General features: G+C 73.3%; 46 protein-coding genes (2 of these 46 cut by a window edge). 26 read left to right on the top strand and 20 right to left on the bottom strand.

The features are described from left to right. The 12 genes from ACGFMP_RS26840 to ACGFMP_RS26785 form a co-directional block, all read left to right on the top strand. On the top strand, nucleotides 1-464 hold the 3' end of the coding sequence (locus tag ACGFMP_RS26840; RefSeq protein WP_393675559.1) for a phytanoyl-CoA dioxygenase family protein. Its footprint begins 484 nt before the window's first position; 464 of the gene's 948 nt are visible here — the last part of the coding sequence; its start codon lies beyond the left edge, outside the window; its stop codon occupies nucleotides 462-464. After that, nucleotides 457-1,434, top strand: a complete 978-nt coding sequence (locus ACGFMP_RS26835; protein WP_393675558.1) for a thiamine pyrophosphate-dependent dehydrogenase E1 component subunit alpha — start codon at nucleotides 457-459, stop codon at nucleotides 1,432-1,434. Before ACGFMP_RS26840 ends, ACGFMP_RS26835 begins: the two co-directional genes overlap by 8 nt. Then, nucleotides 1,434-2,405: an alpha-ketoacid dehydrogenase subunit beta gene (locus tag ACGFMP_RS26830; RefSeq protein ID WP_393675557.1), complete on the top strand. Its 972-nt coding sequence runs from the start codon at nucleotides 1,434-1,436 to the stop codon at nucleotides 2,403-2,405. Before ACGFMP_RS26835 ends, ACGFMP_RS26830 begins: the two co-directional genes overlap by 1 nt. A 118-nt stretch (nucleotides 2,406-2,523) precedes the next feature. Then, entirely contained in the window at nucleotides 2,524-4,149 is a 1,626-nt protein-coding gene (locus ACGFMP_RS26825; protein ID WP_393675556.1) for a class I adenylate-forming enzyme family protein, read from the top strand. A 1-nt stretch (nucleotide 4,150) separates the two neighbouring features. After that, nucleotides 4,151-5,557, top strand: a complete 1,407-nt coding sequence (locus ACGFMP_RS26820) for a condensation domain-containing protein (protein ID WP_393675555.1) — start codon at nucleotides 4,151-4,153, stop codon at nucleotides 5,555-5,557. Next, nucleotides 5,554-6,483, top strand: a complete 930-nt coding sequence (locus ACGFMP_RS26815) for a 3-oxoacyl-[acyl-carrier-protein] synthase III C-terminal domain-containing protein (protein WP_393675554.1) — start codon at nucleotides 5,554-5,556, stop codon at nucleotides 6,481-6,483. The genes ACGFMP_RS26820 and ACGFMP_RS26815 overlap by 4 nt, the downstream gene beginning before the upstream one ends. Nucleotides 6,484-6,533: 50 nt before the next feature. Continuing rightward, a complete protein-coding gene (locus tag ACGFMP_RS26810; RefSeq protein ID WP_393675553.1) occupies nucleotides 6,534-6,830 on the top strand; it encodes a phosphopantetheine-binding protein in 297 nt (98 codons plus the stop codon). 2 nt (nucleotides 6,831-6,832) lie between these two features. After that, nucleotides 6,833-7,813 (top strand): hypothetical protein, encoded by a 981-nt coding sequence (locus tag ACGFMP_RS26805; RefSeq protein ID WP_393675552.1) that lies wholly within the window; start codon nucleotides 6,833-6,835, stop codon nucleotides 7,811-7,813. 509 nt (nucleotides 7,814-8,322) lie between these two features. Further along, nucleotides 8,323-9,438 (top strand): alpha-hydroxy acid oxidase, encoded by a 1,116-nt coding sequence (locus tag ACGFMP_RS26800; RefSeq protein ID WP_393675551.1) that lies wholly within the window; start codon nucleotides 8,323-8,325, stop codon nucleotides 9,436-9,438. A 2-nt stretch (nucleotides 9,439-9,440) separates the two neighbouring features. After that, complete coding sequence (locus ACGFMP_RS26795) at nucleotides 9,441-10,778, top strand: PLP-dependent aminotransferase family protein (protein WP_393675550.1); 1,338 nt, start codon at nucleotides 9,441-9,443, stop codon at nucleotides 10,776-10,778. After that, nucleotides 10,775-11,590 (top strand): 4'-phosphopantetheinyl transferase family protein, encoded by an 816-nt coding sequence (locus tag ACGFMP_RS26790; RefSeq protein WP_393675549.1) that lies wholly within the window; start codon nucleotides 10,775-10,777, stop codon nucleotides 11,588-11,590. Before ACGFMP_RS26795 ends, ACGFMP_RS26790 begins: the two co-directional genes overlap by 4 nt. Before the next feature lie 34 nt (nucleotides 11,591-11,624). Beyond that, nucleotides 11,625-12,563, top strand: coding sequence for an alpha/beta hydrolase (locus ACGFMP_RS26785; protein WP_393675548.1), 939 nt, complete (start codon nucleotides 11,625-11,627; stop codon nucleotides 12,561-12,563). Nucleotides 12,564-12,916: 353 nt separating this feature from the next. Here the strand turns inward: ACGFMP_RS26785 and ACGFMP_RS26780 are convergent, their stop codons facing one another. Both ACGFMP_RS26780 and ACGFMP_RS26775 read right to left on the bottom strand, forming a co-directional pair. Further along, the gene (locus ACGFMP_RS26780) at nucleotides 12,917-13,909 is read right to left on the bottom strand and encodes an acetylxylan esterase (RefSeq protein WP_393675547.1); all 993 of its coding nucleotides are present in this window, start codon (nucleotides 13,907-13,909) and stop codon (nucleotides 12,917-12,919) included. A gap of 142 nt (nucleotides 13,910-14,051) precedes the next feature. Beyond that, nucleotides 14,052-15,089, bottom strand: a complete 1,038-nt coding sequence (locus ACGFMP_RS26775; protein WP_393675546.1) for a LacI family DNA-binding transcriptional regulator — start codon at nucleotides 15,087-15,089, stop codon at nucleotides 14,052-14,054. A gap of 318 nt (nucleotides 15,090-15,407) precedes the next feature. Between ACGFMP_RS26775 and ACGFMP_RS26770 the strand changes: the two genes are divergently transcribed. From ACGFMP_RS26770 to ACGFMP_RS26745, 6 genes are all read left to right on the top strand, one after another. After that, complete coding sequence (locus tag ACGFMP_RS26770; protein WP_393675545.1) at nucleotides 15,408-16,400, top strand: ABC transporter permease; 993 nt, start codon at nucleotides 15,408-15,410, stop codon at nucleotides 16,398-16,400. Then, the gene (locus tag ACGFMP_RS26765; RefSeq protein ID WP_393675602.1) at nucleotides 16,400-17,320 is read left to right on the top strand and encodes a carbohydrate ABC transporter permease; all 921 of its coding nucleotides are present in this window, start codon (nucleotides 16,400-16,402) and stop codon (nucleotides 17,318-17,320) included. Before ACGFMP_RS26770 ends, ACGFMP_RS26765 begins: the two co-directional genes overlap by 1 nt. Nucleotides 17,321-17,415: 95 nt before the next feature. Then, nucleotides 17,416-19,089, top strand: coding sequence for an extracellular solute-binding protein (locus ACGFMP_RS26760; protein WP_393675544.1), 1,674 nt, complete (start codon nucleotides 17,416-17,418; stop codon nucleotides 19,087-19,089). 65 nt (nucleotides 19,090-19,154) lie between these two features. Continuing rightward, nucleotides 19,155-20,708 carry a xylan 1,4-beta-xylosidase gene (locus ACGFMP_RS26755; RefSeq protein WP_393675543.1) on the top strand — a complete coding sequence of 518 codons (1,554 nt, stop codon included), beginning with the start codon at nucleotides 19,155-19,157 and terminating at the stop codon, nucleotides 20,706-20,708. Beyond that, nucleotides 20,705-21,394, top strand: a complete 690-nt coding sequence (locus tag ACGFMP_RS26750) for a hypothetical protein (protein ID WP_393675542.1) — start codon at nucleotides 20,705-20,707, stop codon at nucleotides 21,392-21,394. The genes ACGFMP_RS26755 and ACGFMP_RS26750 overlap by 4 nt, the downstream gene beginning before the upstream one ends. Continuing rightward, entirely contained in the window at nucleotides 21,391-23,442 is a 2,052-nt protein-coding gene (locus ACGFMP_RS26745) for a beta-galactosidase (protein WP_393675541.1), read from the top strand. Before ACGFMP_RS26750 ends, ACGFMP_RS26745 begins: the two co-directional genes overlap by 4 nt. Nucleotides 23,443-23,530: 88 nt before the next feature. Here ACGFMP_RS26745 and ACGFMP_RS26740 read toward each other — a convergent pair whose 3' ends face one another. From ACGFMP_RS26740 to ACGFMP_RS26710, 7 genes are all read right to left on the bottom strand, one after another. Continuing rightward, the gene (locus ACGFMP_RS26740) at nucleotides 23,531-25,606 is read right to left on the bottom strand and encodes an alpha-glucuronidase (protein ID WP_393675540.1); all 2,076 of its coding nucleotides are present in this window, start codon (nucleotides 25,604-25,606) and stop codon (nucleotides 23,531-23,533) included. A 213-nt stretch (nucleotides 25,607-25,819) separates the two neighbouring features. After that, nucleotides 25,820-27,172: a VWA-like domain-containing protein gene (locus ACGFMP_RS26735; RefSeq protein ID WP_393675539.1), complete on the bottom strand. Its 1,353-nt coding sequence runs from the start codon at nucleotides 27,170-27,172 to the stop codon at nucleotides 25,820-25,822. Further along, on the bottom strand, nucleotides 27,169-28,449 hold the full coding sequence (locus ACGFMP_RS26730) for an AAA family ATPase (RefSeq protein WP_393675538.1): 1,281 nt from the start codon (nucleotides 28,447-28,449) through the stop codon (nucleotides 27,169-27,171). Before ACGFMP_RS26730 ends, ACGFMP_RS26735 begins: the two co-directional genes overlap by 4 nt. A 252-nt stretch (nucleotides 28,450-28,701) precedes the next feature. Beyond that, nucleotides 28,702-30,090 carry a hypothetical protein gene (locus ACGFMP_RS26725; protein WP_393675537.1) on the bottom strand — a complete coding sequence of 463 codons (1,389 nt, stop codon included), beginning with the start codon at nucleotides 30,088-30,090 and terminating at the stop codon, nucleotides 28,702-28,704. 172 nt (nucleotides 30,091-30,262) lie between these two features. Next, nucleotides 30,263-30,457, bottom strand: a complete 195-nt coding sequence (locus ACGFMP_RS26720) for a hypothetical protein (RefSeq protein WP_393675536.1) — start codon at nucleotides 30,455-30,457, stop codon at nucleotides 30,263-30,265. Between the two features lie 143 nt (nucleotides 30,458-30,600). Beyond that, nucleotides 30,601-32,091, bottom strand: a complete 1,491-nt coding sequence (locus ACGFMP_RS26715; RefSeq protein ID WP_393675535.1) for an alkaline phosphatase family protein — start codon at nucleotides 32,089-32,091, stop codon at nucleotides 30,601-30,603. 189 nt (nucleotides 32,092-32,280) lie between these two features. Next, a complete protein-coding gene (locus ACGFMP_RS26710; protein ID WP_393675534.1) occupies nucleotides 32,281-32,886 on the bottom strand; it encodes a TetR/AcrR family transcriptional regulator C-terminal ligand-binding domain-containing protein in 606 nt (201 codons plus the stop codon). Between the two features lie 226 nt (nucleotides 32,887-33,112). Here ACGFMP_RS26710 and ACGFMP_RS26705 point away from each other — a divergent pair, with 226 nt between their 5' ends. After that, nucleotides 33,113-33,889: an SDR family oxidoreductase gene (locus ACGFMP_RS26705; RefSeq protein ID WP_393675533.1), complete on the top strand. Its 777-nt coding sequence runs from the start codon at nucleotides 33,113-33,115 to the stop codon at nucleotides 33,887-33,889. A gap of 757 nt (nucleotides 33,890-34,646) precedes the next feature. Further along, nucleotides 34,647-35,906 (top strand): arylsulfotransferase family protein, encoded by a 1,260-nt coding sequence (locus ACGFMP_RS26700; protein ID WP_393675532.1) that lies wholly within the window; start codon nucleotides 34,647-34,649, stop codon nucleotides 35,904-35,906. 78 nt (nucleotides 35,907-35,984) lie between these two features. On the opposite strand, the gene ACGFMP_RS26695 is transcribed toward ACGFMP_RS26700, so the two are convergent. From ACGFMP_RS26695 to ACGFMP_RS26680, 4 genes are all read right to left on the bottom strand, one after another. Next, on the bottom strand, nucleotides 35,985-37,058 hold the full coding sequence (locus ACGFMP_RS26695) for an LLM class flavin-dependent oxidoreductase (RefSeq protein ID WP_393675531.1): 1,074 nt from the start codon (nucleotides 37,056-37,058) through the stop codon (nucleotides 35,985-35,987). A 331-nt stretch (nucleotides 37,059-37,389) separates the two neighbouring features. Further along, on the bottom strand, nucleotides 37,390-37,464 hold the full coding sequence (locus ACGFMP_RS26690; protein ID WP_393675601.1) for a putative leader peptide: 75 nt from the start codon (nucleotides 37,462-37,464) through the stop codon (nucleotides 37,390-37,392). A gap of 109 nt (nucleotides 37,465-37,573) precedes the next feature. Then, nucleotides 37,574-38,086, bottom strand: a complete 513-nt coding sequence (locus tag ACGFMP_RS26685) for a GNAT family N-acetyltransferase (RefSeq protein ID WP_393675530.1) — start codon at nucleotides 38,084-38,086, stop codon at nucleotides 37,574-37,576. Between the two features lie 26 nt (nucleotides 38,087-38,112). Then, nucleotides 38,113-38,886 (bottom strand): GntR family transcriptional regulator, encoded by a 774-nt coding sequence (locus ACGFMP_RS26680; protein WP_393675529.1) that lies wholly within the window; start codon nucleotides 38,884-38,886, stop codon nucleotides 38,113-38,115. A gap of 249 nt (nucleotides 38,887-39,135) precedes the next feature. On the opposite strand from ACGFMP_RS26680, the gene ACGFMP_RS26675 reads away from it, so the two are divergent. Further along, on the top strand, nucleotides 39,136-39,612 hold the full coding sequence (locus ACGFMP_RS26675) for an ATP-binding protein (protein WP_393675528.1): 477 nt from the start codon (nucleotides 39,136-39,138) through the stop codon (nucleotides 39,610-39,612). Nucleotides 39,613-39,769: 157 nt separating this feature from the next. Here ACGFMP_RS26675 and ACGFMP_RS26670 read toward each other — a convergent pair whose 3' ends face one another. Beyond that, complete coding sequence (locus tag ACGFMP_RS26670; protein WP_393675527.1) at nucleotides 39,770-40,852, bottom strand: aldo/keto reductase; 1,083 nt, start codon at nucleotides 40,850-40,852, stop codon at nucleotides 39,770-39,772. A gap of 152 nt (nucleotides 40,853-41,004) precedes the next feature. On the opposite strand from ACGFMP_RS26670, the gene ACGFMP_RS26665 reads away from it, so the two are divergent. Continuing rightward, nucleotides 41,005-41,922: an AraC family transcriptional regulator N-terminal domain-containing protein gene (locus ACGFMP_RS26665; RefSeq protein ID WP_393675526.1), complete on the top strand. Its 918-nt coding sequence runs from the start codon at nucleotides 41,005-41,007 to the stop codon at nucleotides 41,920-41,922. Nucleotides 41,923-41,936: 14 nt separating this feature from the next. Here ACGFMP_RS26665 and ACGFMP_RS26660 read toward each other — a convergent pair whose 3' ends face one another. Beyond that, nucleotides 41,937-42,812 carry a helix-turn-helix domain-containing protein gene (locus ACGFMP_RS26660; RefSeq protein WP_393675525.1) on the bottom strand — a complete coding sequence of 292 codons (876 nt, stop codon included), beginning with the start codon at nucleotides 42,810-42,812 and terminating at the stop codon, nucleotides 41,937-41,939. A 146-nt stretch (nucleotides 42,813-42,958) separates the two neighbouring features. On the opposite strand from ACGFMP_RS26660, the gene ACGFMP_RS26655 reads away from it, so the two are divergent. Continuing rightward, nucleotides 42,959-43,933, top strand: a complete 975-nt coding sequence (locus ACGFMP_RS26655; protein WP_393675524.1) for an SMP-30/gluconolactonase/LRE family protein — start codon at nucleotides 42,959-42,961, stop codon at nucleotides 43,931-43,933. A gap of 96 nt (nucleotides 43,934-44,029) precedes the next feature. Here ACGFMP_RS26655 and ACGFMP_RS26650 read toward each other — a convergent pair whose 3' ends face one another. The 5 genes from ACGFMP_RS26650 to ACGFMP_RS26630 form a co-directional block, all read right to left on the bottom strand. After that, entirely contained in the window at nucleotides 44,030-45,676 is a 1,647-nt protein-coding gene (locus ACGFMP_RS26650; protein ID WP_393675523.1) for a mucoidy inhibitor MuiA family protein, read from the bottom strand. Between the two features lie 2 nt (nucleotides 45,677-45,678). Further along, entirely contained in the window at nucleotides 45,679-47,808 is a 2,130-nt protein-coding gene (locus ACGFMP_RS26645; protein WP_393675522.1) for a DUF4139 domain-containing protein, read from the bottom strand. Between the two features lie 67 nt (nucleotides 47,809-47,875). Then, nucleotides 47,876-49,447 carry an ABC transporter substrate-binding protein gene (locus tag ACGFMP_RS26640; RefSeq protein WP_393675521.1) on the bottom strand — a complete coding sequence of 524 codons (1,572 nt, stop codon included), beginning with the start codon at nucleotides 49,445-49,447 and terminating at the stop codon, nucleotides 47,876-47,878. Nucleotide 49,448: 1 nt separating this feature from the next. After that, nucleotides 49,449-51,491, bottom strand: a complete 2,043-nt coding sequence (locus tag ACGFMP_RS26635; protein WP_393675520.1) for an ATP-binding protein — start codon at nucleotides 51,489-51,491, stop codon at nucleotides 49,449-49,451. Nucleotides 51,492-51,730: 239 nt separating this feature from the next. Beyond that, nucleotides 51,731-53,026, bottom strand: coding sequence for an extracellular solute-binding protein (locus ACGFMP_RS26630; RefSeq protein WP_393675519.1), 1,296 nt, complete (start codon nucleotides 53,024-53,026; stop codon nucleotides 51,731-51,733). Nucleotides 53,027-53,919: 893 nt separating this feature from the next. On the opposite strand from ACGFMP_RS26630, the gene ACGFMP_RS26625 reads away from it, so the two are divergent. The 3 genes from ACGFMP_RS26625 to ACGFMP_RS26615 all read left to right on the top strand — a co-directional run. Continuing rightward, nucleotides 53,920-55,014 carry a LacI family DNA-binding transcriptional regulator gene (locus ACGFMP_RS26625; RefSeq protein ID WP_393675518.1) on the top strand — a complete coding sequence of 365 codons (1,095 nt, stop codon included), beginning with the start codon at nucleotides 53,920-53,922 and terminating at the stop codon, nucleotides 55,012-55,014. 773 nt (nucleotides 55,015-55,787) lie between these two features. Next, complete coding sequence (locus ACGFMP_RS26620) at nucleotides 55,788-57,230, top strand: glycoside hydrolase family 76 protein (RefSeq protein WP_393675517.1); 1,443 nt, start codon at nucleotides 55,788-55,790, stop codon at nucleotides 57,228-57,230. 160 nt (nucleotides 57,231-57,390) lie between these two features. Continuing rightward, nucleotides 57,391-57,671 carry the 5' portion of a ricin-type beta-trefoil lectin domain protein gene (locus ACGFMP_RS26615; RefSeq protein WP_393675516.1) on the top strand. 841 nt of this gene lie beyond the right edge of the window, so only the first 281 of its 1,122 coding nucleotides appear in the window; its start codon is at nucleotides 57,391-57,393; its stop codon lies beyond the right edge, outside the window.

Below are 57,671 nucleotides of genomic sequence, written 5' to 3'. Positions count from 1 at the left end.
CCTTCGTGCCCTTCCACGACTGCGGCGAGGAGATGGGCACCCTCACCGTCGTCGACGGCAGCCACCGGTGGAAGGAGACCGGCCGCGACGACTCGATGACCCGGCACTTCGCCGAGCGGGACAAGGACGACCTGGAGCGGGTGCTCGCCGAGAACGCCGCCTACAACGGGGCGGAGATCCGCAAGGTGCCGCTGGTCATCCCCAAGGGGCACATGAGCTTCCACCACTGCCTGACCTACCACGGCAGCGGTCCCAACCGCAGCGAACGGCCGCGCCGCGCGATCTCCTTCCACCTCCAGGACGGCGGCAACGAATACCGCGCCTTCACCCTCGGGGACGGCACGGAGGCCGCGTACAACCACGACGTCCTGGTGCGGCGGCTGCCGGACGGCCGCCCCGACTACGCCGACCCCGACTACTGCCCGGTGCTCTGGCGTGCAGAAGAGCCGGCCGGCCGTGGCTGAGCAGGGCGCCGACCCGGTCGGCCTCTACCGGACCGTCGCCCTGATCAGGGGCTTCGAGGAACGCGCGGTCGAGCTGGTGCGTACCGGGGTGATCCGCGGCGGCATCCACCCCTGCACCGGGCAGGAGGCGGTCGCCGCCGGGACCTGCGCCGCGCTGCGCGGCGACGACGTGATCACCAGCACCCACCGCGGGCACGGCCACGTACTCGCCAAGGGCGCCGACCCGGCCCGGATGATGGCCGAGCTGGCGGGCAGGACCACCGGGCTCAACCGGGGGCGCGGCGGCTCGATGCACGCGGCCGACTTCGGCGTGGGGGTGCTCGGGGCCGACGCGATCGTCGGCGCGGCCGTGCCGATCGCGGCGGGCGCCGCCTGGGCCTTCCGCCGCTCGGGCACCGACCGGGTCGCGCTCGCCTACTTCGGCGACGGGGCCGTCAGCCAGGGGGTGGTCCTGGAGACCTTCAACCTGGCCGCGCTGTGGCGGGTGCCGGTGGTCCTGGTGTGCGAGAACAACGGCTTCGCCACCTCGATGCGCACCGAGGACGCGATGGCCGGCTCCGTCGTCGGGCGCGCCGCCGCCTTCGGCATCCCGGCGTCCACCGTGGACGGCGCGGATCCGCAGGCGGTGCTCGACGCCACCGCCGAGGCCGTCGCACGGGCCAGGTCGGGCGCGGGTCCCACGCTGCTGGAGTGCGTCACCTACCGCTTCGACGCCCACCACACCTGGGAGCACACCGCCCGCCCCCGCTACCGCACCGACGAGGAGGTGGCCGCGGGAAGGGCGCGCGACCCGCTGGAGATCCAGGGCGCCCGGATCCCCGCCGCCACCCGTGCCGAGATCGACGCGCAGACCGCGACCCGGCTGGACGAGGCCGTACGCTTCGCCCTCGCCGGGCCGCACCCCGACCCGGCCACCGCGCTGGACCACCTGTACGCCACCGGGATGCGTCCCAGAGCGGGGGCGCTGTGATGCCGAAGCTCTCCTACCTCAAGGCCCTGAACCGCGCGATCGGCGACGAGATGGACCGCGACCCCGCCGTCTGCGTCCTCGGCGAGGACATCGGGGTGGCCGTCACCTACGCCACCGCGGGCCTGCTGCGCAGGTTCGGCAAGGACCGGGTGCTGGACACGCCCATCTCGGAGCAGGCCTTCACCGGCTTCGCGACCGGCGCGGCGATGGCCGGGATGCGCCCGCTGATCGAGTTCCAGATCCCGGCGCTGCTCTTCCTGGCCTTCGAGCAGATCGCCAACCAGGCGCACAAGTTCTCGCTGATGACCGGCGGCCAGACCCGGGTGCCGGTGACCTACCTGCTGCCGGGCTCCGGCTCGCGGGACAGCTGGGCGGGCCAGCACTCCGACCACCCGTACAGCCTGTTCGCGCACGTCGGGGTGAAGACCGTCGTGCCGGCCACCGCGTCGGACGCCTACGGGCTGCTGGTGACGGCGATCAGGGACGACGACCCGGTGGTCGTCTTCGCGCCGTCCGGCGCCCTCGGACTGCGCGAGGAGGTCGACTTCGCCGGGCTGGCCCCGGTGCCGCTGGGAGTCGGCCGGATCCACAGGAGCGGCACCGACGTCACCGTCGTCGCGGTCGGGCATCTCGTGCACGACGCGCTCGCGGTGGCGGAGGAGCTCGCCGGGTCGGTCTCCGTGGAGGTCTTCGACCCGCGCTCGCTCCACCCCTTCGACTGGCAGGGCCTCGCCGCGTCGCTGGAGCGCACCGGGCGGCTGGTCGTGGTGGACGACTCGAACCGCTCGTGCGGGATCGGCGCGGAGATCGTCGCCACCGCGGCGGAGGAGATGCGGCTGGTCGCACCGCCCCGGCGGATCACCAGGCCGGACGGCGCGGTGCTGCCCTTCGCCCGCGAACTCGACCTGGCCTGCCAGCCGACCAGGGCCCAACTGCGGGCGGCGGTCGAGAAGTCGGTCGCCGCCGGGTGAGCGCCGGCGGCCGGGGGCGGCGGACGGCAGGCGGCGCGGCACGGCAGGACAGGGGGACGACGACCGGCCCCTGCCGGCCGGCTCCCAGGATGACAAGGCGACACGAAGGAGAAACGCTGTGACCGGCACCAACATCCGAGCGAGGCTGGCCGCCGACCCGGAACTGGGCGCGGGCAACGTGCTGTCCAAGCTGTTCGAGCACGGCGCCGACCCCGAAGGACCGGGCGCCGCCTTCGACGTCCCGGTCGACGGGCACCCCGCCTGGGCGGAGTTGACCCTCGGCGAGCTGCGCGAACGGGTGGCGGCCAGGGCGGCCTGGTGGCACGCGCGGGGCATCGGCCCGCGCGACCCCGTCGCCGTCCACGTCTCAGGCTCGGCCGACTGCCTGCTCAACTTCCTCGCCCTGGCCTGGCTCGGCGCGATCCCGGCGCTGATGAACCCGCTGCTCCCCGGCGACATCGCCGCCGAGTACATCCGGCGGCTGCGCGGCGCGGGCCTGCTGACCGACGCCGAGCACCGCGACCGGCTGGCCGGCCGCGACCTCGGTGTCGCCCTGCACCTCGACGCGGCCGAGGCGGGCGGCGCGGACCCGGCGCAGGCACCGGCGCCCTACCGGCACCACCGGGACGACCCGATCGCGATCACCCACTCCTCCGGCACCACCCGGATGCCGGCCGCCGTGGTGCACTCCAGCCACAGTCTCTTCGCGGCCACCCGGCTCTTCCGGCTGACGGCGCCGCGCGCCCGAGGGGCCGAGCGGATCCTCAGCACGCTGCCCGCCGCCCACGCCGCCGGCATCTCGGCGCTGAACATGGCCCTGTGCCTGCGCAGCGACCTGCTGTTCCTCTCCACCCAGAACGACGGGGCCGCGGTGCTGCGCGCCATCGAGCGCTGGCAGCCGAGCGGGGTCTTCGGATTCGCCGCCACCTGGGCGCAGCTGGCCAGGTACGACCTGAGCGCCAGGGACCTGGGGTCGGTGTCGCTGTGGTTCAACACCGGTGACTGCGCGCACGAACCGCACATCCGCCGCCTGGTCGCGGTCGGCTCCCGCGAGACGGCCACCCGCGAGGGCGTGCGGCGGGTGCCGGGCTCCAGCTTCGTCGACGGCCTCGGCTCCACCGAGATGGGCCACTCCGCCTTCCACATCACCCACACCAGGTCCACCGAGCGCTACGGGCGCTGCGTCGGCGTGCCGCACGGCTTCGCCGAGGTGGCGCTGCTCGACACGGCCACCGGGCGGCAGGTCCCGGTCGGGGAGGTCGGCCAACTCGGCCTGAAAGCACCGACACTGGCCCCCGGCTACTGGAACGACTCCGGCGCCACCTACCGCAACCGGCGCGACGGCTACTACCTCACAGGCGACCTGATGTACCGGGACGAGGAGGGCTACTACTTCCACGTCGACCGGGCCGTCGACGCCGTCGACCTCGGCGGCGAATGGCTCTACACGGCCATGTCGGAGGAGCGCATACTCGCCCGCTGCCCCGACGTCCACGACTGCACGGTGGTGTCGGTCGAGGCGGACGGCCGGGTGGTCACCGACGTGCTGCTCGCGCTGCACGCCGACGCGGACCCGGCCGCCGACCGTACCGCGGCGGTCCGCGCCGCGCTGACCGACAGCGCGGCGGCGACGCTGCGCAGCGTCGTGGTCATCTCCGAGGCCGACCTGATCACGGGGCCGACCGGCAAGGTCAGGAAGTTCCTGATGCGGCAGCGGCACCGCGCCCAGACGGCGGGGGTGTGACATGGGCGACACGACCGACGAGCGGTCCGCCGCGCCCGACGTCACCGAGCGGGTGGCCGTCGACTTCGCCGGGGACGGCGAGGGCGAGGACGAGATGTCCTGGGGCATGTGGGAGATCTGGTACGCGATGTGCCGCCAGCGCAGCGCCCTGCCGATCGGCGGCCGGGCGCCGCTGGCGGCGGGAACGACCGTCGAGGACCTCGCCGAGGAACTGCGCTACCTGATGAGCCGCTTCCAGTCGATGCGCACCAGGCTGCGCTTCGACGCGGAAGGCCGCCCGACCCAACGGCTCTTCGCCACCGGCCGGATCGAGCTCGACGTCTACGACGCGGACCCGGACGCCGACCCCGACGAGGTCGCCGCCGCGGTCGAACAGCACTACCGGGACAAGGAGTTCGACTTCGCCGGCCAGTGGCCGGTCCGGATGGGCGCGGTACGGCAGCACGGCAGGCCCACCCACCTGGTCACCGTCATGCACCACCTGGTCACCGACGCCATGGGCGGGGCGGTCATGCTCCGCGAGGTCGGGGCGCGGGAGACCGCGCCGGTCTCCGGCATGCAGCCGCTCGCCCAGGCCAGATGGCAGCAGTCCCCGGCGGGGCAGCGGCACAACGACCGGGTGCTGCGGCACTGGGAGGGCATCCTGCGGGCCGTACCCGCCCGCCTGCTGCCCGGTTCGAAGGACCCGCGCACCCCGCGGCACTGGGGCGCGCGATTCCACTCGCCGGCGCTGAACGCCGCCCTGCCGACGATCGCCGCGCGCACGGGCGCGGACTTCTCCGCCGTCCTGGTGGCCCTCTTCGCCCTCGGGATGCACCGGGCCACCGGAGTCGGCCCCGTGGTGGTCAGGCCCGTCGTCAGCAACCGCTTCAGGCCGGGGCTCGCCGACGTGGTGTGCATGCTCGCCCAGGCGGGCGTCTGCGTCCTCGATGTCGAGGGCGCCACCGCCGACGAGGTGGTCGAGCAGTCCAGGCGCGCCGGCATGTCGGTGTACAAGCACGCCTACTTCCACCCGGGCCTGCTGGACGAACTGGTCGACCGGATCTCCGAGGAGCGCGGCGAGGACGTCACCATCGCCAGCTACTTCAACGACCGCAGGGCCCCGGTCGCCCCCCAGGGCGAGGTCCCGCCCCCCACCGCGGCGGAGCTGGCGGCCGCGCGCGAGGCCACCACCTTCGGCTGGTTCGCCCAGGAGGACGTCCAGACGGAGCGCTTCTTCATCCACGTGGACGACAGCCCGCAGGGCCCCACGTTCGAGATCCGCATCGACACGCACTACATCTCCCCGGCCGACACCGAGGCCCTGGCCTACGCGATGGAGGAGGCGGCGGTGGAGCTGGCGCTCGCCCCGGCGGCGGCGGGCGGCCGGCCGGAAGGGGCGGCCGCGTCCGCCGAGGCGGCCCGGTGACCGCGCTGGTGGCGGTGTCCGCCTACCTGCCGAGCGGGCGGGTGGCGATCGAGGAGCTGGGCGCGCGGCTCGGGCTCAGCGGGATGCAGGTCAAGATCTTCCGGCGCTACCACCGGCTCGGCGAGGTCGCGGTCGACCCGGACGGCGGCCCCGCCGACCTGCTGCGCGGCGCGCTCGCCGGACTCGACGGCCTGCGCGGCCGGGAGCACCTGGTCAGATACGTCGTGCACGCCAGGACCTTCCCCACCGCCGTGCCCTATCCGTACGACCCGGTACGCGAGGTGTGCGGGGAATTCGGGCTCGGGCACGCGGCGGTCTTCGCCGTCGGCCACCACGCCTGCGCCTCCGGGCTGCTGGCCGTCGACGCGGCGGGCCGGCTGCTCGCCGCCGACGGCGATCGCGAAGGGCTCGCACTGGTGCTCACCGGCGAGAAGGCCTTCACCGGCGAAGCTCAACTGGTCCCCGAGACCTCCTTCTTCGGGGAGGGCGCCGCCGCCTGCCTGGTCGCGGCGTCCGGCGAGCGGGACCGGCTGCTCTCCTACGCCACTGACCTGCGGGGCGAATTCGACTCCGACGACCCGGAACTCGCCCTGGAATTCCAGCGGGTGTACGCCGAGACGCTCGCCGCGGCGATCACGGCCGCCGCCGACCGGGCCGGCCTCGCGATGAAGGAAGTCGGCACGATCCTGCCGCACAACGTCAACCGCGTGGCCTGGCACCAGGTGTGCCGCACCCTGGACTACCCGCGCGAGCGGGTCGTGCTCGACAACGTGGCCGGAACCGGCCACGTCTTCTGCGCGGACGGCTTCATCAACTACCGCACCGCCAGGGCCCGCGGCCTGCTGCGACAGGGCGAGCCGTACGTGATGGCGGCCGCGGGCGCCGGCCGCGGCGCCACCTTCTCTGCCCTGGTCTTCGCGCACTGAACGGTCCCGACCACGCCGGGCCACCGCCACCACCACCGAAGGGACCACCGATGACGGAGCTGGACACCGCCCCGAGCGCCGACGACCCGGCCCTGCGCGACCGCCTGGTCGACAGCATCCGCGACCTGCTGCCGCAGGTGCTCAAACGCGAGGTCACCGGCGTGACCGCCGACACCGCGCTGATGGACGCGCTCGGGCTCAGCTCGACCACGGGCCTCGAACTCGTCCTGGAACTCGAGGAGCGGCTCGAACTGGAGATCAGCGTCGAGGAGCTGGACCGCGACGACTTCGGCACGGTCGGCTCGCTCGCCGACTACGTCGCGGGAAACCTGCTCACGGAGGCCTGACGATGCGCACCCTCGTGCCGTACGGCGCCGACACGGTCCCCGCCGACTGGGGAATCCGGCGTGCGGCCCGGCTGGCCTTCCCCGGCCCCGCCGAGCTCGCCGCCGACCCGGTCCACGGCGAGCGGCTCCGCGTCTACCTCACCGACCTGCTCGGCCCGCACGGGCTCCGGCTCGACGACGGCCCGCCCGCACGCGGCGGCCAGTCGTACGGCGAGATGGCCGAGGAGCTGATCCGCCGCACCGTCCCGCCGGGCGAGTCGGTCGACCTGCTCGTGCTCGCCTACTCCGTCCCCGACATCGCCCCGGGCCGCGCCACCACGACCCGGCTCAGCCACGTCTGCCCCGGGGGGCCGATGGCCTTCGCCGTCACCGACCAGGGCAGCGCCGCCGCCTTCACCGCGCTGCGGCTGATCCGCGCGTACGCGGCCGGCGCCGGGCTGCGCCGCGCCCTGCTGCTGATCGTCGAACAGCAGGCGCTCCCCTACGACCCCGGTGTCCCGGTGACCCTCCCGGACGCGGCCTACGGGGTGGCGCTCCTCCTCGGCGAACCCGCCGCGGGTGAACGCCCGATGGTGCCCTGCCTGGTCGCCACCCACGCCCGGCCGTCCCCCGTGGCGGCCGCCGCACCGCTGCGGGTGCCCGCCGCGCACCCCGCCGCCCTCGACGCGGAGCCGGAGCCGGAACCGGGGGCCCGGGCCTTCGAGGCGGCGCTCGCCGCCGAACTCGCCGCGGGGGCCGGTCCGGTGACCGCGGTGCTCGCGGCCGGGCTCGCGGACCGGGCCCCGGCTCTGGCCGCGGGCGGCGGCTCGGTACGGGTGGTGGACATCGGGCGGCCGCTCACCGGGGTGTGGTGGGAGCTGGCCGGCGAGCCGGCCGATCCGCCGCCGGGGGCGAGGCGCCTGATCCTGGCCGACCGGGACCCGGTGCACGGCGACCTGTCGCTGGCCGTCTTCGACACCGCGGCCACCGGGCGGCCCCGATGAACCCGCACCCGCCACCGACGCCCGTCCCCCCGGCCCTCCGCGCGGCGCCGATGCCGGGGCCGCGGCCGCGAGCCACATCCAAGGCGGCCCCGTCGCCCACACCGGTTCCTGCGTCGCCGCCCGCGCCCGCGTCGACTCCGGATTCCAGGCTCGCGCCCGAGACTGTGCCGGGTCCGGCTCCCGCGTCCGAGCCCGCGTCGGGTCCGGCTCCCGCGTCCGCGTCCGCGTCCGTGCCCGTGCCCGTGCCCGCGGCGGGTCCGGCTACCGCATCTGCGTCCGGACCGGCGTCCCTGTCGGCGTCCGCGTCGGCTTCGGCGCCCGCGTCCGCGTCCGGTCCTGCTCTCGCGTGCGCGTCGGCTGCGGCAGCGGGGTCGGGTCCGGCCTTGGCTCCGGGGCTCGGGCTCGCGCCCGAAACGGTCCCGGCTGTGGGGCCAGAACCGGCCCTGGCATCGGCGTCAGCCCCGGCCCGGGAGCCAGCTCCCGCGTCAGCCCCGGCGGCGGCTGCGGATATGGCCCCGCCCGGGCCCCTGCAGGACTCGGGGCCCGCCACGCTCGGGGACTACGCGCGGGCCGCGCGGGCGCGGCTTGACGGTCCGACGTGGGACTTCATCGAGGGTGGTGCCGAGACCGAGCGGACCGTGGGGGCGAACCGGCGGGCCTTCGGGCGGGTGACGTTGCGGCCCAGGGTGCTGGTCGACGTCTCGGACTGCCGCACCGGGACCGAACTGCTCGGGGCGCGGCTGGAGACGCCGCTCGGGGTCGCGCCCACCGCGTACCACCGGCTGGTGCACCCGGAGGGCGAGGTCGCCACCGCCCGCGGTGCCGGTGCGGCCGGGGCGCTCTACGTGGTCAGCATCTACGCCAGCCGCACCCTCGAGGACATCGCCGCCGCGGCGGCGGGCCCGCTGTGGATACAGGTCTATTGGCTGCGCCGGCGCGAGGCGCTGGCCGGACTCGTCGGCCGGGCCGCGGCCGCCGGCTGCCGGGCGGTCGTCCTGACCGTGGACGCCCCCCGGCTGGGCCGCCGCCACCGGGACGCGCGCAACGGCTTCGCGCTCGGCCCGGGTATCGGCGCGGTCAACCTCGACCCGTCGGTGACGGCGGCCGCCCATCTCGGGGGCGCCGGGCGCTCGGCCCTGGCGGCGCACGCGGTGGAGGCCGTCGACCCGTCGGTGACCTGGTCCGACCTGGCCTGGCTGCGGGCGCGCAGCGAACTGCCGCTGGTGCTCAAGGGCATACTCACCGCCCAGGACGCGGTCCTCGCGGTGCGGCACGGCGCCGACGCGATCGTGGTCTCCAATCACGGCGGCCGGCAGCTCGACGGCGCGACGCCGAGCCTGGACGCGCTCGCCGAGGTGGTGGACGCGGTCGGCGGTGCCTGCCCGGTCCTGCTGGACGGCGGGGTGCGCGGCGGCACCGACGCCTTCGCGGCCCTTGCCCTGGGCGCCCGCGCGGTCCTGCTGGGCCGCCCCGTCCTGTGGGGGCTCGCGGCGGACGGCGCCGCCGGAGTCGCGGGCGTGCTGGGGCTGGCGACCGAGGAACTCGCCCACACCATGGCCCTGACCGGCCGTCCTGACCTCGCGTCGGTCGACCGGTCGGCGGTCGTCCACAGGACGGAGCGCTGAGAATGCCGGAAATCGCACGTCAAGACCTGCACGCGTCGGTGTCGGACCCGGAGTCGGCGTCGATGAACTTCCTCAACGAGGTCGCCGCCCGCTTTCCCGACGCGATCTCCCTCGCGGCCGGCCGGCCGTACGACGGCTTCCACAGCACGGACGAGCTGGACAGGTATCTGCGCAGCTACCTGGCCCACTTGGAGGGGCTGGGCCTCACCCGGGAGCAGCGGGAGCGCCAGCTGCTCCAGTACGGAAAGACCAACGGCCACCTGGGTGCGCTGATCGCGCGGATGCTCGTGGTGGACGAGGGCATCGAGGTGCCGGAGCAGGCGGTCATGGTCACCAGCGGGTGCCAGGAGGCCATGGTCATCGCGCTGCGCGGGCTGTGCGCGCGGCCCGAGGACGTGGTGCTGGCCGTCGAGCCGTGCTACGTGGGGCTCACCGGCGCCGCCCGGCTGCTGGGCATCGAGGTGGTGCCGGTGCCCGAGTCGGCCGGCGGCCTCGACCCGGAGACGGTGACGGATGTGGTGGCCGCGGTCCGCGCGACCGGTCGCCGGCCGCGCGCGCTCTACCTGGTGCCCAGCTTCGCCAACCCGTCAGGTGCGTCGATGCCGCTGCCCTTGCGGCGGCGGCTGCTGGAGGTGGCGGAGGAGGCCGACCTGCTGATCCTGGAGGACGACCCCTACGGCCTGTTCGGCCTGGACGACGAGCCGCGGCCCGCGCTGAAGTCGCTGGACGGCGGCGGGCGGGTGATCTACCTGGGCTCATTCGCCAAGTCCTGCTTCCCCGGCGCGCGGGTGGGCTTCCTGGTGGCGGACCAGCAGGTGGTCGCCTCGGACGGCCGGCGCACGCTGCTCGCGGAGGAGCTGTCCTCGGTCAAGAGCCTGCTGACGGTGAACACCTCGCCGGTGGCGCAGGCGGTCATCGGCGGCTTCCTGGTCGAGGCCGGATGCAGCCTGCGCGCCGCGGGCAAGGAGAAGACGGCCTTCTACCGCGGCAATCTGCGCGCGCTGCTCGACGCGCTGGAGCGGCATTTCGGCGCGGAGCCGCGGGTGCGCTGGAACGCGCCCGCGGGCGGCTTCTTCGCGGTGCTCGACGTCCCGCTGGTCGCGGACGAGGCCCTGTTGGAGACCTCGGGCCGCGACTACGGGGTGCTGTGGACCCCGATGAGCTTCTTCTACGGCGCCGGATCGGCGGGCCGACCGGGCGGCGGCGGCCGCAGGTCGATCCGGCTGTCGTGCAGCGCGCTGGAGCCCGCCCGGATCGAGGAGGGCGTGCGGCGGCTCGCAGAACTGATCAGGGACCACTCGGAGCCGGAGCCCGCGGCGGGGGCGGGGGCGCCGCGGTGACCGGTGCGCAGGACGAGGTGGAGGTGTGGCTGGTTTCCGACCAGCACTCGGAACGGGTGCTCGCCGGACTCTTCGCCGTACTCGACCCCGATGAGCGGCGGCGTGCCGAGTCCTGCCGCTCGCAGGACGCCAGGCGCCGGTTCGTCGTCGCCCACGGCGCCGTCCGGCACATCGTCGCGCGGCGGCTGGGGGTCCCGGCGGGGGAGATCCGCTGGAGGCACGGGCCGCACGGCAAGCCGGAGTTGGACGGCCGGTGGGCCGGCGCGAAGGTCAACCTCTCGCACTCGGGGGACGTCGCGATGGTCGCGGTCACCGGGTCGCGCCGGGTGGGTGTGGACGTGCAGCGGGTGCTGCCCCGGCTGGATGCGGTCGCGATGGCCGAGCGCTACTTCCCGCGGGCTGAGGCGGGCCTGGTCCGCGCGATGCCGGAAGTCGCCGACCGGGCGGGCCAGTTCGCGACTCTCTGGGCGCGCAAGGAGGCGCTGGTCAAGGCGCACGGCGGCCGGCTGACCCAGGGCCTGCGCATCCCGGTGACCCCGCCGGGCCGCCCCCGGCCGGGATGTCCCGCCGCGGGCTGCCCGCGGGACTGCCCGCTGTCGGCCCGTCCGCCGGGGGACGGCTCCGCGCCGATTCCCGGCCCGCCGGGCTGCCCCCCGCCCGAACTCGGGCCGCAGGACGCCTGGTCACGCGACTACCGCACCGCCGACGTGGCCGCGCCGGCCGGCTATCGGGCGGCCGTGTCGCTGTCAGGCCGCGCGGGCTACCGGGTGACGGCCCTGCGCTGGACCTGGCCCGGCCCCGCACCGTCCTGAAACCGACCCCCCACCGCATCCCGGAGGACACCGCATGGCGCTCCACCCGCAGATCCTGGCGCAGCGCGAGCTGCGCGCCCGCAGGGCGGAACCACCGCTGTACACACTGTCGTTGGCGGACGCGCGGGCCGCCGACCTGGCCGCGATCCGGGCGGCGGGCGGCAGTCCGCGCCCGCTGTACGAGGTGACGGAGCGGCGCCTGGACGGTCCGGGAGGCGAGCTGTCGGCCAGGGTCTACCGGCCCAGCGGCGAGCGGCCGCTGCCCGCGCTCCTCTACTACTTCGGCGGCGGGTGGACCCTCGGCAGCATCGACACCGCCGATGTGCTGTGCAGGACGCTGGCCGAGGAGGCGGGCTGCCTGGTCGTCACCGTGGGCTACCGGCTCGCGCCCGAACACCCCTTCCCCGCGGCGGTGCACGACTGCCACGCCGCGCTGCGCTGGGTCGCCGCAAACGCGGCCGAACTCGGCGCCGACCCGGCCAGGTTGGCGGTCGGCGGGGACAGTGCGGGCGGCAATCTGGCCGCCGCGGTGACGCTGCTCGCCCGCGCGGCGGGCGATGTCGTGCCGGTCGGCCAGCTCCTGGTGTACCCCAACACCGACCAGCTGGCCGAGGACGGTTCGATGCGGGACAACACCGACCCGTGGCTCTTCAACCGCCACTCGGTGGCCTGGTACGCGCGCCACTACCTGCCCCCCGGCGCGGACGCCGCGGACCCGCTGGCCTCGCCGCTGCGGGCAGCCGACCTGAGCGGGCTGCCGCCGGCCCTGGTCATCACCGCGGAACACGATCCGCTGCGGGACCAGGGCGAGGCGTACGCCCGCCGGCTCGCCGAGGCCGGGGTGCCGGTGGAGCTCACCCGCTACCCCGGGATGGCGCACGGCTTCTTCGCCATGGGCGGCACGGTGGACGCCGCCACGACGGCCACCCGCCAGGCGGCCCGCCATCTGCGGGAGTGCTTCACCGCCTCATAGGCCCGGGGCCTGTCCGCAATGTCCCGTCCGGCGGGCGGACAGCGGCCGGACCTCGGTGCGGCACAAGCCCTCGACTGGCACAACCTCAGCCACGGCACGAAACCGGCCCACCGGCTCCGTCGGCTGACCATCGCGAGGTCGAATATCGGGCTGACGTCACTCGTCAGCACGAGTGACGTCAGCCCGATATTCGGCCGCCAACCCGCGCCCCTGCTCGATCCCTGATCTGCCGGGCCCCAAGCGACCGATGCCACCGGCTCGGGTCGCCTGCATGCGTTCGGCCTGCGAAGAGCGCGCCACCCGTCGTCCGCCGAATCCGAGCAGCAGCGAGACCGCGGCCTCTGCCCGGCCGGCTACCGACTCCCCACCCGGGCGCCGAGCCAGTGGAGTTGGCGCCGGGTGTGCAGTGCCTCGCCGCCCTCGTGGTGGTTGAACGGGTAGACGTGGATGGTGCGGTCCGCCGTGCCGGGGCGGGCGGCACCGTAGTGGTTGTAGGCGGCGAAGACCGTGCTGGGCGGGCAGACGGTGTCGCGCAGGCCGACGCCGACGTGCACGGGGGCGGTGGCGCGGCGGGCGAAGGCGACGCCGTCGACGTAGGAGAGGGTCCTGCGGACCTGGTCCTCCGCTTCGCGGTGGACGGCGAGGTAGCGGACGATCTCGCCGTACGGGTCCGCGTCGGTGATGTCGATGGCGCGCTGGATGTGGCAGAGGAAGGGCGCCGAGATCATCAGCGCGGCCAGGTCGGGGACGAGGCCCGCGACGGCGAGTGCGAGGCCGCCGCCCTGGCTGTTGCCCAGCGCCGCCACCCGGGCGGGGTCGACGCCGGGCAGCGCGCGGACCGCGGTGACGGCGCGGACGGCGTCGGTGATCAGCCGCCGGTAGTAGTAGTCGTGCGGTGAGCGGAGGCCGCGGGCCGCGACGCCGGGGCCGCCGGGTGCGCCGCCACCGAGGTCGGGGGTGTCGCCGCCGTTGCCGTACTGGTCGCCCTGCCCCCGGCTGTCCATGAGCAGGTGCGCGTGGCCGGCCGCCGCCCAGGTCAGCCGCTCGTGCGGCAGGCCGCGCCCGCGCCCGTAGCCGAGGTATTCGACGACCGCGGGCAGGTCGGCGCCGGCGCCCCTGGGCCGGGTGAACCAGCCGCGGACCGGCTGGCCGTCGAAGCCCGCGAAGGTCACGTCCCAGGTGTCGACCAGGCTCAGGCCGGTGTCGACCGGGGCGACGTCGATCAGGACGGCCGCGGTGTCCGCCTGCTTCAGCGTGCCGTCCCAGAACGCGTCGAAGTCCTCGGGTTCCGGCACCTCGGGTGCGTACCGCTCCAGTTCGCCGAGCGGAAGGTCGAAAAGGGCCACGAATCCTCCATGGGTTCCCTGCGTCGGGTGGGGTGCGTGCGTCGCGTGGTGCGCTCCGCGGTGCGTGCGGTGCCTTCAGGGCGTGCCGTTGCGGCCGGTTGGCCGGGCGCGACGCGCCTGCCGGGGCACGCCGGGGCGCCCTTCAGCGGCCGGGTCTTGGCGGAGCCGTGCTCTCCCGGACGACCAGCTCGGTGCCGAGGTCGATCCTGCTGGTCGGCACCTCAGCCCCGGTCGCCAGGTCGAGCAGCATGCGGGTCGCGGCACCCGCCATGTCGTGCAGCGGCTGGTGGACGGTGGTGAGCGGGGGTTCCATCCACTCGGCCACCGGCAGGTTGTCGTAGCCGACCACGGACAGGTCGCCGGGCAGGTCGAGCCCCAGCCGCCGCGCTGCCCGCAGCACCCCCATGGCCTGTGCGTCGGACCCGGCGAAGATGGCGGTCGGCGGGTCGGGGAGCCGGAGCAGCTCCATGCCGTGCTCGTATCCGGCGTTGAGGTAGAAGTTGCCGTGCCGTACGAGCGTCGGGTCCATGGGCAGGCCCGCCTCGTCGTGGGCCGAGCTGAAACCGGCCACGCGGGCGCGGCTGCACAGTGAGTCCTCGGGACCCGAGATGACCGCGATCCTGCGGTGGCCGAGTTCCAGCAGGTGGCGGGCGGCGATCAGGCCGCCGTTCCAGTTGTTGGAGCCGACGGTGGGGACCGAGGCGGGCGTCACGCTGTCGGTGTCCACGGCGACGAACGGGATGCGCTGCCTGCGGAGTTTCTCCTGCTGGGCCGGTGTCAGGCCGCACTGCACCAGCAGTACGCCGAGCGGCTGCCTGCCGACGATCAGATCGAGCCAGGTGTCGGAGGGGCGGTGGTTGCCGCCCATCTGGGTGAGCACCAGCTCCACCCCGGTGGCGGCGGCCGCCTCCTCCACCCCGCGGATGATCTCCATCGCCCACGCGGAGTCGAACTCGTGGAACACCAGGTGGATCTGGCTGGCGGACTCCGAGGGGCGCCGGGTCCTGCGCCGGTAGCGGTGCCGTTCGAGGCTGGCCTCGACCCGGGCCCTGGTTTCCGGCGCGACGTCGGCGCGCCCGTTGAGGACCTTGGAGACGGTCGCCACCGACACGCCGACCTCGGTGGCGATGGTGGCGATCGTCGCGGCGCGCGGCCCGCCTGCTGAAACGGAACTGGTCAAAGGGGGAGCCCTACGCTGCTGGGTCTGCTGGGAATTCGAAACTTTCGGCTTTTGCGAGGAAACTGGCTGGCCCGAAAGGGGGTCCAGGCGGTGAATATACGCCAGATGGGCGGTTCCGACCAGGCGGGAATCCTGCTGTCCTGCCTATTGACACCCCTTCTGCCACGTCCTTAGGCTCACCGACACATTAAGCCCGAGTATCGAAAGTTTCGACTCCGCCCTCCCTTCATGCCGCCTTCTGGAAGGCCCTCACCGGGCCGCACCAGTGCAAGTGACCGTGGGCGCGCGTCGCCCCATCCACCGCACGGAGGCCCGACGATGAGCACGATCAGGACGGTGGGGACACCGCCCGATGCGCGCGGCGCGGGAGGGCGGAGGTCCGCCCGGACCCGCACCCACCCCCGCGCCCGGCGTACCTGGCGGCAGTCGCTGCGCCGGGACTGGCAGCTGTACTCGCTGGCGGTGCTCCCGCTGCTGTTCTTCGCGGTCTTCCGCTATCTGCCGATGATCGGCAATGTGATCGCCTTCCGGCGGTTCCACCCCGGCGGCAGCATGTTCGGCGACGAATGGGTCGGGCTGCGCTACTTCAAGCTGTTCTGGCACGACCCGACGTTCTGGGACGTCTTCACCAACACCCTGGTGATGGGCCTGCTGACGCTGATCTTCTGCTTCCCGATGCCGATCGTCCTGGCGCTGCTGCTGAACGAGGTGCGCAGCCGGAGGTTCAAGCGGCTCGTGCAGTCGGTGTCCTACCTGCCGCACTTCCTGTCGACGGTGATCGTGGCCGGCATCGTGATGGAGTTCCTGGCCGCCGACGGACCGGTCAACCAGGCGCTGCACCACCTGGGGCACTCGCCGATCCTCTTCATCCAGCAGCCCGGCTGGTTCCGGTCGATCTACGTCTCCTCGGAGCTGTGGCAGACCGTGGGCTGGGGGACGATCCTCTACCTGGCCGCGCTCACGTCCATCGACGACAACCTCTACGAGGCGGCGCGGATCGACGGCGCCAACCGGTGGAAGCAGACCTGGCACGTCACGCTGCCCGGCATCCGGCCGACGATGGTGACGCTGCTGGTCCTCAACATCGGCACCTTCATGGCGGTCGGGTTCGAGAAGATCCTGCTGCTCTACAACCCGCTGACCTACCCGACCGCCGATGTGCTGTCCACGTACCTGTACCGGATGGGCGTGGTCTCCAACAACTTCAGCTACGCGGCGGCGATCGGGCTCTTCGAGTCCGCGATCGGGCTGGTGCTCATCGTGACGGCCAACCGGATCTCGCGCCGGACAGTGGGGACGAGCCTGTGGTGATCCTGGACAGAACCCGTACCCGAGAGCCCAAGGCGCCGCAGCCGTCGGGCATCCGTACCAGCCGCGGCTACCGGGCCTTCCAGGTGGCCAACGCCCTCATCCTGACCGGCGTCGTCGTGGTGACGCTCTACCCGATCGTCAACATCGTCGCCCGCTCCTTCAGCAGCGAGGGCTACATCCGCTCCGGCCAGGTCAACCTGATACCGCGCGGCTTCAACGTCACGACCTACAAGGCCGTGCTGTCCAACTCGATGTTCTGGACGGACTACAAGAACACGGTGGTCTACACGGTCGTCGCGACGATCGTGGCGATGTTCCTGACCACCTGCTACGCCTACGTGCTGTCCAAGAAGGACCTGCGCGGCCGCGGGCTGCTGGTGGGCATCGCCGTCTTCACCATGTTCTTCACCGGCGGCCTGATCCCGAACTACGTCCTGGTCACCACCCTCGGCCTGAAGAACAGCGTGTGGGCCATCGCGCTGCCCAACGCCGTCAGCGTGTTCAACCTGCTGGTGATGAAGGCGTTCTTCGAGGGGCTGCCGGCCGAACTGGAGGAGGCCGCCGCCATCGACGGCCTGAACACGTACAGCACCCTGTGGCGCGTCGTGCTCCCGCTGTCGAAGGCCGTGCTCGCCACGATGGTGCTCTTCTACGCGGTGTCCTTCTGGAACTCGTGGTTCACCGCCTTCCTCTACATGGACCGCTCCGACCTGTTCCCCGTCACGGTCTACCTGCGCAACCTGATCGCCGGCGCCACGACCTCGACCTCGGTGGGCTTCACCGACACCGACGCGGCCGCCGCCGGAGCCAACATCCAGTCGGTGACGATCATCCTCACCACGATACCGATCCTGGCCGTCTACCCCTTCGTCCAGAGGTACTTCGTCTCAGGGGTCACGCTCGGCGCGGTCAAGGGCTGACGCCCCGCGGCACACATCCGCGGCCCCGCCGCCCGGTCACGTGGCGCCCCTCCCACCCACCTCGACATCCCGCATCGGCGGGAATGGAGTCCCCCATGAACAACATCTCCCGGCGTTCCATGCTCGCCGTCGGCGCGGCCGCGCTCGGCGCCGCCGGCCTCGGGCTGGCCGGTTGCAGCAGCGACAGCGGCTCGGACGACAAGGGCACGGACCTGTCGAAGAACAGGGCCGACGCCATGGACAAGTTCGGTGTCGGCACCCAGTTCAAGGCGACCAAGCCGATCGCCTTCACCACGCTGCTCAACGACAACCCCGGGTACCCCGAGAAGGGCAGCTGGCTGTTCTGGTCCGAGCTGGCCAAGCGGACCAACGTGACGCTCAAGCCGACCGTCGTACCGCTCAGCGACTACGAGAAGAAGCGCAGCGTCATCATCGGCTCGGGCAGCGCCCCGCTGCTGATCCCCAAGACCTACCCCGGCCAGGAGGCGCCGTTCGTGGCCTCCGGCGTGGTCCTGCCGGTCAGCGACTACGTCGACCTGATGCCGAACTTCAAGGACAAGGTCGCCAAGTGGAACCTCCAGGGCGACGTCGACGCCCTGCGGCAGGACGACGGCAAGTTCTACGTCCTCCCGGGCCTGCACCAGGACGTGTGGCTGGACTACTCGCTCGCGATCCGCACCGACATCCTCGACCAGCTGGGCCTTCAGATCCCCAAGACCTGGGACGACCTGCACAACGTGCTGAAGGCGATGAAGGCCGCCTACCCCAAGTCGTACCCGATGTCGGACCGCTGGAGCGTCCCCACGCCGGGCGGACCCTTCCTGCAGATCCTCGGCCAGGCCTTCAGTGCGGGCAACGGCGGCGGCTGGGGTTACGCGAACGCCTCCTTCGACCCGAGCGCGGGCAAGTTCATCTGCACCGGCGCGATGCCGCAGTACAAGCAGATGCTGGAGTTCGCGCACTCCCTGGTGAAGGAGGGCCTGCTCGACCCGGAGAGCTTCACCCAGACCGACGACCAGGCGAACGCGAAGTTCACCTCCGGCAAGTCCTTCGTGATCAGCACCAACGCCCAGGAGCTCGTCAACACCTACCGGCCGGGCCTGGCGAAGGCGGTCCCGAACGCCAAGGTCGTCAAGATCCCGGTGCCGACCGGCCCGGCGGGCGACGTGAAGCAGGGCCTGCGCACCGAGAACGGCCTCATGATCATGAAGAAGGCGCGGGACAGCGCGGACTTCGTGGCCATGATGCAGTTCATCGACTGGCTGTTCTACTCCGACGACGGCCAGATCTTCGCCAAGTGGGGTGTCGAGGGCGTCACCTACACCCGTGATTCCGCGGGCAACTTCCACCTCACCAACGACGTCGACTACGTCGGCCTCAACCCGACCGCGACGAAGAAGCTGAACGCCGACTTCGGCTTCTCCAACGGCAACTTCGCCTACGGCGGCAGCACCCAGCTGCTGGAGTCGACCTTCTCCGCCGAGGAGAAGGACTTCCAGAAGGTGATGACCGCGCGGAAGACCCTCGCGGTGCCGCCGCCCTACCCCTTCAACGCCGACGAGCAGGAGCAGTCGGCGCTGTGGGACGCGCCGCTGAAGGACTACGTCACGCAGCAGACGCTGAAGTTCATCCTCGGCGACCGCGACCTCGGCGAGTGGGACAAGTACCTGAGCGAGCTCAAGGGCAAGAACATGGACCAGTACATCGACCTGGTCAACAAGGCCTACCAGCGCTTCAAGGACAACCAGGGCAAGAGCAGCAAGAGCTGACCGCAGCCCCGATCGACGACCGGCCGGCACCAGGCGTACGGCACCAGACGTAAAGGACCTCCACTGTGCGAATCGTTGTCCCGAACCAGCCCGCAGGACGGCTCTCGGACGCGTGGCGCTTCTGCGTCGGGACCGGCCGGTTCGATCTCGCGCTGCGCCGCGACTACCAGGACTCGCTGGCGCTCGTCCAGCAGGACATCGGCTTCCGGCACATCAGGGGCCACGGCCTGCTGAGCGACCAGGCAGGCGTCCACCGGCCCTACGAGCACCAGGGCGTACGCCGGGTGCGGCACTCCTTCACCTACGTCGACCAGGTGGTCGACGCCTACCTCGACCTCGGCGTCAAGCCGTTCGTGGAGCTGGGCTTCATGCCCTCGGGGCTGGCCTCAGGCGACCAGACCGTCTTCTGGTGGCAGGGCAACGTCACCCCGCCGCGCGACTGGCGGGAGTGGGCCGACCTGGTGGGTGCCACCGTCCGGCACCTGGTCGGCCGCTACGGCCTGGACGAGGTGCGCGGCTGGCCCATCGAGGTGTGGAACGAGCCGAACCTGAAGGACTTCTGGGCCGGCGCCGACCAGGACGCCTACCACCGGCTCTACGAGGTCACCGCCGCGGCCGTCAAGGACGTGGACGCCGAACTCCAGGTCGGCGGGCCCTCGCTGGCCCCCGGCTACGAACCGGGGTGGCTGGTCCGCTTCGCGGACTTCGTCGCCGACCGCTCGGCGCCCGTCGACTTCGTCAGCCGGCACGCGTACACCTCCGGCCCCGCCCAGCAGGTGCCCTTCGGGACCCACCAGACGCTCGCCCCCGCGTCCACGCTGCTCGACCAGTTCGCGGCGCCCCGGCAGCAGCTGGAAGGCACCGCCCTCGCCGGACTGCCGGTGCACATCACCGAGTTCAACTCCTCCTACCGCCCCGACAACCCCATCCACGACACCGCCCTGCACGCCGCCTACCTGGCGCCCGTGCTGGCCGCGGGCGGTGACCTCGTCGACTCCTTCTCCTACTGGACCTTCAGCGACATGTTCGAGGAGGTCGGCATCCCCACCGCGCTCTTCCACGGCGGATTCGGCCTGCTGACCCACCGGCAGATCAAGAAACCCACCTACCACCTCTACGCGTTCATGGCCCGGATGGGCGACGCGGTACTCGCCCGCGGCGACGACCACCTGGTCACCCGCCACCCCGACGGCCGGATCGCCGTCCTGGCCTGGGCCCCGGTCGACGTCACCGGCGGCGAGCCGGCCGACGGGCACACCGTGAGGCTGTCGGTCCCGGTCGGCGGCCCCGAGGGCTCCACCGTCTACGCGCAGCGCTCGTCGGTGTCGGAGGACGCGGGCAACGCGCACGCGGCCTGGTGCGAGATGGGCCGGCCCGCCTCGCCGGACCGCCGCCGGCTCGACGCGCTGCGGGAGGCCGCCGAGCCGGCCCGCACCCACCGCTCCCTGCCGGTCAGCGGCGGCCGGGCCGACTGCGACCTGGTGCTCGGCCGGCACGAGGTGACGCTGCTGGAACTGACCCCGGTCACCGACGAGACACCCTCCTGGTGGGACGAGGGCCGGCTGCTCGGCCTCGACCCGGGACCGACCCCGCCCGCTGACGCAGGAGGCGCCCGATGAGCACCACATCCGCGGCACACAAGGAGTTCGGCGAGGGCCCGCTGGCGCGGGCCGCCGCCCTGGTCTACAGCCTGCTCGTGCTCGAAGTGCTGCTCGTGCTCGGCGCCGCGCCCGGTCTTGTGCTGCTCGGACTGCTCGACCGGGACGCGAGCAACGTGCCGCTGGCCGCGCTCTGCGCGCTGCCCGCGGGACCCGCCTGGTCCGCGGCCCTCTACGCCTGGCACCGCCGCAGCCGCGACCTGACCGAGCTGCACCCGGCGCGCGCCTACCTGCGCGGCTACCGGGCCGCCGTCCCCGGCGTGCTGAAGGTCTGGGCGCCCTGGCTGGCTGCGATGGCGGTCGTCGGGACCACGCTCACCCACCGCGACGCGGCCGGTGTCCCCGGCTGGTGGATGGCACTGCTCGCCGCCATGGCCGTGGTGTCGGCCCTGTGGGTGGCCAACGCCTTGGTGATCACCTCGCTTTTCACCTTCAAGACCGTCGACACCGCCCGGCTGGCCGCCTACTTCCTGGTCCGCTCGCCCCGGGCGACGCTGGGCAACCTGTGCATGCTGGCCGCGGCCGTCGCCGTCGGCGCGGCCGGCGCCTGGGTGCTGCCCTGCCTGCTGGCCTCGGTGGTCGCCGCCGCGACGCTGCTGAACTGCCGCCCGATGATCACGCTGATCCGCGAGGAATTCACCGCATGACCCTGCCCGTCACCGCGAGGACGCCCTTCGGCGGGGACTACAACCCCGAGCAGTGGCCGGCGGAGGTGTGGAAGGAGGACTACCGCCTCTTCGACGCCGCGCGCATCGACACCGTCACCCTCGGCGTGTTCACCTGGGCGAAGACCCAGCCCGCCGAGGACGTCTACGACTTCACCACCCTGGACCTGATCGTCGCCGAGGCCGCCGCGCAGGGCCGCGGGATCTGCCTGGCCACCGGCACCGGAGCGCACCCGGCCTGGCTCGCCCGCGCCCACCCCGAGGTGACACGCACCGACTTCGAGGGCCGCAAGCACCGCTTCGGGCAGCGCCACAACTCCTGCCCCAGCTCGCCGGTCTTCCGGCGGCTGTCCACGGAGCTGGCCGGTCGCATCGCGGAGCGCTACGCGGGCAATCCCGCCGTCATCGCCTGGCACATCGGCAACGAGTACGGCGGCTCCTGCTACTGCGACCGCTGCACCGCGGCCTTCCGCTCCTGGCTGCGCCGCAGGTACCTGACGCTCGACGCGCTCAACACCGCCTGGAACACCACCTTCTGGTCGCACACCTTCCACGACTGGGAGGAGATCGAGGCGCCCTCCGCGCTGACCGAGCACTGGCGCGGGCCCGACCACACCGCCTTCCAGGGCATCACCCTCGACTACCTGCGCTTCATGTCGGACGCCATGCTCGCCAACTTCCGCGACGAGAAGGCGGCGATCCGCCGCCACAGCCCCGACACCCCGGTCACCACCAACTTCATGGGCATGTACCGCCCCATCGACTACCACCGGTGGGCGCCGCACCTGGACTTCGCCTCCTGGGACAACTACCCGCCGGAGGACGAGTCGCCGGCCTGGATGGGCCTGAGCCACGACCTGATGCGCGGGCTCAAGGGCGGGCAGCCGTTCTGGCTGATGGAGCAGGCGCCCAGCATGACCGCCTGCCGGGACGTCAACCCGCTCAAGCGGCCCGGCGTGATGCGGCTGTGGAGCTGGCAGGCCGTCGCGCACGGCGCGGACGCCGTGCTCTTCTTCCAGATGCGCGCGTCACGCGGCGCCAGCGAGAAGCTCTTCAGCGCGGTCATCAACCACGCGGGCCGCGACGACACCCGGGTCTTCCGCGAAGTGGCGGCTCTCGGACAGGAGCTGGAAGGCCTCGGCAGCGTCGCGCTGGGCGCCCGCACCCCGGCGAGGACGGCACTGCTCTTCGACTGGGACAGCTGGTGGGCGCTGGAGATCTCCGACGGGCCGTCCCGCCTGGTCCGCTACCAGCGGGTGGTGCTCGGCTACTACCGCGCGCTGTGGGAGGCCGGCATCGACGTCGACGTCGTGCCGGTGACCGCCGACCTGTCCGGCTACGACGTGGTCGTCGCGCCCGCGCTGCACATGGTCAAGGGCGACCTGGCCGCGCGCCTCGAAGAGGTCGCCGGGCGCGGCGGCTCGGTGCTGACCACCTTCCTGTCCGGGCGGGTCGACGAGGACGACAACGCCTTCCTGGCGGACGTCCCCGGGCCGCTCGCACCGCTGATGGGCATCAGGATCGACGAATGGGACGCCCGCGGGCCCGAATTCGTCAACCCCGTGCGCCTGGAGTCGGGTTCCGGCGGCTCCGGCGGCTCCGGCCCCCTCGAATCCGAGGCCCGGCTGCTCTTCGAACTGGTCGTGCCGCGGGGCGCCGAGGTGATCGGCACCTACACGGCCGACTTCTACGCCGGCTCGCCCGCCGTCACCAGGAACTCCTTCGGCGACGGCCACGGCTGGTACGTCGCCGCCGGGCTCGACCAGGCCGGCGTCGGCTGGGTCGTCCGGCAGGTGCTCGACACGCACGGCCTGGCAGGACGCCACCCGGAGCTGCCGCAGCTGGAGTCCGCCGCCCGGGTCGCACCCGACGGCACCAGGCTGCTGTTCCTGCTCAACCACGCCGCGGAGCCGCTCGATGTGCCGGGCGGCCCCGCGGGTGTCGACCTGCTCACCGGCGAGCGGATCGAACCGGGCCGTCCCTTCCGCATGGACTCCCACGGCGTGCGGGTGCTGCGCGAGGACGGCTGAGAAAACCCCGGGGGCCACGGCGGTGGCCCCCGGTCCCCACCCCGAAGGCGACACCGCCGGCCCCCCTCTGGCCGGCGGTGTCCGCCGTTTACGGGATGTCTCTGCCCTGCGCGTCCGGCACCCCGGACTTGCGCAGGAAGTAGGCGTTGACCTGGTCGCGCCACTCCTCGGCGCACCGCACCTGCTCGTCGAGCCGCTCCAGCACCCGCGCGTGCAGCGCCGCGTCGACGTATCCGGTCCCGGCCAGCTCGCTCCACCGCGACCGCAGCCAGGCCGCCTCCCGGGCGCCGGCGAAGTGGGTGTCGTAGATGTGCTGGATCACCGTGGAGCCGGAGTGCAGCACATGCCCGTACGGCACGTGGTGGAAGAAGAGCAGCAGCTCGTCGGGGCACTCCTCGACCGACTCGTAGACCTGCGACCAGGGCTGCGGGTACTGCCCGGTGTAGCCGGTGCCCGTCGCACGGGTGCGGTCCACGCCCACGCCGTCCCGGTCGGCGTAGTGGTAGGTGCCCCACGGGGTGTACTCGTAGCCGTCCACGTCGGGGCCGTAGTGGTGGCCGGGGCGGACCATGAAGCCGACGCCGAGCGGGGCGGTGTAGCGCTCGTAGGTACGCCAGGAGCCGTCCATCATCGCGTGCAGGACGCTGCGCAGCGGCGCCGGGTCGCGCGACAGCAGCGGGACGAAGGTGAGGTCGATCCACTCGTCGAGCAGCGCGGCCGGGTCGGACCGCGGGTCCCAGGCGAGCCGGCCGAAGGCGTAGAGGTTGGCCTGCGCGAGCGGGTGCCCGGTCCAGTACGGGTCGTCGCCGACGTTGGACACCGCGACCAGGCCGCCGCCCGCCGCCGGGTCCGCGGCCAGCGCCGCGACCGTACGCCCGTCCCCGCCGTCGCCCCAGGGCCGGAATCCCAGCACCTCGCTCCACATCGGGCCCAGATAGCAGACGTGCCGCTGCTGCCCGGTGTATTCCTGCGTGACCTGGAATTCCACCGCCAGCCTGGTGGCCGGCATCGCCGCGATCACCGGGGAGACCGGTTCGCGGGTCTGGAAGTCCATCGGCCCGTGCTTGACCTGGAGGACGACGTTCGGGTGGAATTCGCCGTCGAGCGGGGCGAAATGGTCGTACGCGGCGCGGGCCCTGTCCGTCGACCGGTCGCGCCAGTCCTGCTTGTGGTCGTAGACGAAGGCCCGCCAGTGGACCTCGCCGCCGAAGGGCGCGAGCGCCTCGGCGAGCATGTTCGCCCCGTCGGCGTGGCTGCGCCCGTAGCTGAAGGGGCCGGGCTGCCCCTCCGAGTCGGCCTTGACCACGAAGCCGCCGAAGTCCGGGATCGTGTCGTGGACGCGCGCGGCGGCCTTCGCCCACCAGGCGCGGACGTCGCCGTCCAGCGGGTCGGCGGTCGGCAGGCCGCCGAGGACCACGGGCGAGGCGAAGTTGACCGACAGGTGCAGCCGTATGCCGTAGGGGCGGAAGGCGGCCGCGAGGTCGGCGACGTCGCCGAGCCGGTCGGTCAGCAGCCTGGTCTCCGCCGCGTGCACGTTGACGTTGTTCACCGACACCGCGTTGATCCCGGTGGCCGCGAGCAGCCGCGCGTACGCCCGCACCCGCGGCAGGTCGCCGCGCGGGCCGCCGTCGCGCCAGAAGATCGAGCCGCCGGAGTACCCCCGCTCGACATGGCCCATCACCGGGTGCACATCGAGGTTGTCCCAGTGGTCGAGCATCCGGGTGCGCATCGCCGGGCGGTGCGCAGCCGCCGGGACGTCGTCGCCGTCGAAGGCCGCCTCGCCGAGCCTGACCACGTGGAACAGCCCGTGCAGCAGCCCCGCGTCACCGCCGGCCAGCACCACCGTGACGCCGCCGTGCCTGGCGTGCAGGAAGCCCTCGTCGCCGAGCGCCCCCGCGCCGCCGCCGGCCAGGACCGTGGCCGCCTCGGGCAGCGCGGGCTCGGCGTCCACCGCCGCGATCACCAGGTCGTAGGGCCCCGCCTCGCCGCCCGGTTCACGCCCCGCCCGGCCGCCGTAGGCGGCACAGGCCCGCGCCACCTCTTCGTACACCGTCCCGGCCAGCGGCCCCGCGCCCTGCACCAGCACCCGGCGCGACCCGAGGGCACGGAACGCCTCGGGCGGCAGCCAGGCCGCGTGTACGTCGGTCGTCACGTCCAAGCTCACGAAAAAATTCCTGCCTCACTCGCCGGCCGGCCGTCGGGGCGCCGGCCGCCACTGAATCTACAGAATATGAATAACCAGGTAAATGCCGAGGTCACACCTGGTGCAAAAAGCTGACGGCAGCGAAATGTTTCGAGCCTCCGGCATTCGCGCCGGTAACTTATGGAGCCGGTTTTCCCGGCCGCCTGAATTCGCCCGCGACGGCCCGCGGGGCGCTCAGCCGGAGCAGGGTCCGATGGTGACGACACGGGCCCACGCCGGGGGCGCGACGGGGCGGTAGTGGGGGTTGTCCTCGTTGTAGGGGCGGTGGCTGGTGCCGTCGCGGAAGATGCCGACGACGGTGCGGCACGCGGGGCGGGCGGAAGGCCACGGGGTGTGGCCGTCCGTCAGGGCCACGACGACATCGGGGCGCGGGCTGGTGCGCAGCGCCCGGGTGAAGCCCTCGCGCAGGTCAGTACCGCCGCCGCCGAGCAGCGCGATGCCCTCCGCGCGGCACAGTTGGTGTACGTCCCCGGCCGCTGCGTCGCAGGGCAGCACGCTGACCAGGTCCCGACGGCCGCCCAGGGCACGGGAGATGGCCGCGACCTCGAGCAGCGCGCTGCCCAACTCGCCGTCGCTGACGGACGCGGAGGTGTCGATGACCACGCACACCCGGGGCGGCCTGCGCCGCAGGCTCGGCAGGACGGCGCCCGGCACGCTCGCCGAACGGCGGGACGGCCTGCCGTAGGTGTAGTCCTCGCCCGCGCCGCCGCCCGAGGCCGCGGAGCGGATCGCCGCGCCCAGCAGGTCGCGCCAGGGCTGCGGCGGATGGAAGACCTCCTCCGCCCACCGCTGCCACGTACTGGGCGCGTCACCGGGGCGGCCGTTGATGCCCCGCGCCACCCGGAAGCGGACCGCGTCGCGCTCCTGCGGGGTCAGGCCGTGCCCGCCGCCCGGGCCGAGGTCCCACTCCCGCTCCCGGCCGTCGACGCCGCTGCCGCAGTCCAGCCACGCCAGCGCCTCGGTGAGCCGTCCGAGCCGGAACTGCCTCAGGTAGTCCTCCATCAGCTCGCCTTGGCGCAGGCCCAACGACCAGGGTGTGACGGCGCCTTCCGGCCTGGCCAGGCCCTCGCCGAAGGCGTCGTCGTTGATCTCGCAGTCCGCCGCGATGTTCATCCGCAGCCGCTCGGCAGGCCCAGAAAGCCCCTGCGCGCGGGCGTAGCGGTCGCTGCGCCCGTGGTGGTCGCGCAGCAGGTGCGACACCTCGTGCACCCAGACTCCCGCCAGCTCCTCGACCGGCGTCAGCCGCACGAAGGCAGGCGAGACGTAGCACCGCCAGTGCTGGTCGACGGCCATCGTCGGCACCCGCGACGACTCCACCGCGTGCAGCGCGAACAGCGCGGAGGCCAGGTACGGCCTGGCCCGCGCCGCGTGCAGCCGGGCGGTGTAGAGCTTGTCGAAGTCCAGCGCGGGCAGGGCGGCTCCGCCCTCCCCCGGCACCGCCGCCTCCTGGTGCGCCGCAGGAACGCGCGGCCTGGCCACGTCCCGGGGCGTCGGCGCGGGTGGGGCCGCCCGCTTCCGCCCCGTCATCGGCCCGCCGCCGCGCCGCCGGCGACCCTGGCCGCCGCGCGGTCGGCGCGGCGGGACATCGAGACGGCGCCCGCGAGGCGTTCGATGGACGCCGGTACGTCCCAGTCCTCGCGGCGCAGCGCCGCCAGCGTGGTCGCGGGCACGACCACCAGATCGGGCGCGCCGGTCTCCAACGCCCTTGCCAGCAGCGCCCATGCCGCGTCCCAGCGCCCCCGCTCCGGGCGGGCGCGCACCGCGGCCACCACGCCGTCGAGCACCGCCTGCCGCAGGTCGCCCCGCTCCGGCAGCACCGCGGCCGCCGGGTCGGCGAGCAGCGTCTCCGGGTCGGGCAGGTCCATCCGGTCGAGCCCGGCGAGCAGTTCGAGCCCCGGGCCGTCCCCGACGGTGCCGCGGACCAGCAGCGACAGCACCTCCCGCGAGGAACCCGCCGCGCTGGCGAAGGCGACAAGGCGCAGCGTCATCTCCCAACTCCTCGGCGAGGGCCAGGCACCGCCCCTGCGCGTCTCACTGCCGGGCAGCTTGTGGACGAGTCCCGGCCTCGCGGTGAGGAATTCGCACACCGCGCGGCGGGCGAAGGCCACGGCCTCCGGCAACCGCTCGGTGCCGAGCCGCGGCAGCGTCGCCCGCGGCCAGGTGCCGCCCAGGCCGCGGACGACGACGTCATGGTCGTGCGTCCACTGGAGGTGGACGAAGCGGTTGGCCAGCGGCGGGCTCAGCTCCCAGCCGTCCGCCGCCGAGGACCGCGGGTTCGCGGCGGCCACGATCCGCACCCCTGGCGGCAGTTGCAGAGCTCCGATCCGCCGTTCGAGGACCAGCCTGAGCAGCGCGGCCTGCACGGCGGGTGGGGCGGTGGACAGCTCGTCGAGGAAGAGCAGCCCGCGCCCCGCCCGCACCAGCCGGACCGCCCAGTCCGGCGGGGCCATCGGGACGCCCTGCTCGGCGGGGTCGTCGCCGACCACGGGGAGCCCGGAGAAGTCGGACGGCTCGTGCACGCTGGCGATCACCGTGGTGAGCGGGAGGTCGAGGGCCGCGGCGAGCTGGGTCAGCGCCGCGGTCTTGCCGATGCCCGGCTCGCCCCACAGCAGCACCGGCAGGTCGGCGGCCACCGCCAGGGTCAGGGCCTCCAGTTGGATGTCGGGGCGCGGCTCCGTGGTGGTGGCGGCCAGCAGGGCGAGGAGGTCGCCTGCGACGTCGAGCTGGCCGGCGGGGTTGGCGGATGCGGCGGGTGCGGCGGGGTTGTCGGGGTGGGTGGGGGCAGTGGCTGTGCGCGTCGGCATAGGGGTCACCTGGGGGTTCGTGGCGGGCCGCGCGGCAGCGCGGCGGGGCGTGTGGGCGCGGCCCCGGGGTTCGCGGGGCCGGTGCACCGGCGGGTCGCCGGGTCTTCTGGTACGGGAAACGGGCACGTCGGCGGGCCGCAGGACGGAGCCGTGGGGGAGCCGAGCCGTTCGGAGTCCAGGAGCTCGGGAGCTCAGGAACCTGTGAGCTCAGCAGCTCGGGAGTTCGGGCGTCAGGAGTCGGGCCTCAGGCGTTCAGCGGGCGTGCGCGAGGCGTGGGCGGGAGCGGTGGCCGGTGCGGCTGTCCTCGTGCGGGGCGAGGCGGGGCACGGGACCGGTCCTCGGTCCCGGCCACGGGTTCCACAGGTCCGCCCGGTAGAGCGCGTGGGCGAGCCGGCGCTCCGCCGCGGTCGCCAGCTCGTCCCGCAGCGCGCCGTCGCGTGGCTGCGCGTCCGGGCCGATCAGGCTCTCCACGGCGGCCAGTGCGGCTGCGGTGTCGCCGTGGTCGAGGCGCCCGCGCACGTCGGCCAGGCAGTCCGGCTGCCGGTGGGCGGTGTCGATGGCCTGGAGGCAGGGCAGAGGTGTGCCGGTCAGCTCGGCGAGCAGCTCCTCCCTGCGGATCTCGTCCCGGCCGTGGTCGAGCGCGGTCAGCACCCCGTCGACCAGGCCGATCCGATGCCGCTCCCCCCGGCACTCCACGAGCCGTGGTCGCCCCGGTCCGTCCCGGGTGGGCGATCGGCCGGGCGTCCACCCGGGGCTGAGTGCCGCGGCGACCAGCGGGTGCAGCAGGTCCTTCTCGATCAGCCCGGCCCTCAGCAGTTCCAGGTCGGGTGGCACCCAGGTCGCCGCGTCCGGCAGGAGCGGCAGCGCCGCGGTGTCCCCGCCGGCGGGCCATGGCGTGATCCGCGGTACGGGCGGCGGTGGCCCGCTGATGTCGGGGTCCACGTGCAGGACCAGCCGGTTGCGGCCGCCGAGCCGTACGGCGACGGCGCCGCGGGACCGGCCTTCTGCCCGCAGCAGGATCGCCGCCTCGGCCGCCCAGCGGTCCACCGCGCAGCCGGGGCCGTGCGGGATCAGGGGGTGGCGTCCCGCACCGTCCTGCGGCCGGGACCCGGAACGGGCCGGCAGCTCACCGGAGCGTTCCGCGTCCCACAGGTGCCGGTGCAGGTCGAACCGGAAGCGCCGGTCGGGGCGGGGGTGCGGATGGCGGCGGGCGCCGGGCCGGTCCCGGCTGCCGTCCCACAGCGCGAGGCTGATCCGCTGCCCGGCGTCCGCCCAGCCCGGCGGCGTCCTGGCGACCAGGCGCAGCGGGCCTTCCTCGGTGTCGTAGCGGGCCAGCTGCAGGGTCAGCCCCGGGCGGAGCACCCCGTCTGGAGCGACCCTGGGCATGTGCCAGCGCAGCAGGTCGGGAGCCAGCCGCCGCAGATCGGCCCGTACGCGCGCGGCGGTTTCCCGGCCATGGGTGCGGGCGACGGAGCGGGGAGTGAGGTCGACGTCGAGACGCGCCGCGGCGCAAGCGCCCGCCCAGTCACCGGCGAGCCGCCGGGCTGTCGCAGTCTCGATCATGGGGGCCGGCACGGCGTACATGCGCACGTGCAGCCACAGGGAAAGCCGGGAGTCCTCGTTCGCGATCCGGGTGAGCATCAGCACTCACCTTGCGAGAACGGGGCCCCCAATCTGTGCGGAGATCGTTTCGTCATCGCGGTGAGCATAGCGTCAGGCGCCGCGGCTTGTCAGCGCCCGCGGCACCTTCGGCCGGGCGGCGGCCAGGCCGAAGGCGGACAGGCCTGCGCCCGGGCCGAGGGGCGGACAGGGGCTAGAGGCCCAGGTCGAGGGCCAGGCAGGAGTAGGAGATCCAGGACTTCTCGGGGGAGTAGCCGTCCCCGGCCGGATCATTCGAGCCGACCCGCTGCTCGATGACCATGTCCTCGAACCGGATGCGCTCGGGCAGGCTCCCGAACCGCGCCTGCCGTGCCGCCGAGGCGCTGTCCTTGGTGCTGCTGCTCTCCATCGTCGCCCTCCGCTCTGTGCTGCCGGCGCTTCCGCGCCTGGTGAGCACAGGTTCGCACCGTGGGCGTCACCTGTCAAGGCGGTGACGAAAGGGGGCTCGTCCCCGGTCCTGCGGATGACGCCCGCGGTGGTGGGCCGGTGCGGTCAGATACGGGGCCGGTGGCCGTGCTCCTGGTGCGGGACCTCCTGGCGAGCGGGCACGGTCGGCATCGGGAGGTTCGCGGCCTCGTACTGCGCCAGGCTGTAGGCGGCGCCGGTGCCCGGCAGGTCGGGCATGGGGCGGCGGGGCTGGTCCATCCGCAGCGTCGAGGTCAGGTCACCGCAGGTGCGGCGGCGCCACTGGCTGATGTTCGGCTCCGCGACACCGGTGACCCGCTCCAGGAACCGGAGGACCGAGGTGTGGTCGAAGGTCTCGGAGGCGACCCAGCCGCCCACCGTCCAGGGCGAGATGATCAGGGCGGGCACCCGGAAGCCGAGGCCGATCGGCAGACCGCCGCCGGCCACTCCGGTGGGGGAGGTCTTGGTGACGAACTCGGCGGCCGTGCCCGCGGGCGGGGTGGGCGGTACGACGTGGTCGAACAGGCCGTCGTTCTCGTCGTAGTTGAGGATGAAGACGGTCTTCGCCCACACCTCGGGGTTGGTGGCGAGCGCCTCGATCTTCCCTGCGAGCCAGTTCGCGGCGGCCGCGGGCATCCGCGCCGGGTGCTCGTCGTAGAGGGTGGGCGGCATGAGCCAGCTGACCTTCGGCAGCTTGCCGTTGATCGCGTCGTACTCGAACTGGCCCATGGCGGAGGGGCGCAGCGCCTTCTCGTAGAGCGGGGTGCCCTCGGTGGCCGCCTGGTACTGCGTCATCTTGGTCAGCAAGGGCAGGCCGGTCGGCTTGCCGCCAGGGCCGTCGTCGGGCTCGTGGTAGAACTTCCAGCTCACCCCGGCGGCCTCCAGGCGCTCGGGGTAAGTGGTCCACGAGTAGACGTTGTTCGCCGCGTTGTTGTCCAGGGCGGGGCCGCCGGCCAGGCCGTCGGGATCGATGGTGCCGGTCATGTGCATGTAGCGGTTGGGGTGCGTCGGGCCCATCACGGAACAGTGGTAGGCGTCGCAGATGGTGAAGGCGTCGGCGAGCGCGTAGTGGAAGGGGATGTCCTCGCGCGTGAGGTAACCCATCACGTACGGGGCCTTCTTGTCCCCGTCGGCCGCCCGGTGGGCCGGCATCCAGGCGTCCATCGCGCCGCCGTTCCAGGCGGCGTGCTGCGCACCCCAGGCGTGGCTGGTCGACGGTATCGCCTGGGCGGCGGTGAGCTTGGTGTTGAGGCGGTAGGGCAGCAGGTGGCCGTCGGGGTTGACGGCGTCGGGCTGGTAGAAGACCGGGCGCCCGTTCGGCAGGCGGTGCGCGTGCGGGTCGTCGAAGCCGCGTACACCGGAGAGGGTGCCGAAGTAGTGGTCGAAGCTGCGGTTCTCCTGCATCAGGATCACCACGTGCTCGATGTCGCGCAGGCTGCCGCCGTGCCTGGGCTCGGCGGCGGCGGCCCTGGCCAGGTTGGGAGGCAGGACCGACGCGGTGGCGGCGAGGCCGCCCGCGACGGCGGCGGAGCCCAGAAGTCGGCGTCGGGTGAGCCCCTGTGAGGCGTCGTCGGACATGCGTGATTCCTTCCGGAGGGTCGAGCGTGGACGGGAGGCGCGTAGGCGAACCCGCAGCAGCGTCCCGCTCCGGCAGGAAAGGTGTAATGGCCATCAGTGGTCGATCCGGGGAAGACCCGCCCACGGGACGAGGTCGGCCGCCGCGTCCCGCGGCCCTGCGGCGGGCGGTCCGCGGCCCGGCGGTGGGGGTCAGTCCCGCGGGCGGATGCCGGCCAGCAGATTGCGTACGAGGGTGTCGGCGAACTCCGTGTCCAGCGGGCGGGCGGGCAGCAGCAGGCGGTGGTAACAGGCGCCCCAGAGCTGGTCGACGACGGATTCGAGGTCGACGTCGGGCCGGATCTGGCCGACGAGCCTCGCGCTGCGCAGCCGGGCGACCGCCAGTGCCCTGCGGGGGAGCGTGTAGCGCTCGGTGAAGGCCGCCGCGAGGTCGGGGTCGGACTGGGCGGCGCCGACGAGTTCCGCGACGACGGGGCCGTGCTCCCGTGAGGTGAGGAAGCCGACGAAGGCGTGCAGCTGCCCGGTGAGGTCGCTTTCCAGGTCGCCGGTGTCGTCGAAGGCGAGGGTCTGCTCGGTCGCGGCGAAGTAGGCGTCGAAGGCCAGCGCGCCCGGTGAGGGCCACCACTTGTAGAGGGTCATCTTGCTGGCGCCGGCCCGGGTCGCGACCTTCTCGAAGGTGATGTCGCGCAGGCCGTTCTCCAGCAGCATCGTGCCCGCCGCCGCGAGGACGGCGGCGCGGACCTCGGCGGCGGGGCGGCGGCCCCGCCCGGGGCGGGAGGCGGCGGCCTCTGCGGTCATCGCGTTCTCCAGGTCGTGGTCCGGGTCGGGGGTGTCCGGCTGTCGTCCGCGTCTGGCGTCCGCGTCCAGCGTCCGGCGTTCCGCGTCCGGCGTCCGTTTCAGACGGGGGTGTTCGGCGGGTGCGTCCGCTGGCCGCGTCAGCTGTTTGCCTTATATGGACGACCAGTCTACATTTACCGATGTGGACGGACCGTCCACATCATGTTTCGCGCGAGGAGGCACCGCCATGACAACCACTCCGACGGCAGAGGTGAGCGGCGGCAGGCCCGCACCGGCCGACCGGGTCGCCCTGGTCACCGGCGGCTCTGGCGGCATAGGCCGCGCGGTGGCCGAGCGGCTCGCCGCCGAGGGGCAGGCGGTCGTCCTGCTCTACAGCGGTGGCAGGCAGCGCGCCGAGGAGGCGCTCGCGGCTGTCACCGCCGCCGGCGGCCGGGGGATCGCCGTCCAGGCCGACGTCGCCGACGAGACGCAGATGGCCGCCGCGTTCGACCGGGCCGAGCAGGAGTTCGGCGGGGTGGACGTCGTGGTCAACACCGCGGGCCTCATGGTGGTCGTACCGCTCGCCGAGCTGGACCTCGCCGACCTGGACCGCATGCACCGGGTCAACATCCGCGGCACCTTCGTCGTCTCCCAGCTGGCCGCGCGCCGGCTGCGCCCCGGCGGTGCGCTGATCAACATCTCCACCTCCGTCACCCGCCTCCAGCAGCCGGGGTACACCGCCTATGCCGCGTCCAAGGGCGCCGTCGAGGCGATGACGCTGATCCTGGCCAGGGAGCTGCGCGGCCGCGACATCACCGTGAACGCCGTCGCACCCGGCCCGACCGCCACGCCGCTCTTCTTCGAGGGCAAGCCGCAGGAGGTCATCGACCACATCGCGGGCCTCAACCCGATGGAGCGGCTCGGCACCCCCGAGGACATCGCCGGCCCCGTCGCCTTCCTCGCCGGTCCGTCCGGCCGCTGGACCAACGGCCAGACCCTCTACGTCAACGGCGGCGCCGCCTGATCCGCGCCGTGAGGGCGGCCTGTCCGACGCCCGCGTGGCCCCGGCTGTGAGCGGGGGCTGTCCGGCCCCCGCGTGGCCCCGGCTGTGAGGGCGGGCTGTCCGACGCCCGCGTGGCCCCGGCCGTGAGCGGGGCTGTCCGGCCCCGGGCCGTGAACGGGGGCGTGACCCCCGGCGGAAGGGCAGGGCGTCCGACTCCCGCCTGACCCATCCGCTTCGTACCGCACCCGCCCGCGGCGCCGGCCCCGTACGGCCGGGCGCCGCGGGCGCGCGCGTGCGGACCCCTTGCGCGGCCGGGTCCCGCCCCGGCGCCGGGCCTCGCCGCCGGGTCCCGCGGCCGCTGGCCCGCCGCCCCCTCCGACCGGGCTCTCGGCCGAACGGTCAGGATGCGGACGTGCGTTGACGTGCACCTCGGCGTCCGGCTAGCTTCCTCGGCATGCGGCAGCTCCTGCGTACCCTGACGACTCGCGGTCACATCGACCTCATGCGGGTCTGTTCCGCTGCCTGTTGCTCCCGCTGAGCAACCTTTTCCGCCGCGCATGACGCGGCCCCGGCGGGTCCGTACACCCTGACCCGCTGATCACCCGCCGTTCTGCCCGTGTCGGGCCGCGGCCTGCCCCGCCCACTCACGCGTTCCGCGCTCCGTCGCGGATCCGCGGTGCCGAGGCATGCCGCCATGCCCTCGCACGCCTGGACGGCGGCACCTCCCCGCCCCCAGGCCCGGCCTCGCTTCCGGCTGCCTGCTTCCCGAAGGATCACCATGCGAAAGAACACCCTGACCCGGTACGCGGTGGCCGCCGCGGCCGCCGCCGCGCTCGCCGCGACACTGCCCGCGACCGGCGCCTACGCGACCTCCCCGGCCGACACCCCCGCCGACTCCCCGGCCGCCTCCGCACCGGCCGGCAGCCTGCCGCTCGCACCGGTCACCGTGCTGACCGACAAGCCGGGCACCACCCGCGGTGACCTGTTCGTGTCGCCGTCGGGCATCGCCGGGCAGTACGCGAGCGGCGTGGAGATCCTCAGCCAGGACGGCAGGAAGACGGTCTGGTCGCACGCCGTGCCCGCGGGCCAGTCCGCCGCCGACTTCCGCAAGCAGACCTACCGGGGCAAGCCGGTGCTGACCTGGTGGCAGGGCACCGGCCTCGGCGGCGTAGCGGAAGGGGTCGACTACATCTACGACGACCACTACCGGAAGATCGCCGAAGTCCGCGCGGGCAACGGCTACTCCGCAGACGGCCACGAATTCCTCATCACCGCGCGGAACACCGCGCTGATCCTGGCCTACGCGGTCAAGACCGCGGACCTCCGCTCCATCGGCGGCCCCGCCGACCAGAAGGTCATCGACGGGATCGTGCAGGAGGTCGACATCCGCACCGGCAAGGTCCTCTTCGAGTGGAACAGCGCGGACCACGTGCCGTATTCGCAGAGCGAGCAGCCGCTGCCCGCGTCGGCGAGCACCCCGTGGGACTGGTTCCACATCAACGCGGTCAAGCCGGACGCAGGCGGCAATCTGCTGCTCGACGCCCGCAACACCTGGACGGCCTACGAGATCTCGCACCGCACCGGCCGCGTGCTGTGGCAACTCGGCGGCAAGAACAGCTCGTTCACGCTGAAGGCCGCACCCGGGCAGGTACTGAACGACAAGGACCGGATCTTCGCCTGGCAGCACGACCCGCAGCCGCTCGGCAACGGCCTCTACACCTTCTTCGACAACGAGTCCGCCGGCGTGGCCAACACCGGTTCCGGCGCCGTCTCGGAGCTGCCGTACAGCCGGGTGGTCACCGTACGGCTGGACTCCCGCACGCACACCGCGACCCTGGTGGCCTCCGACGACCAGCCGGACCTGCTGACCGCCTCCTCGCAGGGGAACGCGCAGCCGCTGGCCAACGGGCACATCGTCGTCGGCTGGGGATCGCTGCCCTACGTCTCGGAGTTCGGCCGGAAGGGCGAGCTGCTTTTCCACGCCCGCTTCCCGGCCGGGGTGAACACCTACCGGGCCTACCGCTACGACTGGCGGTAAGCCCGGTAGGCCGGGTAGGCCTTCGGTAGGCGACCGGCAGGCTGCCCGAGTGGGCAGCACCACCGGGAGCGGGGCCCGTCAGACCGGGTTCCGCTCCCTCAGCCGGCTCAGCAGCTGGTCGCCGATCCGGGCGATCTCCGACCGGTAGGGGGTGTCGGACAGCACGAAGTGCGTGATGCCGAGCCGGCCGTACGCCCGCAGCGCCTCGGCCACGTCGTCGGGCGAGCCCACCAGCCAGGTGGTCCCCGCGCCGCCGCCGCCGAACCGGCCCGGCGTGGTGTAGAGGCACGAGTCCAGCACCTCACCGCGCTCCGCCAGGTCGTGCAGCCGCTGCTGGCCGACCGCCCGGCGCCGCTCCCGGGTGATGGTCGGGTCGGCGCGCTCCGCCATCGAGGCCACCTTCGCCTCGGCGTCCCGCCAGGCCTCCTCGGTGGTGTCGCGGACCAGGGTCGTGATCCGCAGGCCGAACTCCAGCGGGGCGTGCTCGCGGCCGAGCGACGCGCTCAGCGCCTTGAGCCGGTCGATCCGCTCGGCCACACCGTCGAGGGGCTCACCCCAGAAGAGCTGCACGTCGGCCTCCGCGGCCGACACCCGCTCGGCCGCCGCCGAGGCCCCGCCGAAGTAGAGCCGCGGGGTGCGGCCGTGCTCCGCGCCGTGCGGCCGCGGGCTCACCGTCGAGCCCTCGACCTGGAAGAAGTCGCCCTTGAAGGTGACGTCCTGCTCGGTCCACAGCCGCCTGACCAGCTGCAGGAATTCCCTGGTGCGGTCGTAGCGGCGGGCCGGATCGACCTCACCGTCGCCGTACGCGGCCGCGTCGTCCAGGCCGCTGACGATGTTGATCAGCAGCCGGCCCTCGCTGAGCCGGTCGAGCGTGGCCGCTGAACTGGCGAAGTGCGCGGGCTGCCAGTAGCCGGGCCGTATCGCCACCAGCGGCTGGAAGGTGGTGGTGCGGGCGGCGAGCGCGGTCGCCACGGTGAAGGTGTCCGGCCGCCCCCAGCCCGTCCCGATCAGTGCCCCGCCCCAGCCGTGTGCCTCGGCGGCCAGGGCGAGTTCGGTGGAGAAGTCGAGCGTGCCCCAGCCGGTGCTCGTGTCGTCGCCGCGATGGCCGGGCTCGACGGTGTTGGGGATGTACCAGAGGAATTCTTCGCTCATGCCGGGACTCCGATGCGCTGCTGGGCAGGGCGCGGCGAGGCCGGGCACCCTGCCGGGTGTCAGAAGAGAGATCTCCGCGGTGCGGATACGGAAGGCGCCGTCGCGGCAGCGCGGGGAGCGCACGTGCGCGAGGGGCGGCCGCCGGCCGGGACTACGGCTCGGACGGGGCTGGTGCCGTGACCGGGAGGGTCCGCCGGAAGCTCGCGGCGGCATGTGCCGTGCGTCGCAAGGCGCCGGATCTGCCGCGCAGCGGGCCTACTCGGTTGCTCCGGCAACACCGGAAGACGCGGTGCGGGGCGTCGCGAGCCGGCGGACCTTCCAGGTCACAGCACTAGAGACACAGTGCGCTGGCCGACCGCTGAAGGTCGACGTGGAGGCGGGAGTACAGCCTCGTTGCTTGGGGCACGGTGACGACGGTAGTCGACGCCGACCTGCTCGGCAACGACCGCCCGGCGGCCTGAGGGCCGCCGACCGTGTGCGCCCCGGAGGCCGCGGGTCGTCCCCGGCTGACCCGGCTATCCGGCTGGTGAGACGTAGCAGACGGCGGCGATCTGCCGGCCGTCTCCGTACCGATGGGTTGTCCTGCCGATCGCCAGCCAGCCCATGCGTTCGTAGAGGCGGATGGCCGCGGCGTCCTTGGTCATCACGTCGAGGACCAGGCGCATGGAGCGCTGCCGGGCGTAGTCCATGGCTGCTCGCACAAGCGTCTCGCCGACTGCGCGACCGCGAGCTTCACGTACGACGAAGAGCCGGGCGAGTACGCCGACGTGAGCCTCATCACTGGCGCTCCGTGCGTGCCAGAGCGCGACCGCGTCCTCCCCGCGCGAGTTCATGACCGCTACGTGTCCCACGATTCGCCGGTCGATCTCGGCGACCCAGGCCTGGGCGACCGCGGAGGACCTGATCCACTCCTTCGGACGCTCCACGCCCTCGACCGGGTAGCCGTCGGTCGCATGCACCTCGACCAGCGCGGCCGCGGCCCCGGCGATGTCGGCGTCCTGGACGGCTCGGACAATCGGACTGATCACGGGGCCTCCCGTACGCGGGGATCGGTCTACTCGACGGGCAGTTCGTACAGCAGTCCGGTCCGATCGGCGCGATGCACGTACCGGGAGACCTCGAACGGGTGCAAGTCCTGGTCCAGGCTGGTGTGAAGCACTTCGAGGACCGGCACGCCGGGCGGAAGCCCGAGGAGCGTGGATTCCTCCGGGGTCGGCATCCGGGCGCTGATCTCGTCCCGTACACGGTTCATGATGTGGCCCAGTTCTTCGAGGCGGCCGTAGATCCCGTGGGGACCTGCCTTCGGCTGCATCAGCAGGGTCCCCTGCGCCTCGTCCCAGCGGAGGTAGGTCGAGACGATCTGGACCGGCTCGTCGTCCGCGAAGTAGTGGTTCTCCCGGTGCACGACGCTCTCCTCGTCGGCGGGGACTTCGAGGCGCTCGGCTACGTCGGGCGGAGGTATCTCCCGGGCGATGCTCAGTACGTCGACACGAGCGGTCTTCCCTTGACGCTTGGCCTCCAGCCGGAAGGGAGTGAGTCCGGTCTCGCGGTTCCTGAAGGAATAGCGGTCGCTCCCGAAGCGGAAGAGACGCTGCGGCGCGCGTACGAAGACGCCGCGTCCGTGGTGTGCGGTGACGAGTCCCTGCTCCGACAGCAGCCTGATGGCCTCGCGGGCTGTGTTGCGGGCCGCCCCGTACTCCTCTGCAAGAGCACGCTCCGAGGGGAGCTTGTCTCCGGCCGCCAGCTCACCATGCTCGATCGCCGACCGGAGGGCTTGGGCGATACGCCTACTGGTCGGCTGCGGTGCGGAGTTGTCGGGTGAGGTCATGGAGCGAGCATATAACAACTGGCTTGAGCCAGTTGCTTGACGCAGTCGAATCGGGCGTGTTCCACTGGCTCAAGCCAGTAAGTGGCTCAAGCCAGTGAGTCGGCGTCCCGCCGCGGAGCTGGCCGCCGCCCTCGGCGTCCCAGGACCTCCCGCGGCCATGGGGCGATCCGCGGCGTGTCCCACGCACACCAGGAGCGCCGACATGCGCAAGCACAATCACCACCCTTTCGAAGAACCGGAGTTCGCGCGATGACCGTGAGTACGTCGGCGACCATCGGCGGGGAACACCCCTCGGTCGTCGTGAAGTCGTGGCCGCACGGACCCCGTTCGGTGGACAGGGCGCGGCGCTTATTGGCTCGCCACCTTGAGGCCTGGAGTCTCGGACACCTCGCCGACGCCGCCGAGTTGGTCGTCTCCGAATTGCTGACCAACAGCGTCCGGCACGCTCGTGAGCCGCGCGGTCACGTGATCGGGACACGGTTCGAGCGCTTGCGGTGCGGTGTACGGATCGAGGTGCATGACGCAGGTGTCGACAAGCCGGAACGGCGGGAGGCCTCCGCGGACGCGGAATCCGGGCGGGGCCTGGCCTTGGTGGACGTGATCACCGGCGGGCGCTGGGGAGTGAACGACCGCGATGGCGTCGGCAAGGTGGTCTGGGCTGTTTGCGCCGATGACGGTACTGATGCCGACTCCCCGTATGCGGGCGCGTCCCCCCTCGCCGGGTGAGGTCACCTCGGGCCGGGGGACGGCGTGCCCCCGCCCCCGGGCCAAGCCCCGCCCCCGGGCCAAGCCCCGCCCCCGGGCCAAGCCCCGCCCCCGGGCCAAGCCCCCGCCCCCGGGCCACGGCGCTGCCCCGGGCCGTCGCACCCCGCGTGGGGCCCGCTCAGTAGCGGACGTCGCTCTGGAGCAGTGGCGGGTACACCGTCGAGGCCTCCCCGTCGACGGTGGCGCCGGCGAACTGGAGCATCGCGCGCTGCGCGCCGTGCATCGGGGCGGGGTAGTCGAGGACCGGTGCGGAGACCTCGTCCAGGCGGTGCAGCTGCTCGGGGGTGAGGGTCAGTTCGAGGGCGGCGAGGTTGGTGGTCAGGTGCTCCACCTTGCGGGCGCCGAGCAGCGGTACGACGGTGCCCTCGCGGGCCCGCAGCCAGGCCAGCGAGACGGCGGCCGAACTGGTGCCGAGCTCGTCGGCGACGGCGGCGACCGCGTCGATGACGGCGTATTCGCCTTCGTCGGGCCCGCCGACGTAGGCCGCCCTCGCGGAGTCGGTGACCCGGGTGCCGCGGCGGTACTTCCCTGACAGGAAGCCGTTCCGCAGCGGGCTCCAGGGCACCAGTGCCATGCCCTGGTCCCGGGCCAGCGGGGCGAGTTCGCCCTCGACGGTGCGGGCCAGCAGCGAGTATTCGACCTGGAGCGCGATCAGCGGGCTCCAGCCCCTGAGCAGTGCCGTGGTCTGGGCCTGGGCGGTGACCCACGCGGGGGTGTTGGAGAAGCCGACGTAGCGGATCCGCCCCTCGGTGACCAGGTCGTCGAGGGTGCGCATGGTCTCCTCGATCGGGGTGTGCCGGTCCCAGTTGTGCAGCCAGTAGACATCGAGGTAGTCGGTGCGCAGCCGTCGCAGCGTCGCGTCGAGCTGGGCGCGGATCGAGGTGCGCCCGGCGCCGCCGCCGTTGGGGTCGCCGGGGAAGAGGTTGCCGAAGAACTTCGACGCCAGCACCACGTGCTCGCGGCGGCCGGGGCGGGCCGCGAAGTGGTCGCCCAGGATCTTCTCGGAGTGGCCGTTGGTGTAGAAGTTCGCGGTGTCGATGAAGTTCCCGCCCAGGTCGAGGTACGCCGACAGGATCCGGCCGGACTCCTCGACGCTGCACCCGGCGCCGCCGGGGTCCTCGCCGAAGGTCATCGCGCCGAGGGCGAACGGGCTGACCCGCAGTCCTGAACGGCCGAGGGTGAGGTAGTGGTCGAGTGGCATGAGGTGCTCCTTGCACTGGTTCTCCCGGTACCTCCAGCGAACCGCCGGCCGGCCGGCCGGGGTAGGCCGATCCGCGCGGGCTCTTGCACGATCCTCCCGACCTGGACCCGATCGGGCTTGCCGCACCGCGCACCCGGTGCTTCCGTGGAGGTGTGCGTACCTCCACCGGCCTGCTGGCCGAGATCCGCGGTCTCGTCACCACCCACGCCCGCCCCGACCTGCGGACCCCGGTCGACGGGCTGCTGCTGTCGCGGACCGAGACGTCGGCCACCGACCACTCGCTGACCGAACCGCTGCTGGTCGTCATGGCCCAGGGCGCCAAACGGCTGCTGCTCGGCGACCAGGTCTTCGAGTACGCGGCCGGGCAGTGCCTCCTGGTGACCGCCGACCTCCCCGTCACCGGCCATTTCGTCGGCGCGGGACCCGGCAACCCGGCGCTCGGGGTGGGCCTGGTGCTGCGCCCCGCGGTCATCGCGCCGCTGCTGCTGGCCGCGCCGGCCCGGCCGCGCCCGCGCATCACGGCGGGGCCGCCCGCGATCACCACGGGCCCCGCGGGTCCCGAACTGCTGGACGCGGTGGTGCGGATGCTGCGGCTGCTCGACCACCCGGCCGACGTGCCCGTACTCGCCCCGCTGATCGAGCAGGAGATCATGTGGCGGCTGCTCACAGGACCGTACGCGGGGGCGCTCGGGCAGATCGGCCGCGCCGACAGCGGGCTGGCCATGGTGGGCAGGGCGATCCGCTGGATCCGCGACCACTACGCCGAGCCGCTGCGGATCGCCGACCTCGCCCGGCTGGCCGCGATGAGCCCTTCGGCCTTCCACCGGCACTTCCGCGCGGTCACGGCGATGAGCCCGCTGCAGTTCCAGAAGCGCATCAGGCTCCAGGAGGCCCGCTCACTGCTGGCGGTGCGGCCCGGTGACATCGCGGGTGTCGGTCACCTCGTCGGCTACGACAGCCCCTCGCAGTTCACCCGCGAATACCGACGGCTGTTCGGCGCGCCCCCGGGCGCGGACGCGGCCCGGCTGAGGGTCGCGGCGGAGCCGCGGGCGGTACGCCAACTTCCCTGATCCACCAGGCCGGTTCAGACCCGGGCGGCGGCGGTGGCCGCAACGGTGGCCGGGGTCAGCAGGGACAGTGCGGCCTCCGAGGTGGAGCCGGCCGCGGTGGTGACCAGTACGAGGGACTGCTCGGGCGCCGCGGGCGCGGTCAGGGTCTGCTGGGTGACGGTCAGCGAGCCGATCAGCGGGTGCCGCAGGTCGTATGCGGCGACGTCGCAGGCGCGGATCCGATGGTCGGCCCACAGCCGGGCGAAGTCGGGGCTGCGGGTGCTGAGTTCGCCGATCAGCGAGGTCAGCCGGTCGTCGTCCGGGTGCCGTCCCGCCGCCAGCCGGAGGTTGCCGACCACCGCGCGGGCCTTGGCGGGCCAGTCGGCGTAGAGCTCGCGGGTGTGGGCGTCGAGGAAGACCAGCCGGGCCATGTTGGGCCGGTCCGCGCCGCGTTCGGGGGCGGCGGGGTCGACATGCCCGGCCAGCAGGGCGTGCCCGAGCGGGCTCCAGGCGAGTACGTCGCTGCGGCGCCCGGTCACCACGAGCGGCACCCCGCCCAGCGCCCTGACCAGTTCGCGGGTCGCGGGGGCGAGCTGTTCCGGTGCGGGCCTGCGGCGGGTGCGGCGGTGCCGGCAGGCGGCGGCCAGGTCGTCGAGGTGGCGCCGTTCGGCCTCGTCGAGCCGCAGCGCGCCGGCGATCGCGTCGAGCACGGCGGCGGACGCGTGGCAGGACGCGCCCTGTTCGAGCCGGGCGTAGTAGGAGGGGCTGACCCCCGCGAGCAGGGCCAGCTCCTCGCGTCGCAGCCCCGGTACCCGGCGGCGGTCGCCGTAGGTGGGCACGCCCACGTCCGCCGGCTGCAACTGCGAGCGGCGCGCCTGGAGGAAGGTGCCGAGCTGACCGTGTGCGTCCATGGCCCCGAGTGTGCACCGCCGGGCTCCGCCCTGCCGCACCCTGCCGGGGATAGCCAGAGCCGGGGCTGGCTGCCAGGTCCCGCGCCTCCGCACAGTGGAGCGACCGGGCCCCGAAGAAGCGGGGCCCGCGGCAGAAGGAAGAAAAAGTGCTCTCCAAGTCCGTACGAAGCCTCCTGGTCGGCGTCCTGGCGTCCGCGAGCCTCGCCGTCGCCTGGCCCGCCGCGGCCGGCGTGCCCGCCGCCCGCACCGCCACCGTCTCGCAGGCCCGTGTCACCTCCCACTTCGACCTGTCTGCCGGGCAGATGCCGGAGAACATCGTCGTGGAGCCGGACGGCGCCGTCGACCTGTCCTTCGCCGGCGCCCGGCAGATCGTCCGGATCGACCACCGCGGCGCGATCCACGTACTGGCCACCCTGCCGCTGCCGGCGGACGGCGGCGCGAACACCCCGGTCCTGAAATTCCCCCTGGTCACCGGCCTGGTCCTGGCCCCTGGTGGCACGTTGTACTTCCTGTACGCGACCGGCACCGCCGACCTGACCGGCGTGTGGCGGCTGAACCCCGGCGGCACCCCGCACCGGATCGCCGCCCTGCCCGCCGACGGGCTGCCCAACGGCCTGGCCCTCGACCCGCACAGCCGGCAGCTCTACGCCACCGACTCCGTGCGCGGCGTCATCTGGCGCGTCCCCACCAGCGGCGGCACGCCGACGAGTTGGGCGGCGGGGCCGGAGCTGGCCTCGACCGGCTTCCTCGGCGCCAACGGCATCAAGGTCCACGACGGCGCCGTCTGGGCCTCCAACCTCGACCGCGGCACCGTCCTGCGCTACCCCGTCACCCGAACCGGCGCGGCGGGAGCGCCCAGGACGGTGGCCGACGGCCTGGCCGGTGTCGACGACTTCGACTTCCTCCCGCACGGCGACCGCATCCTCGCCGCGCTCAACGCCCCCGACCAGGTGGCCCTGATCGAGCCGGACGGCAGCCACACGGTCGTGCTGTCCGCGGAGGACGGCCTCAGGAACCCGACCGCGGTGGCCGTGGACGGCAGCACCGTCCACGTCCCCTCCGCCGCCTACACCGAGCAGGACCCCAACCTGCTCACCGCCCGGCTCCGGCAGCACGGCTGAGGCCGCCCCCGTCCGCTCCCCAGCCCGCGCGCGGGCGAAGGGGCGGACGGCACGGGCCGATGCGCGCCCCGGTCCCGCCCGGCGGGCGGGGGCAGTTCACAGGCCGGTCACCGAGGCGGCCGCGGTGATGTCGTAGACGAGCTCGATCTCGCGGTGCTCGCCAGGGCCGAGCCGCAACTCGTAGCGGGCGATGCCCTCGTCGTCCAGGGTGTCGGGCGCGGGGCGGCAGTCGGCGGTGCGCACATCGACCTCGACGGCGGAGACCTCGGAGACCGGCACCCGCTCGCGCACGGTGATCCGGCGCTCAGGGGCGCCGGGCCGCGCGTCCAGCCGGGAAACGAACAGCCGGACCCTGCGGGTCAGTACGGTGCGCTGGTTGATCGCGGCCAGGCCCGTGGTGTCGCGGCTCTCCTCGGTGTGGCGGACGACCCTGAAGGTGTCCTCGCTGCCGAAGGCGACCTCGAACTCCTCGCCCGCGCCCGCGAAGTCGAGCCTCCCGCGGCCGACGAAGCCGCTGCCGCGCACCAGGTCGACCGGCCCTGCGAGCAGCACATGGCCCGAGGTGTTGGTGAGCCGGGCGGTGGCCACCACCAGCGGCGACAGTTCGGGGGCGCAGGTGTCCTCGACGGTGCAGGGCGCCGCGAAGGACGTGACGTGCACCCGGTGCGGGCGGTGGTCGGAGGGCACGCTGACCGGATGCGGCGCCGCCAGCACCCGGACGTCGCCGCCGTCGTGCAGGCCCGGCAGCCCCGCGGGCGCGGCCGGGGACGTGCCGCCCACGGTGCGGATCTCCTCCTCGCGCAGGTTCACCTCGACGGTGCGGCGCTCCTCCACCGAGCGGTCCCGCAGCGTCAGCACGTCGTCGGCCAGCACCGGCGGGCTCGCCGCCAGGGTGGGGCGGGCGGTGGACAGCGTCAGCCGGACCCCGGTCCAGTCCTCACCGGTCTCCTGCCACACGAAGGCGTCGGTCTCGACCCGGACGGAGGCACGGTCGGCGGCGAGCGTCGCCCGGTAGGCGGGCCGCCACAGGGCGCACGGCACCAGGCCCGTCACCCGCAATTCCGCTGTGCCGTCCCTCTCCGCCTCGACCACCAGGTCCAGATGCGCGGTCAGTTGCTGCGGCGCGGTCTCCACGACGGCCAACGCCAGGCGGGCCTCGCGCAGTTCCTCCTCGATGTCGTGCAGCCTGCGGCGCAGCTTGTGGAGTTCACCGATCCGCGGCTCGGCCTCCTGCTCGACCCGGTCGAGCCGGTCGGCCCAGCGCTCCGGGTCGGCGTCGCCGCCGCCCGCACCCTGCACGATGTCCCGGTGCAGGTCGGTCCTCGCCTGACCGACCACCGCGAGCGCGCTGTCGAGCCGCTGGCGGAGCAGCTTGGCGTCGGCCAGCTCCTGCTCCAGCTGGTGGACTTCGCGGCGCAGTTCGGAGGCCTCCCGGCCGGGTTCGCCCGGCGGGGTGGGCGTGTAGGTGCGGACGACACGGGCGTCGACCACCCGGGCGCCGCTGTCCGCGGCGAAGTCGGCCCGCAGCGAGCGGTCCGCGGTGAGCGGGGTGACGGGGCCGATCCGCAGCCTGCCGACGCCCGCGCCGAGCCGGACGCTGCCGGCCCGCTCGATCTGGGCCCGGTCCTCCATGCAGGTGACCGCGGTGATCGGCAGCGCGGTCAACTCGGGCGGCGCGTCCGGGGCTTCGGCGTCCTCCGGACGGGTCGGGCCGGTCCCGGGGGTGCGGGGTGCGTCGTCCACCGTCAGTTCCTCCTGTTGCCGCCGACGACGGCCTTGCCCGCGGGCACGCGTATCTCATAACCCCCGTTGAGGGTCGTGGTGCCGCCCGGTTCCAGCGCCACCCGCCAGCTGCGCACCCCGCGGACGAAGTCGCCCTCTTGGCCGTCGACGGGACGTTCCGGCGCGGTCCACGGCGGGCGCGCCTTGTGCTCCTCGATCCGCACGTCCTTGTCCGTCGACACCGGTACGCGCTCGCGCACCTGGACCACGACGGGGTACGGGAGCCGGTTGGCGACGTCGATCTCCACGGAGTGGTCGAGCACGGTGGTGCCGCCGCGCAGCCCGGCCGTCGACTCGCGCATGTGCGCCCGCCGCGCGACCCGTACGCTCTCCGCGACGCCCACGCCGACCGCCTGGCGCTGGCCGGGGGCGAGGGTCGGCAGCGGGGCGGTGAGGACGAAGTCGCCGTCGACCATGACGTCCACGGGCCCCGCGAGCAGGGCGTGCGACGAGGTGTTGGTGACCAGGACGGTGCCGAAGACCGCCGGATCGACGGCCGGCACGCACACGTACTCGAACTCGGTGCTCACCGGCACCTCGCTCACCGGGACCGTGTGCCAGCGGCCGTCGGCCGCGACGTCCACGGGGGCCGCGGTGTCGAAGCGGTAGTCGAAGGACCCGGCCGAGGTGCGGACGTCCACCGCGTGCGCGGGCCGGGCGAGCGCGGCCACGGTGCCGGCCCGCCTGCGGTATTCGGCGGCGACCGGGTGCACGGCCGCGGTCCCCGGCCGCAGCGTGCCGCGGCCTTCCGGCGCGTCCGGGCCGGCGAGGGTCAGCCGGGCGTAGTCCAGCAGGTCGGCGCCCGGCGCGGCAGGCGCGGCCTCTGCCGCCTGCGCGGCACCGCCGTAGCCGTCGGCGCCGCCGGGGGCCGAGGCGCCGGGTGCGGCAGGCACCGCCCGGCCGCGGGAGCGGGCGGCGGGGGCGAAGGGGGCGCCGCCGGCGAGGCTCTGGTATTCGGCGGCCAGGTCCGGCGCGGATCCGTACCCGCCGGCGGGCTGGGGTGCGGGAGCGGAGACGGCGATCGGAGCGGCGGGCGGCGGCATCGGGCGCGGCGCGGGCTGGGGAGGGGCGGCGGCGTCGTATCCGGTGAAGAGGTCGGCGAGCCCTGCGGGCGGTTCGCGCCAGCTCAGGCTGGGTGGCTCCTCCTGCCGCCGGCCGATCCGCAGCGAGCGCAGCTCCGGCAGGTCGGCCCGGCGCAGCAGGTCGGCGGTGGACAGGCCGAGCCGCACTCCCGACCAGTCCTCCGCGGTCCGCTGCGCCACGCACGCCCGCAGCACCAGGGTCCCGGCGCCGCTGCGCCCGTCGAGCCGCAACTGGTAGACGGGCGCCCAGGTGGCGCCGGGCACGTGGTATTCCAACTCCAGCTCGACGGAGTCGGGTTGGTCCGCCGCCCGGTCACCTGCCGCGGGGGCGCCGGCGGCATCGCCGGCGGCCGGGGCCTCGTTGTCGCCGCCCGGTGCCGGGTGGGCCAGTGTCACGACCGCCGTGGCCGAGGGCTCCGCCCGGTCGGTGGCGACCGCGCTCGACGCCTCGGCCAGCCGGTGCCGCAGGACGTCCGACTCGTGCTCCGCCCGCTCCAGTTCCTCCTCGACGGTGCGCAGCCGCCGGTGCAGTGCGGCGAGCCGGGTGTCGACGAAGCCGGCGAGCGCGAGGATCGACTCGACCGGCGCCCAGCGGGGCGGGTCGCCGCGGCGCGGGGCCGGCGGCTCGGCGCGCAGGGCGGCGACCTCCTCGATCTCGTCGGACAGCCGCTTCCTGCGGTCGCCGAGCCGCGACTGCCGGTCCTCCGCGTCCTCCAGGTCCAGCCGCAGCCGCGGCAGTTCGTCGCCGCGCCGCAGCGCCGCGCCGAGTTCGACCCGGATGTCGGTGACCCGCAGCCCCGGCGGCCCCGACACGATCCGGCCGCGCAGCGAGTCCTCGTGGAGGGTCGGTGGCAGGCCGGTGATCCGTACGGGCGCGGTGCCGTCGCCGGGCGGCAGGTCGATGCGGGCCAGCCGGGTGCAGACCGCACCCGAGGAGTGCACCACGACGGATGTCACCGCGGACGGCGCCACCGGCCCGTCGGCAGCCGGTTCTCGCGGGCTCGCCTGCACCGTCTCTCCCCCTCCGGCCCGGGGCCGTGATCTCGTCCGTACCCTAGCCGACCGCCCCGCCGGAGGGTCAGCCCACCGGCGGCGCCGACTCGGGCCACTTCACCGCCATGACGAGGGGGTCGCCCTTCGGTGCCAGGCGGATGATCGGGATGGGCTTGCCGACCGGATTGCTGCCGGTGTGGCTGGTCTGGTAGTTGGCGGTGAACTGGATCGGGCCGCTGGAGCCGAGCACCTTGTGCGCGCCCTGGAGGGCCCCCAACTCGTTGAACACCGCGTCCGGTCGGGGCTGCTTCTGCTCGGTGAGGCGGATCGCCGAGGTGGCGGTCAGGACGGCGTCGAAGGACATCATCGAGCTGCCGTCGCCGAGGTAGCCGCGGGGGAAGAGCGGCCGGAAGGCGGTCTGGAAGATCCCGAAGCCCTGCGCGCCCTCCTTCTCGTCGGCGCTGTGGCCCAGGGCGTGCCCGGCGCTCGCCGTCCACTCGCCGGGGTGGGCCGTGCCCGCGTAGTCGACGGTGACATGGCCGCTCAGGTCGGCCCGCAACTGGGGGCTGTCCGGCAGGTTGGTCACGTCGTCGCCGCTGACGATGCGGATCTGCTTGTCGAGGCAGGTGTGGGAGAACGCGTGCACCAGCACCCCGAGGTCCTGCCCGCGGCCGGCGAAGAGCACCACGGCGGGCTGCGCGGCACAGATGTCGGTGGTCATCTGGCTGATCCGGGTGGCGACCTCCGTCTGGTGCTGCCTGCGCTCCTCCGCCGACTGCCCGTCCCGGTCCCGCTCCGTGGTGTCGTACGCCTCCACGCTGACGATCTGGTGGTCCTGTATGGCGGAGAACTTCCGGAAGCCGCTGACCAGCGTGACGTCGTAGCTGTCACCGGCGTTGCCGTCCTCGACCAGCACCGCCCGCTTGTAGTCGGTCTCGACGTAGGACAGGGCCGCGGCCATGTTGTCCGCGTTGCTCGGCGAGACGCGGACGAAGCCCTTGATGTTGCTGTAGCTGTCGGTGGTGAGGGTCGCGCCGAAGCTGGGGATGCTGTGCGCGGCCAGTTCCCTGATCGCGCTCTCGGTGCCGGCCAGGCTCAGGCCGAAGCCGGTGACCGCCGCGACGTGCAGCCCTTCGTCCTTCACGAGGGTGGACACCGGGGTCTGCCAGGCGTTGGCCTGGTAGCCGTCGCTGCCGATCAGCAGCTGGACGTACGGGGTGATGCCCTCGACGTTGTTGCGGTTCGCGTAGTGCTGGGCGGTGAAGGCGCCGGCGATCTGCTCCACGGCGTTCGGCATCGACAGGATGCTGCCCTTGTCGGCCGATATCGGCAGCAGCACCACCACGCTGACGTAGTTGTTCGCGTGGTGCTCGACGATGTCGCGGTTCTCCTTCCTGATCGCCTTCTCCACGGCCTGCATCGAGGGGTGGAAGACGAAGGAGCCGTCGGTGACGCCCACGCACTCGCCGTTCGGGCCGTGGTGGGTGACGGCGGTGGCGCCCTTGCGCATGCACGGCTTGTCCAGCAGGTCGTGGATCGGCACGTAGACGCCGTAGGCGACCCCGGCGAGCGCCAGCACGCAGACCGCCGCCAGCAGCCTCCTGGCGCCGACCGGCAGGTGCGCGAGGTACGCGCGTAACGGAGCGAGGAATGCCACGTCAGTCCTTCCAGTTGTTCTCGACACGGCGGTATTTCCCCGCCTGCCGGTAGAGCGCTTCGTTGTCCGTGGTGATCTCCGCCAGGTGCTCGTACTCGTCCGCGATGGTCCCGGCCAGCCGGTGCGCGGGGTCGAAGCACCGGTCGGCGTGCAGCCAGCGGGCCACGGTGAGGCGGGTGATGGCCCGCCGCCGGTCCCGGGCCTCCGCCGCGCCGGCGAGCGAGGTGACGAAGGTCCGCGGATCGAGGTCGGTGGCCAGCCGGTTGGGGGCCGCGGTCACCTGGTCGAGCACCTCCAGCCAGGACTGCGTGGACGTGCGCTGGTGTTCGTCGTCCAGGTACCCCACGACCGTGGTCAGCGGCTCGCGCCGGCCCGGCGCGACCTGCGCCAGGGTGTGGTGGTGCCGCAGCGGCGCGTCCGTGCGGTTCGAGTAGTGCGCCGCGTAGCCCATGTGCACCGCCTGCCAGGTGTCCGGCCTGCGCGCCAGCCAGCGCCGCAGCAGCAGTGCGGCCAGCGGGTGGAGCCGCAGGGCGTCGCCGTCGGGGGTCTCGTCCAGCCACATCGAGGCGGTCAGCCGCAGTTGCGCGGAGTCGGCGTCCACCCCGGTCCATCCCAGATAGTGCAGCGCCGCGTTGCAGGCGCCGCGGCGCAGGGCGGGTGTCGCGGCCAGCGCCGCCATCGCGTCGAGCACCGTGTTGCCGTCGGGCGCGAGCGTGCCGTCGGGCGCCAGGGTCACATGGTCGGCGAGCGCCTGCTTGAGCAGGTAGTCCTCGACGGTGGTGCCGGCCCGCCCCGCCGGCGGCCAGTGCTCGGGCAGCGGCTGGTCGGCGGTGAGCCGCTCGACCGGCAGCCTGCGCGGGTCGAAGGGCTCGGGTGCCTCCGCGGGCGGGCGGCGCGGGTCACGCGGGGGAGTGCGGCCGAAACGGGCCAGCAGGTGGGCGAGGCGGTCGGTGGACTCGGGGTGCCCGCCGGTGAGTTCGTAGAGGAAGTCGGCGTCGCGGTTGTGCCGCCCCAGCACGCTGCTCGTGCACAGTGCGAGCACCTGCTCGCCGTTGAGGTCGGCGAGCGCCACCGGATACCACCACACCGGGTACCCGGCGCCGCCGGGCGCCAGCGGGTGGCGTACCCCGAACTGCAGCCGCTCGTCGGTCGGGTCGAGCAGCCGCTCGGCCTCGGGGCGCACCCGGCCGCGCTGTACGGCCACCACCACCGCGGGGTCCGGGCGTTCGCCGGCGGCGGCGCTCTCGCTGCGGCATTCGGCGAGGAGTTCGAGGAAGAGGTCGGCGGTCCTGCCGCCCGCGTCGTCGAGTAACAGCAGGCAGTTCCGCGGGCGTTGCATGCGCGGCCAGGAGTCGTTGAAGTCGGCGCGCAGGTCCGCGAGCAGCGCCGCGCACAGCGTCCGTGCCACGACCCGCGGGGTGCCGGCCGGCGCGTCCTGCCCGTGGTGCTGCCGGTAGAGCTCCCACAGCGACTCGTACTCCCGCCCGCCGTCGCCGCGTTCTGCCAGCCAGCGCAGCGCCTTGGTGTTCCGCTGCCTGCCCACCGCGGAGTGCAGGGCGCCCAGCAGTCCGGTCAGCACATCCAGCAGCCCGCGCTGCTCGGGGGCGAGCAGTACCGCGGCCCTGGCTCCCCAGTCGTTCAGCGCCGACTGCACCTGGGCGTCCTGCGGGTCGGCCCGCAGATAGGCCTCGAAGGCGTTGCGCCCGCCGCCGCTGTCGACGTAGCTCAGCGCCTTGAGCAGCATCCCGGTACGCGGGAAGTCGATCGCCCTGATGCCCGCGATGCGCCGCCCGAGCCCGCGTACGGCCGCCAGCACGATGTCCTCGACGCCCTGCGCCGAGCGCAGGTCGAGCCGCACGCTGAGGCAGTCGCCGGAGAAGTCGGTCCACATCGCGTCGAGGAGTACCGAGCCGCCGGCCCCGCGCGGGCCGGCGAGCAGCATGATCGGCAGCGGCCTGTCCGGCACCCCGCGGCGCACCAGTGCGGACCTGGCCCAGTCCACCACCCGTTCACGGCCGTGCAGCCTGACCCTGGCGTCCGTCATCCGCCCGCATCCCCCGGTACTCCGGACCGTCACCGGGCCCGTACGTCCTGTCACTGATCGGAATGGGGATCGTAAACGCCCGGCAGGGGACCGGTCCGGCAAACCGCGAAATCGCCCTGCTTTCCGGGCAACGGGCCCGCAGAGACGCCTCCCGGGCACGACGAAGGCGGGGCCGCCACCGGTCGGTGGCGGCCCCGCGGGGGCGCGGCGAGGCCGCGGCGAGGCCGCGGGACGGCTTCCTAGGCGGACATGTCCTGGACGAACTGCTTCGGTGTCAGCTGCTTGTTGAACACCTTCTGGAGGTCGGCCAGCATCTTGTTCGCGGTGGCCGGTGCCAGGGCCTGGTCCCAGGACTGGGTGAAGGTCGGCGCGTCGGCGACGAGTCCGTAGATGAAGCCGGTGAATTCGGGGTTGACGCCGCCCATCAGCTGGCCCTTGATGCCGGCGATGGCCGGCACGTGGCCGATGGACAGCAGGTCGGCGATGTAGGACGGCTGGTCGACGGTGTGCTCGATGAAGTCGACCGCTCCGTCCTTGTTGCCCGACTTCTCGGTGACGGAGAAGTAGTTGGACGGGTTGCCGACCACGTTCTTGGGGTCGCCCTTGCCGTTCGGCACGGTCGGGAAGGGGGACCAGCCGAGCTTGCCTGCCTTGACGAAGGCCGGCGCGGAGGTCAGCAGGTCCGCGTAGGCCCAGGAGCCCATCAGCTCCATGCCCGCCTTGCCGCTGGACAGCAGCGCGTTGGCGCCGCCGGAGTCCTGGCCGAGAGTGCTGTACTTCTTTCCGAAGGCGCCGCGGTCGACCAGCTGGCGGATCATCGTGAGCGCGGTGGTCACGGCGGGGTCTTCCCACGCGCCGGATCTGCCGGCCTCGATGGCGGCGAAGACCTCGGGGCCGCCGACCCGGTCGAGGAGGTACTCCATCCACATCAGCTCGGTCCACGCCTGCGACCCGGCGAGCGCGATCGGGGTGACCTTCTTCGCCTTCATCTTGTCGATGTCGGTGAGCAGCTGCGCCCAGGTGGCGGGCGGTTCCTTGATGCCGGCCTTGGCGAAGACGGTCTTGTTGTAGAAGAGGGCGACCGGCTGCACGCCCTCCATCGGCACCCCGTAGAGCTTGCCGTCGACCATCCCACCAGCGAGAACGCTGGGCAGGAACTCCTTCTGGAAGTCCTTGTCCAGCCGGTTCGTGAGGTTGTCGACGGTGCCGGCCTTGACGTACGTGGCGAGGTTGCCGCCTCCCCAGTTGAGGAAGATGTCGGGAGCCTCCGCGGAGCCGAGCGCGGTCTGCAGCTTCTCCTTGTACGGGTCGTTGACGAAGGTCTTGAGGGTGACCTTCGTGTCCCTGGAGCCGTTGTAGGAGTCGATCGACCTTTTCTGCACCGGGTTCAGCGTGTCGTTCTGCAGCGACCACACCGTCACCTTGCCGGACCCGGCGGCCCCCGAGCCGCTGCCGCCGCACGCGGACGCGGTCAGCGCGAGCGCGGTGACCGCGGCCACCGCCGCGGCCGTCCGCAGGGTCGCGAAACGTTTCATCGTTGGCACACGATCCTCCGGGAGCCGCGAGAACGGCTCTGGTCTGGTGAAAGTTGCGATAATTTACGTTTGAAGGAACGTAGGGTTACGGTGACGTTTCGTCAACCATCCGTCCCATAACGTTGCGGCCACACTCCGGTGGACGCCCGGCGCGCCCGCCGCGTCCGCGTGGTCGATGGTCGTCACCTCGTACGGCTGGACCGGGACCCGCCGCGCCACGGGCCGATGGTGTGCGCGAGGCCGAAGTCGGGTTCGGGCAGGGCGCCGAGGAGTAGGGCGACGTCGGCGCCCCGACATCGGCAGCGGCACAAGGAACAGCGTGCCGGGTGCCGCCCGGCCGCGCCGGCGGCCCGCGCACCACACTCCCAGCGGGAGTTCCGGCCTCTGCGCCGCCCAGGCCACGACGGCCCGGACCGTTCCGGGCCGCCCGTCGCGCGTGCGGGGTGCCCGGACGACAGCGTGTCGGCGCCGCCGGAGTCCTGGCCGGCGGCGCCGCGGTCGGTGCCGATTGCTGCGGTCGACCAGGTCGGCGGAGCCGGCTGTGCCGGGGCCGCCGCTGCCGCCACAGGGGGCGCGGTCAGCGCGAGCACGATGGCCCCGGCCACCGCGGCCGCGACTGCGGGACCCGCGGGACGCTTCACCGCCGAACACGTCCCTCTGGAGACCGGATTCAACGAAAGTCACGATGGTTTCCCTGTGAACCACGTGGATTCCCGGTCACGCGACGTCGATGGCCGGCTGGGGCGACGGCGGGGTCACGGGCGATCGACCCCGGCCCCGAACGGAAGCGGGGGCCGTGAGCCGGGGGCCGTGAGCCGCGACGGGTACGGAACGGATAGGTTTGCGCGGCTACCTCTACGAGGACCGCGTCCGACGAGAGCAGTGAGGTGACCGTGGCAGACACCGGCCGCACCAAGGTGCACGAGCAGGTGCCGCAGGTCGCGCGTTCCCCCCTGCCGGAACGGGGCGCACCGCTGTCCGCGGCGCGGGTGACCATCGCGGACATCGCCCAGGAGGCCGGGGTGTCGGTGGCCACGGTCTCCAAGGTGCTCAACGGCCACAGCCAGGTCTCGGACAGCACGCGCGAGAAGGTCGAGGCGCTGCTGGAGAGCAGCAACTACCTGCGCCGCCGCAGCCGTCCTACGCACACCGTCGGCCTGATCGACCTGGTCATCAACGAACTCGACAGCCCCTGGTCGGTCGAGGTCGTGCGCGGGGTCGAGGAGGTCGCCGCGCAGCACAGGACCGGCCTGGTGGTCACCGCAGTCCACGGCAGGACCGCCGACACCCTGCGCTGGATCGACAACCTCACCCGGCGCGGCAGCGACGGGGTCATCCTGGCGGTGACCGCGCTGGCCAGGGCCCAGCGGCAGCAGATCCAGGACCTCAACGCGCCGCTCGTGGTGGTGGACCCGGTCGGCAACCCCGACCCGTCGATCCCGTCGGTCGGCGCCACCAACTGGCATGGCGGCCTGACCGCCACACAGCACCTGCTGCAGCTGGGGCACCGCAGGATCGGCCTGCTCGCCGGCCCCCAGGATGTCCTCAGCGCCCGCGCCCGTCTCGACGGCTACCGCGCCGCACTGGAGGGTGCCGGGATCCCCGTCGACCCGCGGCTGGTGCAGCCCGGCGACTTCCACCACGGCACCGGTCTGACCGGCATGCGCGACCTGCTCGCGCTGCCCGACCCGCCCACCGCCGTCTTCGCCTGCAGCGACCTCCAGGCCCTGGGCGCTTACGAGGCGCTGCGGCACGCCGGGCTGCAGGTCGGCAGGGACGTCAGCGTGGTCGGCTTCGACGACCTGCCGACCTCCTCGTGGGCCTCGCCGCCGCTGACCACGGTCCGCCAGCCGCTCAGCGAGATGGCCGCGATGGCCGCGCGGATCGTGCTGCAGGGCGTGGACACGGTGCTGCCCGGCGGGATGCGGCGCCTGGAGCTGGCCACCGAGCTGGTCGAACGCGAGAGCACAGCGCCGGTCGCCTGCTGACCTGCGGCGCGTCCGCGGGTACGGTCAACAGCCGCCGTCCGGCCCGTTCGTACGCCGCCGCTCGCTCCCGCCTGCGCGCGGCCGGGACGGTCCCGGAGTCCGGGCAGCCCCTCGGCCTGCGGCCCTTCCCGGCGGCCTGCGGCTCCGCCCAAGGACGTCCCTGCGTGGGTGATCGAAGTCCGTACCTGTCCGACGTCGTCCGATCGACTGACGGTGGGCGCAGACCGCTCCGAACGGTGCCGGGCAGAAACACAGCGATAATTTCCGTGCGTCGGATCGGGAGTCATCCGCCACCGACCGCTCCGCTCGGCACTGTCGCGCTCCTCACGACCGTCGCCGGCCAGGGCAGCGGGCGCCTGACGTGGACGCGAACGGCACCAGGACCCAGATCTGGGACTGCTACGGCTCGGGTACCCAGCCCCACCAGGTCTGGTCGCTGCGCTGACGGCGCCGAAGGCGCCCGGGGCTTCGCACAGAATCTCCCAGACCGGCGTCTGCCTCCCCGGGTGACCGCCTCCGGCGGACCGGCCGCCGCCTCATCGCGAGGCGGCGGCCCTTCGTCCGCGGGCGGGGAAGCGAATGGCCACGTCAGCGGATGTGTGCTCGCCGAGGGGCGGCCGGCGGCCGACGGCGGAGGTCATCCGACCTGTTGCCGGATGCATTGACAGCGCTGGGCGGCGGGGGTTGTCTTCCTGGCGAGATCTGTTGCTTTCAGGGTCCTTTCCGGGTCGACAACGTTGTCGATCGCCCCCACGGCAGACAGGAATCCCCCCATGAGACACCTGCGCACGTCGATCGCCGCGACCCTGGCCGCGGTGCTCGCGACCCTCACCCTCCAGGCCGTGCAGGCGGCCCCGAGCACCGCGGCCGCCACCGTCTGCAACGCCTACTGCGACGCCCGCGACCCGGGCCTGAGCACCCAGGACCGCACCCCCGTCACCGCGGGCGTCTTCTCCCGCACCATCGCCCTGCACTTCGACGACGCCGACGCGATGGGCTGGGCGTCCATCGACAACGGCAACCCCGGCGACGAGGTCTGGCTCGACCGCTCCTTCGACGGCGGCAGGACCTGGTCGTCCGGCAGCCTGCTCGGCGACACCAAGACGCCCACGGGCCAGCGGGGCTGGCGCACCCAGATGTACAACGTGGACGACTGGAACACCGAGGGCGTCGGCGCCCTGCGGGCCTGCGGCAAGGCCGGCGACCGGCCCGACATCGCCTGCACCGCGTGGGCGCGCACCACCTGGAACGCCGGGAACCGCCGCACCGCCGCGGCCACCGCCCTGATGATGTCCTTCGACCGCACCACCAAGCTGTTCGGCGGCAACGGCTGGTGGACCGGCGCCAACGCGCTCACCGCGGTCATCGACAACATCCGCGTGACCGGCATGGGCAGCTACCGCTACGCCATCGCCGAGACCTACGACAAGAACCTCGGCGCCCAGCAGGGCAACTTCACCAACGACTACCTGGACGACACCGGGTGGTGGGGCCTGGCCTGGATCGACGCCTACGACCTGACAGGCGACAGCCGCTACCTGGCGACCGCCCGCGCCGACGCCGACCACATGTACGCCTACTGGAACGGCACCTGCGGCGGCGGGGTGTGGTGGAGCCAGGCGAGCACGTACAAGAACGCCATCACCAACGAGCTGTTCCTCCAGCTCGCCGCGGCCCTGCACAACCGCATCCCCGGCGACACCGGCTACCTCGGCAAGGCGCAGGCCGAGTGGAACTGGTTCAAGGGCAGCGGGATGATCAACGGCGACCACATGGTCAACGACGGCCTGACGTCGTCCTGCGCCAACAACGGCCAGACCACCTGGACGTACAACCAGGGCGTCGTCCTGGGCGGCCTCGCCGAGCTCTACCGGGCCACCGGCGACTCCGGGCTGCTGACCACCGCCCGCAGCCTGGCCGGCGCCTCCACCGTACGGCTGGCATCCGGCGGGGTGCTGCGCGAACCAGGTGAGGGCGACTCCTGCACCGGCGACGGCCCCAGCTTCAAGGGCGCCTACGCGCGCGGCCTCGGCAAGCTCAACAGCCTGCTCTCCGACCACCCCTACAGCGGGGTGCTGTCCACCTGGGCCGCCTCCGCCTACGCGCACGACCGCAACGCCCTCGACCAGTACGGCCCGCACTGGGCCGGCGGCAACGGCAGCAGCGACTACGGCTGCCAGCAGAGCGCCCTCGACCTGCTCAACGCGGCCGGCTGACCCGCTCCTCCCTCCGACCTCCTGCGAAAGGGATCCCTCCACCATGCCCCGACACCGCAGACCCGCACCCCCGCCGGTGCGCTCCCTGCCGGCCGCGCTGCTCGCGGCCTTACCGCCGGCCCTGCACCGGCGGCACCGACGAGACCCGGGGGACCGGACGATGAGACGCATCACCGGAGCGGCGGCCGCCGTGGCACTCACCGCGGCAGCCGCACTGACCATGGCGGGGCCGGCGTCCGCGGCCGCGCCCGCGTCCGCCGCGGCGCCCGCCGCACTGCGGCTGATGCCGCTCGGCGACTCGATCACCTGGGGCGTCGGCAGCAGCACGGGCGACAGCTACCGCTCGGCGCTGTGGAACGACCTCGCGGGCCAGGGCCACGCGCTGGACTTCGTCGGCAGCGGGCGCGACGGCGTCATGTCCGACCCCGACAACGAAGGCCA

The organism is Streptomyces sp. NPDC049040, assembly GCF_043197715.1.
Taxonomy (GTDB): Bacteria; Actinomycetota; Actinomycetes; order Streptomycetales; family Streptomycetaceae; genus Actinacidiphila.
This window is presented reverse-complemented; position numbering and strand designations above follow the sequence as displayed.

What these genes read in the sequence shown, in the direction of transcription:
- ACGFMP_RS26660 (WP_393675525.1), bottom strand. Translation starts at nt 42,812, where the DNA reads ATGGACGCACACGGTCAGCTCGGCACCTTCCTCCAGGCGCGCCGCTCG.
- ACGFMP_RS26805 (WP_393675552.1), top strand. Translation starts at nt 6,833, where the DNA reads ATGCGCACCCTCGTGCCGTACGGCGCCGACACGGTCCCCGCCGACTGG.
- ACGFMP_RS26675 (WP_393675528.1), top strand. Translation starts at nt 39,136, where the DNA reads ATGACCGTGAGTACGTCGGCGACCATCGGCGGGGAACACCCCTCGGTC.
- ACGFMP_RS26680 (WP_393675529.1), bottom strand. Translation starts at nt 38,886, where the DNA reads ATGACCTCACCCGACAACTCCGCACCGCAGCCGACCAGTAGGCGTATC.
- ACGFMP_RS26715 (WP_393675535.1), bottom strand. Translation starts at nt 32,091, where the DNA reads ATGTCCGACGACGCCTCACAGGGGCTCACCCGACGCCGACTTCTGGGC.
- ACGFMP_RS26760 (WP_393675544.1), top strand. Translation starts at nt 17,416, where the DNA reads ATGAACAACATCTCCCGGCGTTCCATGCTCGCCGTCGGCGCGGCCGCG.
- ACGFMP_RS26720 (WP_393675536.1), bottom strand. Translation starts at nt 30,457, where the DNA reads ATGGAGAGCAGCAGCACCAAGGACAGCGCCTCGGCGGCACGGCAGGCG.
- ACGFMP_RS26630 (WP_393675519.1), bottom strand. Translation starts at nt 53,026, where the DNA reads ATGAAACGTTTCGCGACCCTGCGGACGGCCGCGGCGGTGGCCGCGGTC.
- ACGFMP_RS26620 (WP_393675517.1), top strand. Translation starts at nt 55,788, where the DNA reads ATGAGACACCTGCGCACGTCGATCGCCGCGACCCTGGCCGCGGTGCTC.
- ACGFMP_RS26795 (WP_393675550.1), top strand. Translation starts at nt 9,441, where the DNA reads ATGCCGGAAATCGCACGTCAAGACCTGCACGCGTCGGTGTCGGACCCG.
- ACGFMP_RS26820 (WP_393675555.1), top strand. Translation starts at nt 4,151, where the DNA reads ATGGGCGACACGACCGACGAGCGGTCCGCCGCGCCCGACGTCACCGAG.
- ACGFMP_RS26670 (WP_393675527.1), bottom strand. Translation starts at nt 40,852, where the DNA reads ATGCCACTCGACCACTACCTCACCCTCGGCCGTTCAGGACTGCGGGTC.
- ACGFMP_RS26695 (WP_393675531.1), bottom strand. Translation starts at nt 37,058, where the DNA reads ATGAGCGAAGAATTCCTCTGGTACATCCCCAACACCGTCGAGCCCGGC.
- ACGFMP_RS26730 (WP_393675538.1), bottom strand. Translation starts at nt 28,449, where the DNA reads ATGCCGACGCGCACAGCCACTGCCCCCACCCACCCCGACAACCCCGCC.
- ACGFMP_RS26830 (WP_393675557.1), top strand. Translation starts at nt 1,434, where the DNA reads ATGCCGAAGCTCTCCTACCTCAAGGCCCTGAACCGCGCGATCGGCGAC.
- ACGFMP_RS26810 (WP_393675553.1), top strand. Translation starts at nt 6,534, where the DNA reads ATGACGGAGCTGGACACCGCCCCGAGCGCCGACGACCCGGCCCTGCGC.
- ACGFMP_RS26745 (WP_393675541.1), top strand. Translation starts at nt 21,391, where the DNA reads ATGACCCTGCCCGTCACCGCGAGGACGCCCTTCGGCGGGGACTACAAC.
- ACGFMP_RS26725 (WP_393675537.1), bottom strand. Translation starts at nt 30,090, where the DNA reads ATGCTCACCCGGATCGCGAACGAGGACTCCCGGCTTTCCCTGTGGCTG.
- ACGFMP_RS26800 (WP_393675551.1), top strand. Translation starts at nt 8,323, where the DNA reads ATGGCCCCGCCCGGGCCCCTGCAGGACTCGGGGCCCGCCACGCTCGGG.
- ACGFMP_RS26705 (WP_393675533.1), top strand. Translation starts at nt 33,113, where the DNA reads ATGACAACCACTCCGACGGCAGAGGTGAGCGGCGGCAGGCCCGCACCG.
- ACGFMP_RS26750 (WP_393675542.1), top strand. Translation starts at nt 20,705, where the DNA reads ATGAGCACCACATCCGCGGCACACAAGGAGTTCGGCGAGGGCCCGCTG.
- ACGFMP_RS26785 (WP_393675548.1), top strand. Translation starts at nt 11,625, where the DNA reads ATGGCGCTCCACCCGCAGATCCTGGCGCAGCGCGAGCTGCGCGCCCGC.
- ACGFMP_RS26735 (WP_393675539.1), bottom strand. Translation starts at nt 27,172, where the DNA reads ATGACGGGGCGGAAGCGGGCGGCCCCACCCGCGCCGACGCCCCGGGAC.
- ACGFMP_RS26770 (WP_393675545.1), top strand. Translation starts at nt 15,408, where the DNA reads ATGAGCACGATCAGGACGGTGGGGACACCGCCCGATGCGCGCGGCGCG.
- ACGFMP_RS26710 (WP_393675534.1), bottom strand. Translation starts at nt 32,886, where the DNA reads ATGACCGCAGAGGCCGCCGCCTCCCGCCCCGGGCGGGGCCGCCGCCCC.
- ACGFMP_RS26700 (WP_393675532.1), top strand. Translation starts at nt 34,647, where the DNA reads ATGCGAAAGAACACCCTGACCCGGTACGCGGTGGCCGCCGCGGCCGCC.
- ACGFMP_RS26635 (WP_393675520.1), bottom strand. Translation starts at nt 51,491, where the DNA reads ATGACGGACGCCAGGGTCAGGCTGCACGGCCGTGAACGGGTGGTGGAC.